54 protein-coding genes, 5 tRNA genes and 1 pseudogene (2 of these 60 cut by a window edge) are annotated in these 57,671 nt (G+C 44.8%); 24 read left to right on the plus strand and 36 right to left on the minus strand.

What is annotated here, in order from left to right; genetic code table 11:
• The 3 genes in view from QXR92_02875 to QXR92_02885 are tightly spaced (at most 10 nt apart) and all read right to left on the minus strand, a layout consistent with a single transcriptional unit that may run on beyond the window.
• On the minus strand, positions 1 to 61 hold the beginning of the coding sequence (locus QXR92_02875; protein ID MEM0318954.1) for a thiamine pyrophosphate-dependent enzyme. Its footprint begins 899 nt before the window's first position; the window shows 61 of its 960 coding nt (coding positions 1–61); the start codon lies at positions 59 to 61; its stop codon lies beyond the left edge, outside the window.
• The gene (locus QXR92_02880; GenBank protein MEM0318955.1) at positions 58 to 1,293 is read right to left on the minus strand and encodes a hypothetical protein; all 1,236 of its coding nucleotides are present in this window, start codon (positions 1,291 to 1,293) and stop codon (positions 58 to 60) included. Before QXR92_02880 ends, QXR92_02875 begins: the two co-directional genes overlap by 4 nt.
• A 10-nt stretch (positions 1,294 to 1,303) precedes the next feature.
• On the minus strand, positions 1,304 to 2,443 hold the full coding sequence (locus tag QXR92_02885; GenBank protein ID MEM0318956.1) for a 4Fe-4S binding protein: 1,140 nt from the start codon (positions 2,441 to 2,443) through the stop codon (positions 1,304 to 1,306).
• A gap of 236 nt (positions 2,444 to 2,679) precedes the next feature.
• On the opposite strand from QXR92_02885, the gene QXR92_02890 reads away from it, so the two are divergent.
• Positions 2,680 to 2,937 carry a hypothetical protein gene (locus QXR92_02890; GenBank protein MEM0318957.1) on the plus strand — a complete coding sequence of 86 codons (258 nt, stop codon included), beginning with the start codon at positions 2,680 to 2,682 and terminating at the stop codon, positions 2,935 to 2,937.
• Positions 2,938 to 2,945: 8 nt separating this feature from the next.
• Here the strand turns inward: QXR92_02890 and gapN are convergent, their stop codons facing one another.
• The 4 genes from gapN to rbcL all read right to left on the minus strand — a co-directional run bounded on the left by gapN (position 2,946) and on the right by rbcL (position 6,721).
• On the minus strand, positions 2,946 to 4,457 hold the full coding sequence (gapN, locus tag QXR92_02895; protein ID MEM0318958.1) for an NADP-dependent glyceraldehyde-3-phosphate dehydrogenase: 1,512 nt from the start codon (positions 4,455 to 4,457) through the stop codon (positions 2,946 to 2,948).
• 83 nt (positions 4,458 to 4,540) lie between these two features.
• Positions 4,541 to 4,638 (minus strand) — tRNA-Ser (locus tag QXR92_02900).
• A complete protein-coding gene (locus QXR92_02905) occupies positions 4,639 to 5,343 on the minus strand; it encodes a nucleotidyltransferase family protein (GenBank protein MEM0318959.1) in 705 nt (234 codons plus the stop codon). It lies immediately after the preceding tRNA gene.
• Between the two features lie 49 nt (positions 5,344 to 5,392).
• Complete coding sequence (gene rbcL / locus QXR92_02910; protein MEM0318960.1) at positions 5,393 to 6,721, minus strand: type III ribulose-bisphosphate carboxylase; 1,329 nt, start codon at positions 6,719 to 6,721, stop codon at positions 5,393 to 5,395.
• Between the two features lie 87 nt (positions 6,722 to 6,808).
• Here rbcL and QXR92_02915 point away from each other — a divergent pair, with 87 nt between their 5' ends.
• Both QXR92_02915 and QXR92_02920 read left to right on the plus strand, forming a co-directional pair.
• Positions 6,809 to 8,137 carry a pyruvate carboxylase subunit B gene (locus QXR92_02915; GenBank protein MEM0318961.1) on the plus strand — a complete coding sequence of 443 codons (1,329 nt, stop codon included), beginning with the start codon at positions 6,809 to 6,811 and terminating at the stop codon, positions 8,135 to 8,137.
• A gap of 57 nt (positions 8,138 to 8,194) precedes the next feature.
• Positions 8,195 to 8,297 (plus strand) — tRNA-Phe (locus tag QXR92_02920).
• A gap of 227 nt (positions 8,298 to 8,524) precedes the next feature.
• On the opposite strand, the gene QXR92_02925 is transcribed toward QXR92_02920, so the two are convergent.
• On the minus strand, positions 8,525 to 9,142 hold the full coding sequence (locus tag QXR92_02925; GenBank protein ID MEM0318962.1) for a hypothetical protein: 618 nt from the start codon (positions 9,140 to 9,142) through the stop codon (positions 8,525 to 8,527).
• Positions 9,143 to 9,265: 123 nt separating this feature from the next.
• On the opposite strand from QXR92_02925, the gene QXR92_02930 reads away from it, so the two are divergent.
• Positions 9,266 to 9,625 carry a hypothetical protein gene (locus QXR92_02930; GenBank protein ID MEM0318963.1) on the plus strand — a complete coding sequence of 120 codons (360 nt, stop codon included), beginning with the start codon at positions 9,266 to 9,268 and terminating at the stop codon, positions 9,623 to 9,625.
• Between the two features lie 21 nt (positions 9,626 to 9,646).
• On the opposite strand, the gene rpsJ is transcribed toward QXR92_02930, so the two are convergent.
• Together rpsJ and tuf are read right to left on the minus strand one after the other, a co-directional pair.
• Positions 9,647 to 9,955 (minus strand): 30S ribosomal protein S10, encoded by a 309-nt coding sequence (gene rpsJ / locus QXR92_02935; GenBank protein MEM0318964.1) that lies wholly within the window; start codon positions 9,953 to 9,955, stop codon positions 9,647 to 9,649.
• A 50-nt stretch (positions 9,956 to 10,005) separates the two neighbouring features.
• Positions 10,006 to 11,316 carry a translation elongation factor EF-1 subunit alpha gene (gene tuf, locus QXR92_02940; protein ID MEM0318965.1) on the minus strand — a complete coding sequence of 437 codons (1,311 nt, stop codon included), beginning with the start codon at positions 11,314 to 11,316 and terminating at the stop codon, positions 10,006 to 10,008.
• 203 nt (positions 11,317 to 11,519) lie between these two features.
• On the opposite strand from tuf, the gene QXR92_02945 reads away from it, so the two are divergent.
• Together QXR92_02945 and QXR92_02950 are read left to right on the plus strand one after the other, a co-directional pair.
• Complete coding sequence (locus QXR92_02945; protein ID MEM0318966.1) at positions 11,520 to 12,107, plus strand: 30S ribosomal protein S7; 588 nt, start codon at positions 11,520 to 11,522, stop codon at positions 12,105 to 12,107.
• A 128-nt stretch (positions 12,108 to 12,235) separates the two neighbouring features.
• A complete protein-coding gene (locus QXR92_02950; protein MEM0318967.1) occupies positions 12,236 to 12,688 on the plus strand; it encodes a DUF151 domain-containing protein in 453 nt (150 codons plus the stop codon).
• A 77-nt stretch (positions 12,689 to 12,765) separates the two neighbouring features.
• Here the strand turns inward: QXR92_02950 and QXR92_02955 are convergent, their stop codons facing one another.
• The 7 genes from QXR92_02955 to QXR92_02985 all read right to left on the minus strand — a co-directional run bounded on the left by QXR92_02955 (position 12,766) and on the right by QXR92_02985 (position 21,566).
• Positions 12,766 to 13,209 (minus strand): 30S ribosomal protein S12, encoded by a 444-nt coding sequence (locus QXR92_02955; GenBank protein ID MEM0318968.1) that lies wholly within the window; start codon positions 13,207 to 13,209, stop codon positions 12,766 to 12,768.
• A gap of 63 nt (positions 13,210 to 13,272) precedes the next feature.
• A complete protein-coding gene (locus QXR92_02960; protein MEM0318969.1) occupies positions 13,273 to 13,704 on the minus strand; it encodes a NusA-like transcription termination signal-binding factor in 432 nt (143 codons plus the stop codon).
• A 14-nt stretch (positions 13,705 to 13,718) separates the two neighbouring features.
• Positions 13,719 to 14,021, minus strand: coding sequence for a 50S ribosomal protein L30e (locus QXR92_02965; GenBank protein MEM0318970.1), 303 nt, complete (start codon positions 14,019 to 14,021; stop codon positions 13,719 to 13,721).
• Complete coding sequence (gene rpoA2 / locus QXR92_02970; GenBank protein ID MEM0318971.1) at positions 14,018 to 15,241, minus strand: DNA-directed RNA polymerase subunit A''; 1,224 nt, start codon at positions 15,239 to 15,241, stop codon at positions 14,018 to 14,020. Before rpoA2 ends, QXR92_02965 begins: the two co-directional genes overlap by 4 nt.
• On the minus strand, positions 15,229 to 17,877 hold the full coding sequence (rpoA1, locus tag QXR92_02975; protein ID MEM0318972.1) for a DNA-directed RNA polymerase subunit A': 2,649 nt from the start codon (positions 17,875 to 17,877) through the stop codon (positions 15,229 to 15,231). Before rpoA1 ends, rpoA2 begins: the two co-directional genes overlap by 13 nt.
• A 9-nt stretch (positions 17,878 to 17,886) precedes the next feature.
• Entirely contained in the window at positions 17,887 to 21,321 is a 3,435-nt protein-coding gene (locus QXR92_02980) for a DNA-directed RNA polymerase subunit B (protein ID MEM0318973.1), read from the minus strand.
• Positions 21,321 to 21,566, minus strand: coding sequence for a DNA-directed RNA polymerase subunit H (locus QXR92_02985; GenBank protein MEM0318974.1), 246 nt, complete (start codon positions 21,564 to 21,566; stop codon positions 21,321 to 21,323). The genes QXR92_02980 and QXR92_02985 overlap by 1 nt, the downstream gene beginning before the upstream one ends.
• A gap of 1,091 nt (positions 21,567 to 22,657) precedes the next feature.
• On the opposite strand from QXR92_02985, the gene QXR92_02990 reads away from it, so the two are divergent.
• From QXR92_02990 to QXR92_03025, 8 genes are all read left to right on the plus strand, one after another.
• Positions 22,658 to 23,428, plus strand: a complete 771-nt coding sequence (locus QXR92_02990; protein ID MEM0318975.1) for an asparagine synthase-related protein — start codon at positions 22,658 to 22,660, stop codon at positions 23,426 to 23,428.
• A gap of 38 nt (positions 23,429 to 23,466) precedes the next feature.
• The gene (locus tag QXR92_02995; GenBank protein MEM0318976.1) at positions 23,467 to 24,087 is read left to right on the plus strand and encodes an ATPase; all 621 of its coding nucleotides are present in this window, start codon (positions 23,467 to 23,469) and stop codon (positions 24,085 to 24,087) included.
• A gap of 374 nt (positions 24,088 to 24,461) precedes the next feature.
• Positions 24,462 to 25,571, plus strand: a complete 1,110-nt coding sequence (locus QXR92_03000; protein ID MEM0318977.1) for a TIGR00303 family protein — start codon at positions 24,462 to 24,464, stop codon at positions 25,569 to 25,571.
• Positions 25,537 to 26,562, plus strand: a complete 1,026-nt coding sequence (locus tag QXR92_03005) for an adenosylcobinamide amidohydrolase (protein ID MEM0318978.1) — start codon at positions 25,537 to 25,539, stop codon at positions 26,560 to 26,562. Before QXR92_03000 ends, QXR92_03005 begins: the two co-directional genes overlap by 35 nt.
• A complete protein-coding gene (locus QXR92_03010; protein ID MEM0318979.1) occupies positions 26,552 to 27,085 on the plus strand; it encodes an NTP transferase domain-containing protein in 534 nt (177 codons plus the stop codon). The genes QXR92_03005 and QXR92_03010 overlap by 11 nt, the downstream gene beginning before the upstream one ends.
• Positions 27,051 to 28,169: a histidinol-phosphate transaminase gene (locus QXR92_03015; GenBank protein ID MEM0318980.1), complete on the plus strand. Its 1,119-nt coding sequence runs from the start codon at positions 27,051 to 27,053 to the stop codon at positions 28,167 to 28,169. The genes QXR92_03010 and QXR92_03015 overlap by 35 nt, the downstream gene beginning before the upstream one ends.
• The gene (locus tag QXR92_03020; GenBank protein ID MEM0318981.1) at positions 28,108 to 28,941 is read left to right on the plus strand and encodes an adenosylcobinamide-GDP ribazoletransferase; all 834 of its coding nucleotides are present in this window, start codon (positions 28,108 to 28,110) and stop codon (positions 28,939 to 28,941) included. The genes QXR92_03015 and QXR92_03020 overlap by 62 nt, the downstream gene beginning before the upstream one ends.
• A 4-nt stretch (positions 28,942 to 28,945) precedes the next feature.
• Positions 28,946 to 29,881 carry a cobalamin biosynthesis protein gene (locus QXR92_03025; protein MEM0318982.1) on the plus strand — a complete coding sequence of 312 codons (936 nt, stop codon included), beginning with the start codon at positions 28,946 to 28,948 and terminating at the stop codon, positions 29,879 to 29,881.
• A gap of 618 nt (positions 29,882 to 30,499) precedes the next feature.
• Here QXR92_03025 and QXR92_03030 read toward each other — a convergent pair.
• From QXR92_03030 to QXR92_03075, 10 genes are all read right to left on the minus strand, one after another.
• Positions 30,500 to 30,621, minus strand: a tRNA-Ser gene (locus tag QXR92_03030).
• A 35-nt stretch (positions 30,622 to 30,656) separates the two neighbouring features.
• On the minus strand, positions 30,657 to 31,019 hold the full coding sequence (locus QXR92_03035) for a hypothetical protein (GenBank protein ID MEM0318983.1): 363 nt from the start codon (positions 31,017 to 31,019) through the stop codon (positions 30,657 to 30,659).
• Positions 30,985 to 32,154, minus strand: coding sequence for a hypothetical protein (locus tag QXR92_03040; protein MEM0318984.1), 1,170 nt, complete (start codon positions 32,152 to 32,154; stop codon positions 30,985 to 30,987). The genes QXR92_03035 and QXR92_03040 overlap by 35 nt, the downstream gene beginning before the upstream one ends.
• A 142-nt stretch (positions 32,155 to 32,296) precedes the next feature.
• Positions 32,297 to 32,374 (minus strand) — tRNA-Glu (locus tag QXR92_03045).
• Positions 32,375 to 32,511: 137 nt separating this feature from the next.
• Positions 32,512 to 32,587, minus strand: a tRNA-Ala gene (locus QXR92_03050).
• 51 nt (positions 32,588 to 32,638) lie between these two features.
• Entirely contained in the window at positions 32,639 to 33,031 is a 393-nt protein-coding gene (locus QXR92_03055; GenBank protein MEM0318985.1) for a DUF1641 domain-containing protein, read from the minus strand.
• Positions 33,025 to 34,209, minus strand: a complete 1,185-nt coding sequence (locus QXR92_03060; GenBank protein MEM0318986.1) for an FAD/NAD(P)-binding oxidoreductase — start codon at positions 34,207 to 34,209, stop codon at positions 33,025 to 33,027. Before QXR92_03060 ends, QXR92_03055 begins: the two co-directional genes overlap by 7 nt.
• Positions 34,210 to 34,233: 24 nt before the next feature.
• Entirely contained in the window at positions 34,234 to 34,473 is a 240-nt protein-coding gene (locus QXR92_03065) for a sulfurtransferase TusA family protein (GenBank protein MEM0318987.1), read from the minus strand.
• Between the two features lie 46 nt (positions 34,474 to 34,519).
• On the minus strand, positions 34,520 to 34,924 hold the full coding sequence (locus QXR92_03070) for a DsrE/DsrF/DrsH-like family protein (GenBank protein MEM0318988.1): 405 nt from the start codon (positions 34,922 to 34,924) through the stop codon (positions 34,520 to 34,522).
• A 96-nt stretch (positions 34,925 to 35,020) separates the two neighbouring features.
• Positions 35,021 to 35,818, minus strand: coding sequence for a hypothetical protein (locus tag QXR92_03075; GenBank protein MEM0318989.1), 798 nt, complete (start codon positions 35,816 to 35,818; stop codon positions 35,021 to 35,023).
• A 91-nt stretch (positions 35,819 to 35,909) separates the two neighbouring features.
• Here QXR92_03075 and QXR92_03080 point away from each other — a divergent pair, with 91 nt between their 5' ends.
• Positions 35,910 to 37,697 (plus strand): phosphoenolpyruvate carboxykinase (ATP), encoded by a 1,788-nt coding sequence (locus QXR92_03080; protein ID MEM0318990.1) that lies wholly within the window; start codon positions 35,910 to 35,912, stop codon positions 37,695 to 37,697.
• Between the two features lie 3 nt (positions 37,698 to 37,700).
• Here QXR92_03080 and QXR92_03085 read toward each other — a convergent pair whose 3' ends face one another.
• The 5 genes from QXR92_03085 to QXR92_03105 form a co-directional block, all read right to left on the minus strand.
• Entirely contained in the window at positions 37,701 to 38,714 is a 1,014-nt protein-coding gene (locus tag QXR92_03085; GenBank protein MEM0318991.1) for a homoserine kinase, read from the minus strand.
• A 12-nt stretch (positions 38,715 to 38,726) separates the two neighbouring features.
• Positions 38,727 to 39,794, minus strand: a complete 1,068-nt coding sequence (gene asd, locus QXR92_03090; GenBank protein MEM0318992.1) for an aspartate-semialdehyde dehydrogenase — start codon at positions 39,792 to 39,794, stop codon at positions 38,727 to 38,729.
• On the minus strand, positions 39,787 to 40,917 hold the full coding sequence (locus QXR92_03095; protein ID MEM0318993.1) for a hypothetical protein: 1,131 nt from the start codon (positions 40,915 to 40,917) through the stop codon (positions 39,787 to 39,789). Before QXR92_03095 ends, asd begins: the two co-directional genes overlap by 8 nt.
• A gap of 3 nt (positions 40,918 to 40,920) precedes the next feature.
• Positions 40,921 to 41,973, minus strand: coding sequence for a threonine synthase (gene thrC / locus QXR92_03100; protein MEM0318994.1), 1,053 nt, complete (start codon positions 41,971 to 41,973; stop codon positions 40,921 to 40,923).
• A gap of 257 nt (positions 41,974 to 42,230) precedes the next feature.
• The gene (locus QXR92_03105; GenBank protein ID MEM0318995.1) at positions 42,231 to 43,427 is read right to left on the minus strand and encodes a M20 family metallopeptidase; all 1,197 of its coding nucleotides are present in this window, start codon (positions 43,425 to 43,427) and stop codon (positions 42,231 to 42,233) included.
• 234 nt (positions 43,428 to 43,661) lie between these two features.
• On the opposite strand from QXR92_03105, the gene QXR92_03110 reads away from it, so the two are divergent.
• Positions 43,662 to 44,468 carry a DUF1614 domain-containing protein gene (locus tag QXR92_03110; GenBank protein ID MEM0318996.1) on the plus strand — a complete coding sequence of 269 codons (807 nt, stop codon included), beginning with the start codon at positions 43,662 to 43,664 and terminating at the stop codon, positions 44,466 to 44,468.
• An 18-nt stretch (positions 44,469 to 44,486) separates the two neighbouring features.
• Entirely contained in the window at positions 44,487 to 44,939 is a 453-nt protein-coding gene (rimI, locus tag QXR92_03115) for a ribosomal protein S18-alanine N-acetyltransferase (protein ID MEM0318997.1), read from the plus strand.
• 37 nt (positions 44,940 to 44,976) lie between these two features.
• On the opposite strand, the gene QXR92_03120 is transcribed toward rimI, so the two are convergent.
• The gene (locus QXR92_03120; GenBank protein ID MEM0318998.1) at positions 44,977 to 45,426 is read right to left on the minus strand and encodes a PaaI family thioesterase; all 450 of its coding nucleotides are present in this window, start codon (positions 45,424 to 45,426) and stop codon (positions 44,977 to 44,979) included.
• A 235-nt stretch (positions 45,427 to 45,661) separates the two neighbouring features.
• Between QXR92_03120 and QXR92_03125 the strand changes: the two genes are divergently transcribed.
• Positions 45,662 to 47,470, plus strand: a complete 1,809-nt coding sequence (locus QXR92_03125) for an aldehyde ferredoxin oxidoreductase family protein (protein ID MEM0318999.1) — start codon at positions 45,662 to 45,664, stop codon at positions 47,468 to 47,470.
• A gap of 146 nt (positions 47,471 to 47,616) precedes the next feature.
• On the plus strand, positions 47,617 to 48,732 hold the full coding sequence (locus tag QXR92_03130) for a tungsten cofactor oxidoreductase radical SAM maturase (protein MEM0319000.1): 1,116 nt from the start codon (positions 47,617 to 47,619) through the stop codon (positions 48,730 to 48,732).
• Between the two features lie 261 nt (positions 48,733 to 48,993).
• Here the strand turns inward: QXR92_03130 and QXR92_03135 are convergent, their stop codons facing one another.
• A complete protein-coding gene (locus tag QXR92_03135; protein MEM0319001.1) occupies positions 48,994 to 49,185 on the minus strand; it encodes a hypothetical protein in 192 nt (63 codons plus the stop codon).
• 180 nt (positions 49,186 to 49,365) lie between these two features.
• Here QXR92_03135 and QXR92_03140 point away from each other — a divergent pair, with 180 nt between their 5' ends.
• Positions 49,366 to 50,094 (plus strand): metallophosphoesterase family protein, encoded by a 729-nt coding sequence (locus QXR92_03140; GenBank protein ID MEM0319002.1) that lies wholly within the window; start codon positions 49,366 to 49,368, stop codon positions 50,092 to 50,094.
• 20 nt (positions 50,095 to 50,114) lie between these two features.
• Here QXR92_03140 and QXR92_03145 read toward each other — a convergent pair whose 3' ends face one another.
• Both QXR92_03145 and QXR92_03150 read right to left on the minus strand, forming a co-directional pair.
• Entirely contained in the window at positions 50,115 to 51,974 is a 1,860-nt protein-coding gene (locus QXR92_03145) for a DUF87 domain-containing protein (GenBank protein ID MEM0319003.1), read from the minus strand.
• Positions 51,975 to 52,017: 43 nt separating this feature from the next.
• Entirely contained in the window at positions 52,018 to 54,012 is a 1,995-nt protein-coding gene (locus QXR92_03150) for a hypothetical protein (protein MEM0319004.1), read from the minus strand.
• Positions 54,013 to 54,313: 301 nt separating this feature from the next.
• On the opposite strand from QXR92_03150, the gene QXR92_03155 reads away from it, so the two are divergent.
• From QXR92_03155 to QXR92_03170, 4 genes and pseudogenes are all read left to right on the plus strand, one after another.
• Positions 54,314 to 54,616 carry a hypothetical protein gene (locus tag QXR92_03155; GenBank protein ID MEM0319005.1) on the plus strand — a complete coding sequence of 101 codons (303 nt, stop codon included), beginning with the start codon at positions 54,314 to 54,316 and terminating at the stop codon, positions 54,614 to 54,616.
• Positions 54,613 to 56,400: a hypothetical protein gene (locus QXR92_03160; protein MEM0319006.1), complete on the plus strand. Its 1,788-nt coding sequence runs from the start codon at positions 54,613 to 54,615 to the stop codon at positions 56,398 to 56,400. The genes QXR92_03155 and QXR92_03160 overlap by 4 nt, the downstream gene beginning before the upstream one ends.
• A gap of 218 nt (positions 56,401 to 56,618) precedes the next feature.
• Positions 56,619 to 57,226, plus strand: a pseudogene (locus QXR92_03165) (IS607 family transposase).
• A protein-coding gene (locus QXR92_03170) for a zinc ribbon domain-containing protein (GenBank protein ID MEM0319007.1) crosses the window boundary here: on the plus strand, positions 57,216 to 57,671 show its 5' end (the start). It continues 735 nt past the right edge of the window; the window shows 456 of its 1,191 coding nt (coding positions 1–456); its start codon is at positions 57,216 to 57,218; its stop codon lies beyond the right edge, outside the window. Before QXR92_03165 ends, QXR92_03170 begins: the two are co-directional and overlap by 11 nt.

A 57,671-nucleotide genomic window follows, 5' to 3' on the forward strand; every position in this document is an offset into this window, starting at 1 on the left:
CTGTGTAATAGTCCACTCCAGGAATTTCCTTCACACTTCTGAATGCGACCTGGCTGCTCATATATCTTCACCCCTTAGAGTGAGCCAATATGCTTTCTTCTGAGGTTTCTTGTGAGCAGATTCCATCACCTTCTCAGCTACTTGAGTGAAGTGCTCCACAGTTGGTTCCCTCCCTCCGAGGAATAGGAAGTCAAGGAGCTCAGGTTTTGATCCTGCTTCGTACAATGTAGTTGCAACTTCATGATAGAGGGATCCTGTACCGAATGGTGAGCCAAACGAGTAGCCGAACTCGATCACTCCTGCAGCTTTCACACCATCGAGGACCTTCAGCAGCTCCTCAGCTGGGAATGGTCTTACATATCTTAGCCTGACAGTTCCAATCTTCATTCCCTTCTTTCTCAGCCTATCAGCAACTAGCTCTATGTCCTTCATATACGCTCCCATGCTTACCAAAGCGAATTCAGCATCCTCCATTCCAGTCGTCTCAATGAATGGTGGATATTCTCTACCAGTGTATTTAGCGAAGTCCTTCCAGGCCTCCACGATTACCTGCTTTGCTCTCTTAGTAGCAACATCCACTGCTTTTCTCTGCTCTGGTCCAATTAGAGATGGTGCTATATGCTGAGCCTTGGTTATTGGTCCCTCTGCTGGATCTAGCTTGTACGGAGGTCTGTAAGGTGGCAAGAAGTTCGTGGCCTGCTCCTTTGTAACTGGAACTACTGGTGTAGCAACATGAGTTATAGCTGCTCCATCTAGGGCAATGAAGTGAGGCAGCAGCACTCTTCTGTCCTCAGCAACCCTGTATGCGACCAAGGTCATATCCGAGGCTTCCTGCACAGTCTTTGCCCAGGATATTAGCCATCCGAAGTCTCTGAACATCAGAGCATCAGACCACTCCATTCCGAAGTTACCTGGATCGTCAAGTGCTCTTGTTCCTATAGCAGCCACCACAGGAAGTTGACTGAGTGCCGTGACAATTATAGCTTCAGCAGCAAATGCCAGTCCTACTCCGCTACTTCCAGCGAAGACCCTGGCACCAACTGCTGATGCATGCTTCACTATCTCGAACTGGCTGTGCTCTGAATCAGCAACTATGATATCAGCAGTGAACTCTCCGTTTGCAATCATAGATGCTAGTGCATTCATTATTCCCGTATAAGGCCTGATCGGATAGGCTGCTATTACATCGACATCAGCAATTTTCACTGCCTCTGCTATTGCTCTGGCTCCATTCCATACCTTTGCTTTCGGTTTTTCAATTGTAATTGGGGGCATAGGTTTAATTGCGGACATTCATATCACCTCAGAATCCATACTCCCTCTGTTCGAATCTTCTGAGGACCTCCTCATCCTTGAGGCCCTCGAGGTATTCTAGTTCGGACACCATCGTTATTGCTTTGACCGGGCACACTGTTGCGCAGGTTCCACATCCCTTGCAGTACTCATAGTCGACCTTGATGGGGGCAAAGTCTATTGCACCATCTGGGCAGTAGTAGTGGCATAGCTTGCAGTCAGTGCACTTGTTCATATCTATGATTGGCCTCTGCCATCTCCATGGTGTTGTGAAGCCTAAGTTCCTCTTTCCAGGTTGGGGACCAAACTCTATCAGTCCAGGAGCGAGAACTTCCCATCTCGGCATAGCAGCAAGCCTTGAAGGATATGTTTGAGCCTCAGCGGCAGCCTTCTGATAAGCATAGTATACTTCTGGATTCCAGAACTCACCAGTGAACTCTGGGAGCTCGATTTCCCTCTTTATCTTCCTGGCCATCTCTGTTTCTTCAGCAAGAACATGAACCTCCTTGACAGAAGCAGCTTCATATCCCTTCCTTACCGATTCCTTCTTTTTCTCCTTTCCTAGAACATCAAGTGCGCTGAGCAAGGAATCGAGGTCCACCCTATCCCAGGCTCTTGCCAAGGCTCCAAGCATCGGATAGGCAATTGCTGAATCTATCTTGGCTGCGCTTATTGTTACAACTTTTCCGAACCAGTCCTGCGCCAAGTTGTACTTCTTCACCAATCTCACTACATCATCTGGAGATATTGATGTGTTCACAAGGAGAACTGCATCCTTCTTGGCTCCATCAAAAAGAAGGGCTCTCTGCGAAGTCTTTTGCAATAGCAGGCTGGAGCTGAATACTGCTATCACGTTAAAGAGCTCTCCAACTGGCTCAACCTCCTCGTGCAGAAGAACAGGGACCTTTGGCTTTCCGAAAACTGTGTAGAATATCATTGGAATGTAGTTTCGCTCGGGGCTGTCGTCATACCTCATGTAGTAATACGTTTCTATTCCTTTCACCGATCCTGCTTGCGCTAGAGTCTGCGAGAAGGATGTCATGTCTGCTGTATGGTCCACGCCCAGTCCATGTGCTATTACCCAATCAAGCTCTTCGTATTCTGGATATCTTTCCACTTTTGGTGTAACCCTCACTAATTTTACTGGCAAATTTTCACCTCGCTTTATTAGTGTAAATAATTTATTATAAATGAAAATCGCATGATTTTCCGCTGTTGATTCAATAATAATAAAAATTTATAATATTTTATAATTTTTAAAAAAATAAAACTAAAAAGAAAAATTAATTTTTTAGAAATAAAAATAAAACTTCTCATTCCTCAAACTTTTTATTCCCCTATAAAATAAAGAAACATTGTCACGGCTTCTTGGAAGGAGTGATAGCTTTGAGTGAGGAGGAGGAAGTGGAGGAGGAAAGCACACAGGAAATTGTGGAGGAGACGGAGCGCGCAGCAGAAAGCGAGGCAGAAGAAGAACTGGAAGTTACTCCTGAAGATATGAAGGTAATGGTAGATATAATAGAGAAGATAGAAGAAGCGTATGAGGGAAAGCTATCTTCAAAGGAGCTAGAGAACATATACAAGACAAAGGCCGAAAAAAAGGTGAAGGAAAAGGAGAGGAAAGAAAGAAAGAAGAAAAAATGACTTTTTATTTATATTAGATACTCAAAGACTCTTCTTCCTCTATAGCTGTATATGATTGTCTTGACTGCCATAACTTCCTCAATGCTGTAGGCTATACTCTCTCTTCCAATGCCACTCTCCTTTCTCCCGCCATACGGATAATACCCTATTCCATGCCTTGGTATATCATTGACATAAATTGCTCCATATTCAAGATATCTTATCAGCTTTCTAATTCTGTTTATATCCTTTCCAAAAATTGATGCATCTAATCCAAAGCGTCTGTTGTTAGCTAGCCTTATTGCCTCATCATCGTTTTCATATTCAAATATGATTGCTACTGGCGCAAAAATTTCCTCCTTGTAGAGGAGAATATCATTTAGCTTGCTTTTATCGCTTATTTCTATTAATGTGGGTTCCACATAGTTTCCGCCCAGCCTTTTTCCCCCATAGAGGATCCTCCCTCCCTTTTGAACTGCATCCTCAATCCCTCTCATCATATCCTCAACTGCTTCAGCAGAAATTAGAGGCCCCATTGTTACGCTGGGATCCCTGGGATCTCCTATCTTCACCTTTGAAAGGTTCTCCACTATCTTATTTTTCAGCTGTTCAAATATGGAGGTGTGAGAGATTATCATTTTAATAGCATCGCATCTCTGTCCAGCATAGCTGTATATGCCGGCTGCTATTAGCCTCGCAGCATCATCTATCTCTGCATCTGGAAGAACTATAGCTGGATCCCCTCCGCCTAGCTCCATCAAGTACTGCTTAATTCCTCCAACCTTCAGAACTCTTTTCCCAGTCTCACTGCTTCCAGTTAAGCTTATTACTCCAATTCTACTATCAGCTACAATTCCATCCATCTCACTTCCTGGAACGGTTATTACCATTAAAGATTCTCTTGGAAAGCCTGAAGCCTCAGCCACCCTCGCAAAGAGAATGGAGGGAACTGGAACCTGTGTTGGAGGCTTTATTATTACAGCATTTCCTGCTATTGCGCTGTACGTGAATTTAGCTACTGTATCGAACAAAGGATAGTTGAACGGAGAAATTGCAAGGACAATCCCATAGGGCTCTTTCCTTACAATGCTCTCAGTTTCCAATGTGGACTGGTCCCAATCGCCTGGTATATAGTCACCATACATCTTTCTGAGATCCAGCTCTGACCTCCTCAGCCTCTCAATGCTCGCATTTACCTCCCCGCTAGCCTGCTCCCTAGTTTTTCCTGCTCCTATTATGAGAGAATCTATGAATATGTTTTTGTGCTCCTCGATGAGCTCAGCCATTTTCTCGAGATATTTCATCCTCTTATATCCTGGAGTATTTCTTATCTTCCACCTACCGCTCTCATGCAGTTCCTTTATGTAGGGCTCGACTTCCTCATATGTGAGCCTTGGAACAGTTCCTACTACACTTCCATCTATTGGAGAATATATTTTCTGCTCATTCTTTCCAAAGATCCATCTTCCAGCAAGATATGCTCTGTATCTCCTCATCCCTTCTCTTTCTTCGAATGCTGGCGAGAAGAATTCTTCGCTCATCTTGGCTTCCCTTTTTTAATTTTAAATTGTGTAAGAATATAAAAATTTAATAAAATTTTTGCTAAAAATTTTGCTTTTTTAGGCGCCGGGGGCGGGATTTGAACCCGCGCTCCCCCAATGGGGAACTGGCTCACCAGCTCTGTCTCCAGGCCAGCCCCTTAGTCCGCTCGGGCACCCCGGCTCAATATTTTACTTCACCCTTCCTCAAAGCTTCGTCTGCTTCCTCCAAGTCCTTATGGCTATCAATGCTTTTCCAATAGATACTATTGTATTTTTTGCCCTTTAATTTCTTCTCTTCTGCCAATCTAGGCAGAACTTCTGTTTCGTAGTTACCCAGTTCTGGAAAATATTTCAGAGCGCTTCTGCTGAAATATATAACTCCTGCATTGATCCAGATTCCCTCTATAATAGGTTTCTCTCTGAAATTAACTATGAATCCTCTTTCATTGACTTCAACAATTCCAAAGGGGCTCTTGAGGGGAGATAGGGAGATAACCCCCAGAATATTTTCATCCATTTCCTCTTTAAGCTCCAGAGGATTCAAGTTTGTTATAATGTCGCCATTTACGAGCAGAAACTCCTCTTCTGCTATCAGCTTTTCTGCCCTCTTCACAGCCCCAGCTGTCCCCAACGGACGATCTTCTGCTGAATATTTTATTGATACACCCCACTCTCTGCCATCTCCAAAGTACTCCTGTATTTTGCTTCCTAAATGTCCTATGAGTAAAATGAAATTTCTAAATCCGTGGCTCTTTAACCACTCAATCTGCCACTCTAGTATGGGCTTTCCTCCCACTTCTATCATTGGCTTAGGAAGCGTGTCTGTATACGGTCTAAGCCGCTTTCCATATCCACCAGCAAGTATAAGGGCAATCAATTTCTCCACCTTTTCCTAATAAAAGGTTTTTATTTCTAAAAAAATGTTTTTTTAAAAATCAGATATGGGCTCCTGTTCCCCACTTCTCCAGTGCTCTTCTAAGCTCCTTCTTCTCTCTCGCATATTCCTGAAGCGGGATTCCGCTCATTGCAGCTTCCATTGCTTGTCTCACTGCTCTTGCTCCTGCTGCTGGACCATCTGGATGACCTATTGTACCTCCGCCTATTTGTATTACAATATCGTTCCCAAGCCTTCTCATAACTTCAGGAAGTGTCCCGGGATGGAGACCTCCCGAGGATACTGGGAAAGCCGGTTTTATGCTGTAGAAGTTCTGCTCTAAGTGCTCATACTCTCCATTTTCCGGGACGTATTTCTCCTCTCTTAGGAGTTTTGCCATTCTGATAACATCGATTGCCTTAGCATCCAGCTTCCCAACACCGGGAGTCCCTATGTGAAGCTGGTCCATCCCTATGAGCCTATAAAGCTTAGCAAGGGTAAACATCGAGATTCCATGATCTGGATTTCTCGTGAAAGCGGCATGCATAGCTCTATGTGCATGAATTGCAAGGTTAAGTTCCTCAGCCAAATCTCTCACATATGTAAGAGAGGACCATCCAGAAACTACAACATCTACCATTATATGGGGATTTCCCAAGTCAGCTACAAGCTTCATTCTTTTTTCCATCTCCCTTATATCTGATGTGATATTGGCAAGCCAAGTCTTGCGCTCTCCTGTTTCACTCTCAGCTCTTTCTATGGCTCTCATTATAGCCTCAGCTCTTCTCTGAAAAGAGCAGAAGCTTGGACTAGCAAGGTTCTCATCATCCTTCACAAAATCCATGCCTCCGACTAATAGCTCATATGCTAGTTTGCCTACTTCCTCTGGCGAATATCCAACCTTTGGTTTGGGGACTGTTCCCACGATCGGCCTATCCTTTATACCGAGAGCTTCTCTAACTCCCAGAATTCCTTTTCCTGGTCCCTTGAACCAAGAAATAAATTGCTGGGGGAGGTATAGATCCTCAAGTCTCAGTGAACTTATCCTCTTCATGCCAAATATGTTCCCAGCAACAGATGCCAGAAATGCAGGTAGGTTGCCTTGTTCAAATAGTTCAAGAGGATATGCCACTTTAACATAATAGTATCCGCCATCAATTTTCTTGAAAGAAAAGGCCCTTCCTTTGAGTCTGTCAACTCTTGATTCATCGTACCAGACATACAGGGTGGTCCATGTTCCCACACTGCTCTCTGCTGCTAATCCCCCAGCAGCCTCTTCAGGAGTGAATCCTTCTGCTGGCTTTACCTTGAACACAGCTATTACGTCGTTCTTTGGGTCTGGAACATAGCTGGTGTCCACAAAAGGAGCATACGGCTCCTCGTCACTCAATTCTATCACCTTTATTTAAATTAATAATGAAAATTTTTAAACTTCTTTACAATTTAAAAAGGTTTTGTATGGAAAAAGGCGAGCTCCATGGTGAAAATAATCGATACTACCTTGAGAGATGCTCACCAGTCTCTGATGGCAACGAGGCTGAGAATCGATGATGCCAGGAAGCTGGCTGAAAAGCTAGATTCAGCAGGATTTTTCAGCCTTGAAATCTGGGGAGGGGCAACTTTTGATGCAGATCTTAGATACCTGAATGAAGATCCCTGGCTCAGATTGAGGGCAATTAGTGACGTTATGAAGAAGACAAAGAAGCAGATGCTCCTGAGGGGAATGTCCCTCGTTGGCTATGAGCCCTATCCCGAAGATGTTGTCAAGGAGTTCGTGGATGCAAGCTATAGAAATGGAATAGACATTTTCAGGATATTTGATGCCTTGAACGATATTGACAACATGAAATTGCCCATAAAGGAAGCAAAAAAGATTGGAGCCATTGTTCAAGGAACACTTACTTACTCAATTAGTCCAATTCATACTGTGGATTACTATGTGAACTTGGCAGAAAAGGTTGCTTCCCTCGAAGTAGATATAATTACAATAAAGGACATGGCAGGACTGCTGGATCCCATCACTGCTCAGGAGCTAATTAGGAGAATAAGAAAAGAGCTGAGAATACCTATAAATGTCCACACACACGATTCTATGGGTCTATCAACTGCTACATACTTCGCTGCTGTTCAAGCGGGAGCGGATTACATAGATACAAGCGTGTATCCTCTCGCCTATGGTGCTGCTCAGCCAGCAATCCAGAGCGTGTACTTCATACTGCCTAGGGAAATGAGGGAGGAAATAAACCTCTCGGCAATAAACGATGCTTTCTCCATGCTGAGAGATATCATACAATCGAAATACTCGAAGGAATTCGATCAGCGGCTCCAGGTTCCCAATCCTCAGGCCCTCGTGCACCAAATTCCGGGAGGTATGATCTCTAACTTGATATATCAATTGAGGGAAATGGGACAGCTGGATAAGCTCGATGAGGTCTTGGAGGAGGTGCCGAGGATAAGAAAAGAGCTCGGATGGCCTCCATTAGTTACGCCAATATCTCAGATGGTAGCAGCACAGGCTGTTCTGAACGTGATATCTGGGGAAAGGTACAATCTCGTAGTAGAGGAGCTGAAAGCCTATGTTCATGGAAAATACGGCAAGCCACCAGGAACAATAGAACCTGAAATAAAGAAAATCATTGCCCCCCAGGAGGAATCCATTGATAAAAAGATGAATTTGCGGGATTGTGAAGAAAAGGTAAGGAGGATCTTGGGCACATACACAAAAGAGGATGTTCTCTCCTACTGCCTTTTCCCCAATGAGGCTGAGAGCTTCTTCAGATCCAGGATAAAACTCCGAACCCCTTAGCATTTCCCTTCCACATGGATAAGCTTTATAATTTTGAAAAACACTCTGTTTCTTGATGCCGCCGTAGCTCAGCTGGGAGAGCGCCCGAGGATGTTGGCCTTCCCAGCATCCGGCGAAGCTGAAGACCGGGCTGTCGGGGGTTCAAGTCCCCCCGGCGGCATTTCTTACAGCTGAAAACTTATCTCTCTAGGATAAATGGGGGCAGTGCTTATTTGGCTAGAAAAATTTCCATGACTTTCATGCAGAGTGGTAATGGGTACTGCTAGGCTGTGGAGAAGAAATAAAACATGCCAGCAAGCCCTACAGAGACCTAGAGAAGAAACTGGAGAAATCGAATCCAATTCTCATAAAAATTGCTGACTTGCAGCAACTAAAGTTTTCAAAAAATCATTTCTTTGAAAAGGTAACATCTCTTCCAGCTAGGCTTCTGTTGAGAAGTGATGTGTGTTCGAAGCTAAGCGAAGAATAGAGCATTGGAATTAAATTCAGCTTCTCTCCATCCACATTTATTTTATTCATCAGCATTATCCCTCTATCAAGATCAGCTGTATATACATAGAGCTCGTTCTCCTCGAGATATCTCCTCACAACTTCATCTTTTAAAGAATGCTCGACAGCTCCAGCCAAGAATGCTCTTACATGGAAGAACAGCTTGGCTTTGAGATTTGTTTCCGCAAGGGCTCTCAAAAAGCTCTTCAGAGATCTTTTCAGATCTTCAACTGGCAGCTCTCCCCCATATAGCAATAGGATTGCATCTGGATTGAACTTCGCAACTCTCTCTGCTATTTCTCTATCATTTTTATCTGGCTCAACTATGAAATTGTATGCTACTCCCCCCCTCTCAGTAAAAGCAGCTATAGCAGATGAGGAGAGAACGTTGCAAATCAAGTTGCTTACGCTTACTGCTGCAAGCTTGCTTATCCCCATTCTTCCTATTAGCTTTCCCACTTCTCTTCCTGTGAGAATTCTCAGCTGAACCTCTTCTTCATATGTAGTTATAGCCATATGGCATCACTATGATATGTTATATTGTTAGTCAAATATAAATCATCTATACATATTTTTTGAAAATAGTTAAATCTTTCAGGAAAATAAAGGAAGACGAGCAATATTTAGAAGGTGTTTATTTTGAAAAAGATCAGCATAATAGTTGCAAGAATGCCTGAGCTGGGAATTTCAAAGCTCATTTCTGCTGTGGAGAGAATATATGACCTTGGAAGCGTTCCTATCCCCCTAATATATCCTCTTCACTATGATCTTCAGTTGATGGACTGGGATAGGGGAAAGTATTTCGCTGAAAACCTCATAAAACAGCTCAGAGAGAGTGTTGGTTTTGAGAATCTACCACTTCTGATAGTTGGAGAAAGAGGACTCTATGCTCCTTATCCTTACATTTGCTTTGAGGAGCAGAAGGTTTGTCTTCTGACTGAGGAGAAAAAAATCGATGAGGTTGTGAGGATCATTGAGGAATGGGAGAAAAATATGTGAGCTAAGGTAAAAAGAGCTGCTCTAAATAAGCTCAATTTCTATATATACGTCCTCTGGAACTCTCACTCTCATTATTTGCCTCATTATTCTCTCGTCACTCGCTATGTCTATGAGTCTCTTGTGTATTCTCATTTCCCAGTGCTCATAATGCTTTGATCCTTCACCGTGAGGAAGCCTAAGGACAGGAACTACTAGCCTCTTTGTTGGTAGAGGCACAGGTCCCCTAAGCCTAACTCCACCTTTCTCTGCTATTGCCTTTATCTGCTGGGTTACCTTCTCTAGGCTCTCCACGTTATTGCTCCACAGCCTTATTCTGGCAATTGTTGGCACTTTCTATCTCCTCAATCATTAACTTTTTCAAAAAATCCCTCTTATGAACTTCATCCCTTTATCTGGACTTGCTCGGGCACTACATCGATCACAATTCCAATTCCAATTGTCTTCCCCATATCTCTCATTGCGAATCTTCCCAGCTGTGGGAATTCGCTGAACTTCTCTATTACCATTTGCTTTATCGGCGCGAACTTCACTATAGCTGAATCACCTGTCTTTATCATCTGTGGATTCTTCTCTGCCTCTTTTCCAGTCCTCGGATCCAGCTTGCTCACAATCTCAACAATCTTTGCTGAGATGCTCGCTGTATGTGCATGTATTACCGGGGTATATCCCTTAGTTATAGCGCTGGGATGCTGATAAATGAACACTCTTGCAGTGAATTCCTTTGCAACGGTAGGAGGATTCGTGATGTGTCCTGCAACATCTCCTCTCTTTATATCCGTCTTCGTCACTCCCCTAACGTTGAATCCTATGTTGTCTCCAGGCTCAGCCTTCTCTATTTGTGTGTGGTGCATTTCTATGCTTCTGACCTCTCCAACTATGGCTGGAGGCATGAAGACCACTCTGTCTCCTTTCTTGAGCACTCCAGTCTCCACTCTTCCTACAGGAACTGTTCCAATTCCGCTTATGGCATATACAGCCTGTATGGGTATTCTGAGCGGCTTGTCAACAGGCTTTGGAGGGATCTGGAGGTTGTCGAGAGCCTCAACCAATGTAGGTCCGTTGTACCATGGGAGATTAGGGCTCCTCTCTATCAGGTTATCTCCTATCCATCCTGATATTGGTATGAATGGAATCTTTGAGGTGTCGTAGCCGAGTCCCTTCATGAACTTGGTCATCACATCAACGACTTGCTTGAACCTCTCCTGGCTGTATGGCGGCTCAGTGGCGTCCATCTTGTTAACTGCCACTATTATCTGATCAATCCCCATCGTCTTAGCTAGCAAGAGGTGCTCCCTTGTTTGCCCTTCTGGGCTCATTCCAGCCTCAAATTCTCCCTTTCTCGCAGAAACTACCAATATAGCAGCATCAGCTTGGCTTGCTCCGGTTATCATGTTCTTCACGAAGTCCCTGTGTCCCGGAGCATCAATTATCGTGAAGTAATACTTCTTGGTCTCGAACTTCATGAAGGACAGATCTATTGTTACTCCTCTATCTCTCTCCTCCTTCAAGTTATCGAGCAACCAAGCATACTTGAATGACTCCTTTCCCCTCTTCTGAGCCTCTGCCTCGAGCTCTGCCATCTTCTTTGGATCGATGAATCCGAGCCTATATAGAATGTGCCCTACTGTTGTGCTCTTTCCGTGATCGATGTGCCCTATTACTACCAAATTCAGGTGCGGTTTTTCGCTCATTTGACATCATCCTCATTATATCTTTTTTATGCAACCGCTTAACTCAATGTTTTGGGAGAATTATAAGCTTTTTTAAGATTTATATTTATTTTCGCTCTTGGTTAGAGGAAAGAACAACATCAAGACTTTTAATCTCCAAACATTTAAAACCCTCTATGCATTCAGAATACTTACATGCTTTGAGAGCTGCTGGTGAATTAAGGGTGGAGGAACAACGAATCTACTCTAGAGAGATAAAGCTCTTTGGCAAGTGGACATATGAGAATATTGATGTGAGGGATCCAAGCCTGAAGAAGTATATTTGCCTGAGGCCTGTATTCCTCCCTCACACAGGAGGAAGACATGAGCATGACAGATTCGGAAAGTCAAGGGTTCCAATAACAGAGAGACTCATAAACAATCTAATGAAGCATGGAAGAAATATGGGGAAAAAGCACTTAGCATATAACATCGTGAAGAATGCATTCGATATAATATATCTGAGAACAAAGCAGAATCCTCTTTCTGTCCTGGTGAGAGCTATAGAAAACGCTGCTCCCCGAGAGGAAACAACTAGAATCATGTATGGAGGAATAATATATCATGTTGCTGTCGATGTTGCACCCCAGAGAAGAGTGGATCTGGCTCTCAGGCACATAACTGATGGAGCAAGGAACTGCGCCTTCAACAATCCAAAGCCTATAGAGGAGTGCCTGGCAGATGAAATAATTGCTGTTGCCAATAACGATCCGAAAAGCTATGCTATCTCAAAGAAGGAAGAAATAGAGAGAATAGCTCTGAGCTCCAGGTAATAGAGCTCAAACAATTTTTAGCATCATCTGAAAACCTTATTCTTTTGGGCAGGGAAGGTCAGATTATTTAACCCCTGAATATATTCAAGAGTAATTTGGGAACTTCTCAGAAGAAAGAGGGCTTAGTGATGGGTGAGCTTAAAGAAAAGAGGGGGGATGTACTTTACAAAACGAAGTACATTGAAACATACATCGCTTCCGAGGAACCCCTCGTTCCCGTTATTGTTCTGTTTCTCGATAATGGAGAGGAGCTTGAGCTCTTCAATGTCCCCCTCGAGATTGCCAAATACATAGCAGAGGGAGGGCCTGCCGGAGACATAAGAGTTTCGGAAAGGGCCACCCTGTTTGACCTGATCTGGTCCCATGAGGATATAATAAATCTCCTGAAGGAAGACATAGACTCAATAATAATAGATGAGTATGATGAGAAGACAATGCTTTACAGCGCAAAGGTGATATTCAAGAACGGAGGGGTAGCTCTGGAAAGGAGGTTTGTTCCAAGTCACGCAATATTCCTTGCAATTATAACTGGAAAGGATATTCTTGTCTCAGAAAAGGTGCTCAAGAAAAGACCAAAATAATCAATAGGTATTGGAAAAGCTTCTTTCTAAACAACAATAGGCTCTTTTTTAAAAGCTGGAAATAAAATATAAGGAGATCATCTTACAGGTTTCTGCTTCTTTCCCTTCATTAGTGCGTCAAGGGAGACGCCATTTACCATGACTACCTTGAATCTTACTCCTGGAATATCTCCCATGGACTTTCCCTTTGGACCACCTATGCCCTCAATGATCACTTCGTCGTGCTCATCTATGAAGTTCAGACCACCGTCTCCTGGAACGAATGCTGTTACCACTTTCCCATTCTTCACAAGCTGAACTCTGACGCACTTTCTCACCGCTGAGTTGGGCTGTCTTGACTCTACTCCTACCTTCTCAAGAACAATACCTCTAGCCCTTGGAGCTCCCTCAAGCGGATCGGTCTTTCTCTTGAGATCCAGCATCCTTCTCTTGAACTCTCTCTGGCTCCATTTGAATCTAAGTCTCTTTCTCCTGAGAGTTCTCGCGGCATATAGGCCGAGAGGAGATTTCTTACCGGGCAACAACAGCACCTCTTCTTTTTCCCTATTTACATCAAATTTAGCGGTTTTTATAATTTCTCGAGACTAGACTATCACCACGTTCGTTATGTCGAAATATCGCTTCAGAATTATCCTTGCCCTTGTCACGTTCTTTCCATTCTTTCCTATGGCAATGCCTTTATCGCTTGGCTCCACAGATATGTAGACTACTTTCTTGTTTGGTCCCTCTATGACTTTGACTCCTTTCACCCGCGCTGGGGCTACAGCATTTTTTGCCAATTCTTCAACGGATGAGCCGTCCTCAATTATCTCTATGTCCTTGCCAAAAATTTTCTTCAGTTTCTTTATGTTGCTGCCACCTTTTCCAATGGCAGCTCCAACATCGCCCTTTCTCACTACGAAAATTATCATATTGTTTTCATTGTCTATTACGCAGTCCTTTACCACTGCTCCTGTAATATCCTGGAACAGCGCTATATATCTGAGCTCCTCTGGCGTTAGTCTGATTTCCGGCATAAAAGCTTTCACCGCTAGCTCTCAATGAACTCCAGGATCTTTGAGTCACCAGGGTCGACTACTGCTGCTACTTGTACTGGAAACGGCTTTCCGAGCATTCCTCCCATTTCTACGGATGTTCCCTCGTATACATATATGGGTATGTTGGAAAGTCTAGCATAGTACTCCACATCCTTTCTCACCGAGGGATCTGTATTGGAGGCAACTATGATCATTTTAGCTTTCCCATGTCTGATGGCCAAGATCGATTCCCTTGATCCAAGAATTACCTTTCCGGTTCTGAGAGCGTTTTTAAGCTCACTTTCCAAGCTGCTCATTTCCCGCTCACCTTTTCATTCTCATTTTTTGTGGAGGAGGTTCCTCCCACATTGATATAGAGCTCAACCATCCCCGTTCCTACAGGAATTATCTGTCCGACTATAACGTTTTCCGTTACTCCCTTCAATTCATCGGTCTTCCCCTGTGTAGATGCCTCAAATAAATGTTTCGTTGTCATCTCAAATGCTGCCTTGGAAAGGAAGCTTGTTTTCTCTCCAGATACTCCATGCCTACCTATCTGTCTTACTTTTCCTGTCAGGGTCATTATGTCTGCCACCAATAAGACATGCCTAACATCGACATCCAATCCCTGCTCCCTGAGGACGTTCATGATCTCGCTTATTATGACCCTTCTTGCTGCCTCTATTCCAAGAACTTCCTCTGTCTCATAAACGCTGTTTGTCCTCGTTCTCCTTGGATCAACTCCCGGAACCTTGAGAACCTGTGCTAGGTTTGAGCCATCTGTTATTATGACAAACTCCTCTCTTCCGTCTGGACCCTTCCTCGACTGTATTATCGCTCTCCTTATTCCAGCTATTCCCTTCAGCTTAGTGTTGAGAACTCTTTCTCTCTTTTTTGAGATATAGGAGAGGTCACCAGTTTCCTTCAGAGATATCTCTATTCTGTAATCCCCAGTTATCTCCACATCACCTATGTTGATCTTCTTCAGAGCATTATGAACGTCCTCAACGCTCAGGCCCTTGTCAGCCAGCATCTCAGGGTCAAGCTCTATAATTATTGTTCCCGAATAGAGGTCCGCCTCAACTAGGCTTGCAACGTTTTCAACCCTCGTATATTCTATCCTCCTCGCAACCTCCTTCGCCTTTTCTCTGTCATATCTGTGAGCCTCATCTAGGTATACTTCCATCATTGGAGTGGATGGCGTCTTTCTCGCATCAACAATTTCTATCAATCTGGGAAGACCGAGGGTGACGTTCAATTCCCTGACTCCAGCATAGTGGAATGTTCTCAGCGTCATCTGGGTTCCCGGCTCTCCTATGCTCTGCGCTGTTACTGTTCCTATAGGCTCTCCTGGCTCCACGAGGCTGCTCAAATAAGTCTCCACAGTCAAATCAATTATCTTGTCAAGCTCCTCACTGCTCAGGCTTTTTCTCTTGAGCTTCTCTGCAAGCTCATTAACAATCCTCTCTGGAAGAGCGTTGTTAGCTCTCTTTCTTATATAAGCTGCAATGTCATCGCTCATGTCTACTCCCTCCATCCAACGACTCTTTCAATGATTCTGTCAATGTTGACAGCTCTACCGTGATCGCTCTTTGCTGGATCAACTTTATCGTTTCCGTAGGCAAACTCAACCACAGTTCCATCTGGAAGCCTTGCTGAGCCATCATATTCGATTCTGACATCGAGAAGTGCATTTATCAGCCTTCTCTGCATATATCCGCTTTGGCTTGTTCTCACTGCAGTATCAACCAATCCCTCTCTCCCTCCTGCAGCATGATAGAATAGCTCGATTGGGCTGAGTCCTGATCTGAAACTATTGTAGACGAATCCTCTCGCGTATGGGGAGAGATCGTTCTGCTTGAAATGCGGCAGAGGCCTCCCTCTATATCCTCTATTTATCCTCTCTCCTCTAATAGATTGCTGACCTAAAGCGGCGCTCATCTGCGTTAAGTTGAGAATGTTGCCTCTTGCTCCAGTTCTCGCCATTATGAATGCATTGTTGAAAATGTCCAAATAGCTTGCCGCTATTTCACCAGCATCATCTCTGGCCTTGCTCAGCCTCTCCATGATCTTTGTTTCAACCGTTTCCTCTATAGTCCTTCCCGGAAGCGGCTCCAGCTCGCCCCTCTCTGCCTGCTCTATTATTTTCTGAACATCCTCTTCCGCCTTCCTCAGGATTTCCCTTATCTCCTTCTGGGCCTCTGGTGGAATGTCAACATCGTCCAGGCTCATTGTGAAGCCGAATTTCTCAATGTACCTTATGAACATCTTGAACATCTTGTCTGCAATTTCCCTCGCGAAGTCAGCACCATACTCCTTGACCAGCCAGTGATATAGGCTCTCAGGTTGCTGTGCTCCAATGCTCTTCTTATCTATCACACCTGTCAGCATTTTCCCATTCTTTATCACTATGTATGAATCGTGGAGGCAATCTTCATCCTCGCACTTCAGCTTTCCTGCATTCACGGAGGACTTCATTTTAAGGGTGAAATCCTCTGGAAGGAACATTGAGATAAGCTGCTTCCCTGTCCAGAGCTCCCTCGGGCTATATATGGTTGGCTCTGGAAGCTCTCCGGTGTATCCTGCAACGCTCAAAAGCTCAATCACGTCCTCCTTAGTAAGAACTGTTGCTTTACTGGTAAGCAGGTATCCTCCGCTTATGTAGTCCTGTAGCCCTCCTATTATGGGGCCTCCATATCTTGGGGAGAGAATGTGCTTCTGAACAAGCATGAGCTCTCTAGCTTCGGCTCTTGCTTCCTCTGTCTGAGGGATGTGGAGGTTCATTTCATCTCCATCAAAATCGGCGTTGTATGGAGGACATACGAGGAGGTTAAGACGGAAGGTTCTTCCGGGAAGAACTTTAACAATGTGTGCCATTATGCTCATTCTATGAAGGCTCGGTTGTCTGTTGAAAAGCGCTATATCACCATCTATCAAGTGCCTTTCAACTATGTATCCCGGAGCTAGGGAGCTGGCAAGGGCCTTTCTATCTTTATAGTACCTTAAATCGATCCTCTTCCCGTCCGGCCTTATAATGTAGTTGGCACCGGGCCACTTATATGGACCATTTATCACGTAGTTCCTCAGCTCATCTATGTTCCAAGGCGTGACTCTAACAGGTATCGTGAGTATTTTTGCAGCTTCCTCCGGAACGCCAACCTCGTTTATGCTAAGATTGGGATCAGGAGATATAACTGTTCTAGCGGAAAAATCAACCCTCTTGCCTGAAAGATAGCCTCTGAACCTTCCCTCCTTTCCCTTGAGTCTCTGAGCAAGCGTTTTCAGCGATCTCCCTGTTCTGTGCTTAGCTGGAGGGATTCCGGGAACTTCATTGTCTATGTATGTTGTGACGTGGTACTGGAGAAGTTCCCATAGATCATCTATCACTATTGGCGGGGCAGCAGCATCCATGCTTTCCTTCAATCTCTGATTTGCCCTAATGATATCAACGAGCTTGTGGGTTAAATCATCTTCAGCCCTAATTCCTGTCTCAAGCATGATGCTTGGTCTAACCTGCACCGGTGGAACAGGAAGGACTGTTAGAACGAACCACTCCGGCCTCGATTCCTGCGGATCTATTCCAAGAAGCCTCACATCATCATCTGGAATGTTGGATAGCCTGTTCCTTATTTCATCGGGAGTTAGCTTCCTATAGCTCCCCCTCTCCTCCTCATAGAACGTTGTCGGCCTCTCCAGCTTTATCTTCTTCTGCGGAGCTCCGCAATGTGGACATATTGCTGTTTTTGAGGCCTTGCTCTTCAAATGCTCGTGGAATGCTGGGAGAAGGAAAGGAAGATGCTTCTCCAGTCTTCTCTGAAGATCCAGGTACTCCTTTGCTTCTTCGTCTTTGAGCAGTATTCTTCCGCACTTCCAACATGTGGACTTGAGCAAATCGTGGATGTACTTAACATATCCAACATGAATGACAGGCTTTGCCAGCTCTATGTGTCCAAAATGTCCAGGACATGTTTGCATAGTTCCTCCACAAACGGGGCACTTCTGCCCAGGCTCTATTACTCCAAGCCTGGGATCCATGACTCCGCCCTGTATTGGAAGACCATCGTCATCGTAAGTATCTGCAGTTATTATCTGAACTTTGCTCATTCTCCTTATCTCATCTGGTGAAAGGACACTTAGCTTTATTCCAGATATCCTTTTTATTGGATCTGACATCCTTCTCACCTACTCCCCCATCAAATCACTTATCTTGAGCCTGGGCATTATCCCCATGCTCATCATTTCTTGAAGAAGGAGCTTGAAGCCGTAGGCCATCTCTACCATGTGAAGATCTCCCTTGTCTCCGTGAATTGGGCAAACATATGCCTTCCTTGTCCTATCGTACCATCCTATGTGTCCGCACTTGCTGCAAACATAAACTGTTGTCTTATCGCTGCTCTCCAGAAGTCTCTCCCTCAACAGCATTGCCGTTCCATGACCAATTAGAACATCTCTCTCCATCTCGCCGAACCTAAGTCCTCCTTCTCTCGCCCTTCCCTCTGTGGGCTGTCTCGTGAGAAGCTGGACGGGACCTCTTGCCCTTGCATGGAACTTATCAGCAACGATGTGGTGAAGCCTCTGATAATATACAATGCCAATCATTATAGGTTTTCCTATTACTTCTCCAGTCCTTCCATCATACATTACTTCCCTTCCATCTGGTGAGTAGCCTTTCTTCAGAAGGCTTAGCTTTATTTCCTCAATTGGTTCCTTGCTGAAGGGAGTTGCATCTATGAACTTACCTGTAAGGGCAGCTGTCTTTCCAGCGAGAGTCTCGAGAAGTTGTCCCAAGGTCATTCTTGATGGGAAAGCGTGCGGATTTATTATTATGTCTGGGACTATTCCATCCTCTGTATATGGCATGTCGTATTGGGGAATCAGAAGCCCTATTACTCCCTTCTGTCCATGCCTGGAAGCAAACTTGTCACCTATTTCGGGAATTCTATAATCCCTCACCCTGACCTTAACGAGCTTATCTCCTTCCTGTGTTTCTGAGACGAATACTGCATCGACAACTCCCTTTTCTCCATACCTGATGGTAATGCTGGTATCCTTCCTCACATTTGCGCCGAAGCCATACTCTCTGAACTCCTCGAGGAATCTAGGCGGACTTGTCTTTCCGATCAGAGCCTCTCCATCCTTGACCTCAACCTCTGGAGAGACAATACCATCGGAGTCCAGCTTTTTGTAGATTTCAATCCCTCTGAAGCCCTTCACTCCTGACTCTGGTATCTCTATTTTGTCCTCCTGTCCACCAGGATACTTCTTCTCCTCTGTCACATATAGTCTGTAGAAAGTCGATCTCATGAATCCTCTTTCTGTGCTGGACTTGTTGAATATGAGAGCATCCTCGATGTTATAGCCTGTAAAGGACATTATCGCCACAATTGCGTTCTGCCCTGCTGGCCTATCATTGTATCCTATAACGCCTAGGGGCTTTGTTTGAACGAGGGGCTTCTCAGGATGGTGGAGAAGATGAGCTCTGGAGTCAGTTCTCACTGTGAAGTTTGCCGAATACAAACCAAGAGCCTGCTTTACCATGGCTGATTGGTAGGTATTTCTCGGAGATTGGTTGTGATCTGCATATGGAATTGTGGAGGCGGAAGTCCCAAAGATCCCTGGAACCCATACCTCCAGATGAGTGAATTCCTCAGCTCCTTCTCTAAGCAGATCGGCCGGGTTAAGTGCTATATATGCATTGTCCTCCTCATCAGCATCCAGGTACTCTATTTTCCCTTCCTTAACAAGATCGGAGAACTTCTTCTCTCCTCGCTTCAACTGCTCTATGTCTTTCCTAGTTATCAGGGGCTTCCCGTTTTTTAGAAGAATGAGCGGCCTCCTTATTCTTCCTGCATCTGTGTTTACGTAGACCTCCTTCACATTTCCATTTTCAAAATAAGCGATGTTGACTTCATGATGAAGTTCATTTCTCCTCCTCAGCTGCCTAACAGCTTTGGCTAGCTTCTCCCCGTCCTGAACGAATCCTATGAGCTTTCCGTTCAGAATCACCTTGGACCAGCTGAGATATTTGCTCTCCCCCTTCTCTGAGGTCTCCTTGACTGCATCGCTGAGGGGAACAACTCCAAGCTTCATCAGAGTTTGCTTAACCTTCCTCTCATCTATTCCCACAGTTATGTATGTGAGGAGAGAGAGGCTCTTCACTAAGCCACAGTTGGGTCCCTCAGGCGTCTCAAATGGACACATCCTTCCCCACTGCGTTCCGTGGAGGTCTCTGGCCTTGAAGAGTGGCTGACTCCTGCTCAGAGGCGATACAACCCTTCTCAGGTGGCTCAGCATGCTCATCCAGTTTGTTCTGTCAAGAAGCTGGCTAACTCCCGTCTTTCCTCCAACCCATGTACCAGTTGCGAGGGCATGCCTTATCTTCTCAGTTAGAACATCTGGCCTGACGATTCCGGATAGCTTGAACCTTCTATTCCTTGCAAGGGACTTTTCTGCCTGATATTTAAGATCCTTTGTGAAGCTCTTCAGAGCAGATCTGAATAGAGTTGCGAGAAGATCACCAGCAAGCTTTAGCCTCTTGTTAGCATAGTGATCTCTATCATCGGGCTGTCTCCAGCCCAAATACAGCTCCAGGACCATGGATGCCATCTGGGCAAGGAAATATCCCTTTTCCTTTCTGCTGCTCGGAGATGAGCCCAAATGCGGAAGGAAGTACTTGTCGATTATCTGTTTTGCTCTTTCAATTCTGTTCTCTCTTGGTTGACCTATAGCAACTCTTCCTCCTAGATAGTCCAGAGCATCATCGGAGGTCATTATCTCCTTTGCTACTTCCAAGCTGGGGAGAAGATGGTTCTGAATCTCGGGGTGGAGGCTCACTGCATATGCTATATCCTTGTCTGATTCAAAGCCAAGAGCCCTCATTAGGATTGCGAAGGGAATTCTTCCTGGTATTCCTCCAAAGCTCACACTCATTGTTCCATCTCTATGCAGATCGAGAACTATGGAGATCCTGTAGGATCCTGTGCTTGAAATTACCTTGGCGCTATAGAGAATGTTGGTGTTTGGCTTCCCCTCATCCACAAGGATCCTGTTAGTTACCATGTCCTCCTGGGCAACAAGAACCTTCTCCGTTCCGTTTATTATGAAATATCCTCCAGGATCGTAGGGATCCTCGTTTATGCTTATGAGCTTCTCTGGAGGCAAAGAGCTTATGGGATCCAGGCTGGATTTGACCATTACGGGAAGATCCCCTATATACACTTTCTCCTTCACATTCTCAATTCCGTTCTCAATGAGAGATATTTCCAAGTACATGGGGGAAGCATAGGTGATGTTTCTCACTCTAGCCTCAAATGGTGTGATCTCAACCTCAGAACCGTCTGCCTCTCTGGAAATTGGCTTGAGAACCTCCAGCTTACCTAGCTTGAACTTGAGATCCTTCACTGAGAGCTCTATCTCACCCTGTTCATTGACAATTTCCTGCAGCATTTCGCTGACAAAACGGTTATAGGAATCAAGGTGCTGTCTGGAGAGACCTTGTTCCTCTATGAATTTTTTAGCAAGAAGCCACCTGTTATCCTCGTTCAAAAATGAAATATCTATAGTCTTCTTACCCTGCTCGATCGATCCAGAAGAGCTTTCTTCTGCTTCCGAGGACATCAACCAATCACCACCAATCTATAGACAACAGCCTTTCCCGTCAGCTCATCCTCCCTCTCTATTCTTATGAGCTCCCCCGGCTGTGCCCCAAGCTCTCGGGCAACCGGATCGCTCGTCCTAATGAGAGGCAACTGATTAATTGAAATATTCAGCTCCTTCAATATTCTTGGAACCTCGGATATTGGTATTCTCTCATGCTTTGGTACGAGAACGTGGTCTAACACGCTAAATTTCTTTGGGGACATAACCTATGATACCTCCAATATTTTTCATAAAGGAAGACTTTCTCTTCCATTCAAAGATCACTAAAACATTTTGGGCTATTCTATTGCTCCATAATTGGGTTTTTAAAGATTATCCTCATTTCAGTTTTTTCTAAATGCTTCCTTTAAATATGAGAAAGGGCTCTTTATGTCTTTTCTAATTGCTTCCTGTCGTTCAATTCTTCGATCTTCTTTTTAAACTTTTTGCTCAATTTTCGGAAAATTGAATTGCACGCTCAGGAGCCGGAAATCTGTGAAAACTGTGTTGTAGCAGAATCAACATTGAAAAACCAAACACTTAAATCAAATTGACTGCCTTTTCAAAATCTGAACAAGCATTGTAGGTCTCAGCTCTTTTGGTGCTCTTCTTAGATATTTTTAGGCAGGTCTTTTTTTGCTCCTTTCTTTTTCACCTTCTTTGAAGGAGTTTTTCCTTTATGTTTTAATTGAACTCTAAGGATGGTTTATATTGTAGCAAAATTCCCCCAAATTGTAACTTTTTGTTTTAAACCCGAAACAACCTGATTTTTGAACTAAGTGTCTGAAACTTGTTTTGAAACTTTTCTTTCAATCGCAACACACATGGCGGGTAGCACAGTTTCTGATCCCATCTTCCCCTTCTTAAAGAAAGAAGGTTCTGGAGAGGTTTAGGGCTACATTCCTATAGAAGCTGAATTTAAGCCTTGAGCCTTGTCTTGAGAGCAATTACCTCTATAAAGGTGAGGACTAAGAGGATATGCTAAATTTTCATAAAATTTGCCACACTATCCCTACACAAAATGAGGAAATTATTTGTAAAAGTGGTTCTGTGCCACCTATGTTATTTATTATGGTTCTTATATGATGTTTTATGTGTTGGTTTTGTTTGTGTACGTGTTATTAATGAAATCAGTGTCGGCATAAGTTGCTTAGTGGGCGGTGGAGCTAATTTTTGTTATAATTATTTAAAAAAGCAATCTGATGGAAGTCTCACTTAGATGCTTAGCATATTGATATAGTCTCCGATATGAGAACAAAATTAAATAATAAAAATAAAATATCATAATTCGCCCAAATTCTTCTCGGTGGCTATATTGAGGCTTAAGACTTCATGCCGCTTTCATGCTTATAAACTTCTCAACGCTATAACCGGCGTAGTAGCTGAGAAAAAATGCGACTGCATCTCCTTAAGCGGTGGCATTGACACCTCTGTAGTAGCGGTCGCAGCTGCAACTGCCGGTCTTAAACCAAGAGCCTATGTTGTTGCCTATGAGAGCGGGTTGCCTAAGGATCTATACTATGCTGAACACGTCTCTAGATTTCTCGGGCTAGAGCTCAAGTACGTCATAGTAGACAGAGACAAAGCTATGAACTTAGCTAGAAAGGTCACTGATTGCTTTGGCAAAGAGAACCTAGACTCACATGGCGATGGAGGATGCATTGAGATGAGAAATGATGTAGTGTTCTATGCTGTACTCGAAGAAACACTCAAGGACGGCTGTTCGTGTGTCTTCCTTGGCTCTGGGGGTGACGAGCTATTTGCTGGGTACAGCTTCATGCTTGAGCTCACTAGCTCAGAGTTGGAAGAAGCTATATGCAAAATGATAAGAGGGAGATTCCCCGAACTCCAAATAGCTGATTGTATTGGTGCGAAGGCTGTAGCCCCATTGCTTGACGAAAGGGTTGTAAATGTCGCCACCACTATACCGATGGAGTGCTTGAGGGGCATACCTCCTCGGGGTAAGGAAGTCCTTAGGTATATATTAGAGGAGAAGGGACTCTGGGAGATAGCAGAGAGGCATAAGGCTCCAGCAGAAGAGGGCTCTGGGACTAAATCCTTGTGTGTTTCTATATATGATAGATAGCTGATGATCCTCGTTGAACCTCATCGGGGGATCTGGATATGAGGGTAGCGTTCGTTTCTGGCGGCAAGGACTCCTACTATGCTGTCTACAAGTATGGCGGAGTAGACCTTGGAGTAATGTTGGTGTATGACTTTCCGAGACCTAGTCCACACACAGTGAACATCGGTAAGAGTCTAGAGTCTCTACTAGCATGCAGTATTCCAGTGTTGGTTGCTAAGCTGAGCAAGGGCCGAGAGTTTGAGGAGACAGCAGATCTCCTGAAGAGGATCTCCCCGACCATAATAGTGGCTGGTGATGTGTACGTAGAGGATCACTTGAAGTATATGGAGAGGTTGGCTAAGGCTATAGGTTCAGATCTTGCTGAACCCCTGTGGAGCTACGATCCAGTGGAGCTACTCTATAGAGAGATAAGGGATGGTATTAGACCTGTGATCATAGGAGCCGTAGATAGCCTGAAAGGATATTTAGGGAAAACTCTTACACCAGATATGTTGGAGGAGTTCGTCCGCTACTCGAGGACTGTGAATGTTGACCCCTTAGGGGAGCATGGGGAATATCACACACTGGTATCTGATGGACCGCTCCACAAGCAAGGAATTTCTTTTAGGCCAGTAGGAGTAGAAGATTTTGACTCATACAGCATCTTGAGGCTCATCTAAGTTACATTGATAAAGAAAAGAATAATAATTATCTTAAATGCTATTGTGCGTGGAAATAGTTCTACAATGGTTGAGAACCTTTTAGATCAGCTCCCTCCAATTTACTCGAGACTTAGAGATCTAGGCGGTGCTCTCGAGCGTCCTTAAGGACATTGCAGTTCCAAAAATAATGCTGGGGATGAAGCAGATAAAGTCAACTAAATATGGAACATATATGGAAAGTCGAAACAGTTTTCAAAGCATGCTCATACCAATGCTCTCTACATTCTCATTCTTGAAAGCCGGCCTTAGCTGAACCTTTATATGAGCCAAGTCCAAATATTTTTCGTTTTTTATATAATTTGATATTCTATCATTATCTTTGGGTCTTAAGTATGGCAGAGCAAAGCATAGTCAAGGTATTAAATGGTAGAGAGGTGTGGGATGAAATCACCTCCCGAGGATTCAGTAATGTGCTTTCCGTTTACTTCATCGCTTCAACTAAGATTTCCACGATTCCTGGAATAAGCCTAGCTGGAGTCAACTCGGAGCTTACTCTCTACACTCCAGCCCTTGATGTTGAGTACTTGACCCTAGGAAAGCCGAAGTCACTGCCCATTGTCCCGACGACACCAGATGGAGTGCCTACTCCAGCTCTATTAACAAGAGTTGCCATACAGCTTTCAGGGATCCCTTACCTAGTTGTAAACTGTGGAAGCTATATAGATCCCCAGATACCGCATGTGGACATACCAGGCAAAGCTGTTGGAGGAAGGATCGATGTTGAGGACTCTCTCACTCCAGAGGCTGTATCTAAACTTTTCGATGGTTCGAGAACTCTGGGAAAGATGCTTGGGTCGGAGAGCTCTCTTCTGGTTGTAGGTGAATCTATGCCTGGAGGGACAACTTCGGCTATGGCCATTATGGAGGCGCTAGGCTATAGAGCCGTTGGAAGGGTGAGCAGTGCGAGTCCATCAAACCCACATGACCTGAAGAGAGAAGTCTTTGAGAGCGCTGTTAAAAGAGTTGGAAAAAGGCTTCCGCTAGTTGAACCACTAGAGGTAGTTAGCCACTTCGGAGACCCCCTCCATATATCGATTACAGGTTTTCTCGCTGGAGCGCTTGAGAGAGGCGCCAGAGTTATATTGGCAGGTGGCACCCAGATGTCTGCTGTACTCGCCCTGGCTAGAGCTCTCGGTATTCGCTTTGGCGGTAGAGTAGCCATAGGCACCACCCGCTGGATTGTCGAGGACAGGAGCTCAAACCTTTTGGGGCTTGTTAAAGATATATATCCAGATGTTCCTGTAGCCTATGCTGATGTGAACTTCTTGAGCGTTAGGCATCGGGGTCTCAGAGCTTACGAGGAGGGGTATGTTAAGGAGGGGGTTGGAGCTGGTGGCACTCTGATAGTTAGTGCTCTCCTCAGGAATATTAACATGGAAGAGTTGTTGAAAGCGGTGCAGGAAGAGTATGAGAGGGTCGTTAGTCTTGCCCAAGAGAGCTAGACGCTTAGATGCAGACACTATACTGAGAGGTTTCGACAGCCCTATGGAGGTAGTCTCAACACCCCCACTAATCACCCCAGACAGGCCTATAAGAGGGGAAGTGGAGGTCCTAGTATTTAAGAGGGTAAGGACCGAGGAAGTGGAGAACCCCATAAAATACTATACGCGAGTTGCTAGAACGCTAGGCCTGAAAAGAGCCCTGATGGTCACAACCTCGGTGTCTTTAGACGATAAATTCAGTTACATAAGGGTTGAGAAAGCTGTTGCCTTTCTTTACATGACTGCGAGCCCAAAGCCCCCGGTATGCTCAGATTCTGTTACATGCCTTCCCCTTCTCTTTGGCACAATCAATGCAGTTGCTGTAGATTACCAGCCGCTGAGCTATAATGCTCTAGTAGATCTATTGAGAACCTCAGCTGAAGCGAAGGTTTTAGCTTCAATCGACCCTCTGCTGCGATGTAGAACCTGGTCGCCAGAGACGGTGTCTGATTCTATATTGATCCTCGAGCCGTCGGAAGTGAATGAGAGAATCGCTTTTGCAGGTATATCCACTAACATTGGGAGGCTGCTAGACGTGTTCTCTGAAGTTTCTTCCGGCTGCCTCATACCCGAGGTAAACATATCCAAAGCTAAATCTCTTGCCTTGAAGCCGCTAAAGAGAGCTCAGCAAGATCCTAATGTTTGGGCCCTTTTAGTTGCAGCCAGAGAGCTAGACCTTCTTGGACTAGCCGGAAGCATACCAGAGATAGCCAAGGAAGAGCTCGAGGAGGACGGCAAAAAATTAGTTGCTGATGAGGTCATCGACACAGCTTTACTCACATACCCAGCTGGACTCAGTGGCTTGTTCATAATATACCGGGTCGATAGGCAGAAAGACTACGGCATTGTTGACCATGAAGAGCTCGGCGTTTTCATGGACTATGTGCTTTCAGCATTACTAGTATGCATGATAGTAGATCTCCTTGCTAGGGTAGATAGAGATGAGGAATAGGGTCATTTGTGTAGTGATGGCTGGTGGTGAGGGAAGAAGATTTGGCAACCCAGAGAAGTTCATGGAGAAGGTATGTGGGGAGCCGATACTTTCCAGACTCGTGAAGCAGCTAGAGAGGCTCTGCGTGCATATAGTATTAGCACTCTCTCATAGGACTGAGGAGGTCTGCTCTGCCTTCGGAGACGAGCTTGCCATTAGCTGTGTCGAGCTCCCGGGTAGGGATTACGTCGAAGACCTGGGCATGGTTGTTAGAGCTCTTCCTAAGCCCCTCCTAGTGGCAGCGGCCGACTTGGTCATTAGCTACGAATCCCTTCTAGGTTTCGTCGAGATAGCTCTTGAGCTTCGAACAAGTATAGTAACAGCTGAAGCGGTTGGTGATGGTTCGCCCTCGTTGCTGGGCCTCTCCTTGTTTCATGAGGAAAGAGGAGAATGGGTAAATGTCTTGTTAGATGGTCGGAGCGCAGTAGATGTAGACGAGCGTGATGACCTTGAGAGAGCTGAAAGAGTATGTAGGCAATTGTAGAGGGCACGGGGGCAGAGCACCTGAGGGCTATCTAGACTTTTCTGCCCCTCTCAACCCACTGGGCACTCCTGAAGTAATCAAGAAGCTCATTCTTGAGGCAGTAACAAAAGGTGCTTACAGTAAATACCCTGACTACGAGTATGACCGACTTAGGGGGGCTATCGCAGGCTTCTACGGCATTGAGGCAGAGGGAGTGGTGCCGCTAAATGGGGCTAGCGAGGCTCTGTATCTGCTCTTACTCACTTTGAGACCGGATACCTTAGTTGTATTTGAGCCAACTTTCGGAGACCATGGGTGTTTGTCTAAGACTGTAGGATTGAAGATAGTTCCCCTCCAGTACATAGAGTCCGGACTCAGCTACGAGCTGCCCATGCAGGCCCTCAGAAACATAAGTGCTCTCAGAGGGAGTAAAGCTCTGGTGATGTTATCCAACCCTAATAATCCTACTGGGGCTGTGCTCTCAATAGACCAGGTTAAGGAAGTTCTTGAAGTCTTCACAGACTCGGTAGTGGTAGTTGATGAAGCATATTTGGAGCTATGCTACTCATGCGATAGTGCAGGTTCTCTTAGGCTGACAAAAAGCTATGATAACTTAGTTGTCCTCAGGAGTCTAACTAAGATATATGTAGTTCCGGGCCTGAGGGTAGGGTTCCTTTATACGTCAAATGCTAAACTAGCAAACGTGGTTGAAAACTCAAGACCCCCGTGGAACGTTAACTCTATAGCTGAGGAAGTATTTTCGACTGCACTTAGCGAGCATGCAGGAGAATTGAAGTCGTTCATATCGCTGTCTAGAGATGTAGTCAGGTTGGAGGGAGAGCACCTATCTAGGGGCTTGAAGTCGCTTGGGTTAACTGTATACAGGTCCTCAGTTCCCTATTTTCTCGTTAAGCATGATCGAGTCACGACCAGCGAAGTAGTGAAAGCCTTATCTCAAAGAGGAATATACATTAAAGACGCGTCTGTCTACTTAGGCTTGTCCCAATACCACGCTAGAGTGGCAGTTAGACTAAGGCATGAAAATGAGGTACTATTATCAGCATATAGAGAGGTGCTCCAGTCTGTCCGCAAGCAAGAGGATTAAGGCACTCCTATCTCTGATGACAAGGATACCTCTCGGAGAGCAGCCTATAGAGGAGGCTGCTAAAGCATTCTACCTTGTGCCCCTTATTGGGACTCTTGAGGGTCTAATTGTGGGCTCCATAGTTGCTCTTTTGGTCTGGCTAGGTGTTATTCCAGTAATCATATCTATCCTTTACTTCTTTCTCCACATAGTACTAACAGGCGGTATTCATCTAGACGGTTTTGCTGATTATTTAGATGTGATTGGGTCACATAAGTGCGGAGACCAGGCCTTAAGGGTATTGAAGGACCCTAGGAAGGGGTCCTATGCTGTGGTAGTTACTTCACTGAGGGTAGTTGCAGGAGTAGCGAGCCTATCTGTGCTGGTAGAATACCTTGGAATGATGATTGTTTTTCCATTAGTAGCATCGTATATAGCATCTGCCGAGGCGATGTTTGTAAGCTGCCTTTTTGGAATCGAGGAACCGTACGAAGGTATGGCTAGAAGCTTCTGCAGGTATTCCAAGAACCGCATGCATGTTCTCAAGAACATTCTATACTACTTAATGCTCTCCATAACATTAGTAGCCCTGGGAGGCCTAAGCAGAGCAGGACCTAGTACTGTTGTAGTTCTCGCACTGCCGGCTATAGTAGGCACTTTAGTTTCTCATGATGCAAACAAGAGACTAGGGTTTGTTAATGGAGATGTTATGGGGTTCTCCTATGAGCTCACCCAAACGATCTCTCTAATACTGGTTGCAACACTGATCTCGACTAGAAGCTTAGCAAGGTGAAGTTATGCTCTATACCTTGTTTGACCTATTGCTAGTTCTCTTTCTTGCTCACCTCATGGACTTCATCTACCCATACCATACTGGACCCCTCTTTCTTATACATCCAGTTCACACGTCTTATGTGATGGCTGTGAAGCTGGGGAAGCCATTCTCTTCAAAGGCTAAAGGAGCTATAGTGTGGATTCTAGTCATCTCTGCACATATACTTGCCTACTTCTTCCTCATTTACTTCTCTTCTCTTATTCACAAAGCCCTCTTAATAGTGATCTCGGCCTATATTTTGAAGACCTCTTTCTCCCTTAGACTACTTTTCGACATAGTTGGGAAGACCTCTGTCTGTTTAAAAAATGGGGATTTGGAATGTGCCAGGTTCTGGGTACAGCAGATAGTTAGGAGAGATGTTAAAAAGCTCCAGGAACAACATTTAGCTTCTGCGGCTATAGAGTCCTTAGCTGAGAGTCTAGTTGATGGTTACATCTCACCTCTCTTCCTCTTCATTTTTCTTGGTCCCCTAGGAGCCCTATTCCAGAGAGTTGCAAACACTCTCGATAGTGCACTAGGATATAAGGACCCCCCATTCAGAGATGTTGGATGGTTTTCAGCGAGAGCAGACACGGCAGTAAATTATGTTCCAGCAAGACTTGCGAGCCTCTTCATAGCTCTCGCGTCTCCGGCTGCTGGAGGAAGTATTGGGGTTGCTTTCAAGACAATTAAGAAAGAGCACGGTAGAACTGAGAGTTTCAACGCAGGATACCCTATGTCCGCCATGGCTGGAGCTCTTGGCGTGAGGCTGGAGAAGATCGGGTGCTATACTATAAACAACAGTGCCAGATGGCCTGGATGGCAGGACATAGTGAGAGCCCTTAAAGTTGCTAAGCTCGCTGTGTTCTTATGGTTAGCTGTGTCTCTGGGAGCTATACTCGTAATCAAGAGCATTTAGTTCAAGCTACTAGAGCACCGCTGTTCATAAATAGAGGACTTCTTTGGGCTCGACAGCCACCCATGAGTCCGCGCGGATACCTAGATTCGCGTGGGAAGGTAGAAGTTCCTGATATGAAAGAACATAAAAATGAATATCCAAGACAAGCAGTTTACGAGGCTGGCATCTTTCCTCATAATATCAAACTCTAGTAATTTAAAAGCCTCCCAAAGTGATGGTAGATTCACAACACTCTCCAATGTTTTCTCTTTATGTAGAAAGAGCAGTGATTAACAGGTCGGGCAAATTTTTATGACTTAGTAAGTTTTATTTTTAAAAGGATGACGCTTATTAAAAATAAATTTTCTATTGATCTCCAATCCAGCCTTCTCTTGTTTTCTTTAACAGTTTCTCCTTTCTTTCCACTTTATTCTATCATATTTACAAAGAGCAGATCAGGAATAATCAAAACAGGATAAATCATGCTGAAGATTTCCAATTAAGATTGACATCCTCATAGTTCCGAAGAGCTAGGATGCAACTTTCAGAAAAAAATTAACGGAACTTCTTGATAGTTATTTTGTAAAGTGAAGCTATACAGCAGCAAGACATTGTGAGCGCTCTTGAGGGCTAGGAAAGCGCCGGGGGCGGGATTTGAACCCGCGCGCCCCCAACGGGACAGTAGGTCTCTCTCCTTCTGCCGGAAACCTCCATTGCCCTGGTCTCGAGCCTACCGCCTTAGACCGCTCGGCCACCCCGGCTCATAATTATTTTAAAATAAAACGGCAATTTATTCTTATTGAGAATGAGAACTTAGCTCCTTCAGTCCTCTAAAGACGGTTGTTCCATTTTCGTTGCTGAGCTCCACCAGCATCCCAGTTGAAAGGCTCTGAGGATCTCCTTCATATCTACCAAGAATTTTCATTCCGTTGAATTCCGCAATTCCTATGTAAATTGGGGGCGTAAAACCTTTAGGCGGAACAAGAATTATTGTATATGTTAAAATTTTTCCCACAGCCCTCTCCACTGTGACCTCTCTGAACTTGGTGCTTCCGCAGAAGCATCTGAACTTAGGGGGAAAGAATTTCCTTCCGCATTTCTCGCATTCATAGTACCTGAACATTCTACCACCCTCTCTCATATAGAACTGTGAAGGCATTGTTTCCAAATCCGCCCATGCTCATTGAAATCGCATAGTTGAAATCCCTCTTCACCTGCCTCTGACCTGCCTCCCCTCTCATTTGCAGAGCAATTTCATATGCTTGAGCAACTCCTGTTGCTCCTATAGGATGCCCCTTAGCCTTGAGGCCACCACTAGTGTTTACGGGAAGCTCGCCGTCATACCTTGTTTCATATTCCATAGAGGCCTTCCATGATTCCCCCCTTGGATAGAAGCCCATGCTCTCCAGCTCAACAAGCTCAAGAATTGTTGCCATGTCATGTAGCTCTATGAGTCCTATTTGCTCTCTAGTTACTCCGGAGAATCTCAGTGCTTTTTCCAATGAATTCTTCACTGCATTTAGAATCAACAGATCCTCTCTCTCATGAACCACATGGGTATCGGTAGCACCAGCTACGCTTTTTATTATTATAGGCTTGCTTGTGATGGTTGTTGCTGTATCCTTTCTCACCAGCAGAATGGCTGCAGCTCCATCGCTTATTGGCGTGTAGTCCATGACCTTGAGAGGATCATTGACAATCTTGGAGTTCATGTATTCTTCAATTGTTATTGCTTTCTGGAAGTGAGCCTTTGGATTCATGCTTCCGTGGAGATGATTCTTCACAGCTACATAGCCAAGTGCTTCCCGGGGAACAGAGAACTTTTCCATATATAGCCTAGCAAGCATGGCAGCATAGCTAGGAAGGGTTACACCGTGCCTCCTCTCATAATCATGTACTAGCCCTGATATTATAGCTGCATTTTCCTCAGTCGATATATGGGTCATCTTCTCTCCTCCGACAACGAGCACTGCCTCTGCTTGACCCGATGCTATGAGGAGCCAGCCATTGTAGAGAGCAGCACCGCCGCTTCCGCTTGTGTTCTCCACTCTGAATACTGTTGCATTTTCAAGCCCGAGAAGGCCTGCTAAGATGTTCGCCGGCCCCATTATATTCTCATATCTTCCTGGGCTCATGGCAGAGGCAATGAGGGCATCTATTTTTTCTACGTTTGTTCTGTGAAATACCTCTTCAATAGCCTCCATGTAAAGATCTATGAGGCCCTTTCCCTCCCTCTTGCCGAACTTCGTCATCCCATAGGAAACAACTGCTACTTCCTCTAGATCCCTCGGCATGCTGCTTAACCTCTGGGATTTCTATGCCCAGAACGTATTTAATTTTTTCGTCTTTTGAATATAATCAATTCGATTTATGACTATTTTCCAAGCTTCTTGAAAGAACTGTTTCTCTAGGCTTTCGACTAGCGAGAATAGGAACTGGTGCCGCGGCCGGGATTTGAACCCGGGTCACGGGCTCGAGAGGCCCGCATACTTGGCCGGGCTATACTACCGCGGCACAGGAGACTAATTCCATAAGAAAATATTGGGCTTTATATTGATTTCCTCAATCTGTGATTTCTATCCGCATTGACTTCAAGCTCAATACTAGCATTTCCAGAGAGAAGATGATCTGTGAATTTTAAAATAGGATTTTGGTGGACCGGCCGGGACTTGAACCCGGGACCTCTCGGGTGCAAACCGAGTGCTCTTCCAGCTGAGCTACCGGCCCTCAATGTTAAAAATAGAAAAAGGAGTTTTTAATCTTTAACAGCTTTTCCAATCATTTCTTACTAAAAGATCCAAGCAGCTTGAGAAGCTTTATTAGCTTTGTGAGCCCTATTTGCACTTCTGGATCTTTCAGAGCTTTCAATAGTCCCCCTATGCCAGTTTTCTCCCTCTCCTCTGAGAGAATTATCTCCCCGCTTCTTTCAAGCAACTCAGCATAGTTATCCAGCCTATCAGCCAGTCTCAAGATCTCTGGATTCATCAAGTACTTCAGTAGGCTCTCTAGAACTTCACTGCTTGATATGACTTTGAGAAGATCGATAAGGCCGCTCTCGTTCATTGCTATGAGCAATTCGGTCAAATTTGCTACAGCTTCCTCCATCCTCGGATCCTCCAGATAATTCAGAATCCTCTCATTTGCCTGAGCTTTTTCATTTGCCTCTACCATCCTCTCTCACCCAATACGCTAGGCTCAGTAGCCTCGAAATACGCATTGAATATTGGCTCAAACTTTCTTGGATGCATGAGCGATGGGAAGTACATAGAAACGAAAAGATCCTCCATTAGTCTCTTCAGCTTGGAGAACCTCTGCCCCACTGGCTTATTCTCGTAGTCACTAATCACGAATATTGCCTCATTGTCTGTTATCATGGGACAGTTCGTTCTTCCAGTGTACACGGCATTCTCTCCTCTAATTCTCCTCCATACAGTGAAGGCACCAAGATGGGCGGCAACACCTGTCTTCGATGTTGGAGCGTTGGTGCAGTCTCCAATAGCATAGGCATCATCATAGGAGGAAATGCTTAGCTTGTTCTTGTCGACCTTTATGAATCCATCTTCGTCTCTGGCATCCGCTGGGTTGATCTCTATTTTGGGCCCCTTGTGAAATGGTATCACAGCCAGAGCATCGTATGCTACTTCCTCTCCATTCATTCCTACCACTACTTTTCTCTCCACATCAATGCTATCTATCAAAAACGATGTCCTGACTGATATGTTTCCGAACTCCTCCATTTTTTTCTCAATTGTTCTGGCAAGCTCAGCTTCTGTATATGCATGCGGTGATGGATATAGGAGCTCTACGCTTACATCCCTTTTCTCTTTCTTGAAGAAAGATGCTGAGAGAAATGTCCCCTTGTGGGGAGCGGGAGGGCACTTTATAATGAGATCCGGAACTCCTATCACGAATTTTCCCTTCTTCAAGCCCCTGATTGTTTCCCATAGCCTCACTGCTGATTGAGGAGTTGAGTAGTAGTCTCCAAACCTATTGAGGCTCTCCCTCATGCCAGGAAGGGAGTCATAGTCAAGGCTTGCTCCCGCAGCTACAACTACAACATCATAATCAAGCTTTCTATTTTTCTCAGTGATAGCAAACCTATTTTCCAGATCTAGCTTTGTAACCTTTTCCAGTATTAGCTCCACATTCTGATGCAGAAGAGAATTCACGCTTCTGGAATACTTCTCCGGCGGTTCTCCTCTGAATGCTATGAAGAGATTCGCTGGTTGGAAGAAATGAACTGGAGAGTCAGTAACGAGTGTTACTTTCTTTCCCTCTTCGGCAAGCAAATTTGCCGCTATTATTCCTCCTGATCCTCCTCCTATTATCAGCACTCTATTCTCTGCCATTGTTCTCACTTGGCTCAATTTTAGCTATTTCTTCGCTGTAACTTCTATGACAGCCCTAATAACTCCTGAACTATCCTGTTTCAGCTCAACAAGCTTATTTCCGGTGCTCTCAGTCCATGATTTCACATCTGCAACAAATCCCTGATCTGTTGCAAGAACTTCAATTATGTCTCCATTCTTTGCTTCTCTGTAGGCTCTTGTTAGCTTTGCTATAGGTCCGGGACATGCCATGCCTCTAGCATCCACTAGTTTTTTTTCTCCCATCTTTTCAGCACCTCATTTTCAAATGCCTTTAGAAAGACTCAAGAGATTAAATATATATCACAGTGTCTCCCGCTGTTTTTGTCAAAAAGAAGGTTGCTCCCACTACATCATCAACGATGGGATCCCAGTCCTCCTTCTTTACGCCGAGAGCCTCTGCTGTCATTGAGCATCCATATACCTTCACATCCCCCATCTCCTTTGCCATCTTCAGCATATCATACCAGCTTGGAGCATTCATCTTCTGCATTCCCTCGAACATCTTCTTAGCGAAGTCGCTGAACTCCGCAGACGGTCTGGGCTCTGGCTTGTTCTTTGTGAAATAGGGAACTGCGAAGCCCGTGACGAAGATCTTGACTGGAATTCCGAGGCTGGCTGCTGTCTGGGTTAGAACTCCAAGAGAAATGAAGTTCTCCGCCTGTCCTCTTGCTATTATTATTGAAAGACCTGCCATATCTAGCACCGCAAATTCATATGCTCTTTGCCATATAAAAAGAATGTATATATTTATCATGTCTAATTTATGTCTTTAAATATTCAAAAAAATTACCTACTCTTGAAGGCTGAGGACGATCTCTACCTTGTTCGCTCCAGATAGAAAGATGCTTGGCTCGTCAAGCTTCAAGCCATACTTTTTCTCCAGATATGTCTTCATAGAGCTGGAAAGGCTCCTTGTGAGACAATCAGCTTTCTTCACATTCAATTTCGGATGAGAGATAAAGCTTACATAGAGAGAGAATGGTTTTCCATTTAGGTACAGAGTTTTTATAGATGTGAGCTTGAAGAGGGAGCTTTCCTCTAGCTTATGCATAATTCGATCCAGGCTTTTTTCAAGAGAAAATGAGTTTTTGACAAGCTGTTCCAGCTCCTCGCAAGAGTCCGAATCCCTTAATATCTTGAATAAAACTGCTCCTCCAAAATCGGTTGAATAGAACAAGGCTTTTGTCAGTTCACTGGGATTTTTGACTATTTGAATTGTCTGGAGACCCTGGCAACATGCTGAAAGGAGAGAGCTTGCTTCTGGGAGTGACTTGCCGAGATTCTTCCATTGAAGAGCTATGAGTCCTATGTGCTTTCCATCTTCCTTCGGAAAAATCCACGTAGCTGCAATTTCTGCCCCTTTTTTCTGCAGATTGATTACTGCCTGTGCTATCTCGAGCACTGAGGATTCAATGAAAAGAAGGAGAAGATCTCTCTTCCCTGAAAAGAGTCTCAGGTTTTCGTTCCTGAGGGAAGGAAGAAGGGCAACCAAGCCATCTAAAGATTTGGAAGACTCATATGATATTTCCGGCATGCTCTCCTGCTCAGCACTTATCTCCACAATCTTTCTGTCAAATTTTTCTCCCAATGCTATCTATCTCCCTCAAATGAATAATCCGGCAACAATTTAATAAAATTATTAAAATGAAAAGTTAAAAGGAATCCTTGAAGTGTTTAATATGGTTAAGCTTATACCAGATTTGGATGATATAACTCCTGAATCCTTTCTCTCATCTCTGTTTTCAATTTTCGAATACAAGAGAAAGGCTGGGATCACGCCATATCTCGACAATCCAAGCGACCTTAGAGAGAGAGCAACGCTGTATGCTACAAGCTTCAAAAACGGTTCCTACGGATGGGCATCGAATATCTGGTCAAGGTCTGCCGCAAACACGGTAATAATTAATGATGCTAAGGAGATGAAGAGAGAGCACAAAATCCTGCTGCAGAGAGTGCTGGAGCACGTTCTTGCGCAGGGTCCGCTGATTAAAGTGGATGGAGCTTATGGATCTCCTGGAAGCAAGGTCAGAATGAACGTTAGAGTCTTTGTCGATCCCCAGTTTCCCGATCTAGCCTACCGCTGGAGACAGCTTGTATTTGAGCCTGACAGAGACAGGGATCCAGATGCTACATTGATTGTAATACCACACTATTTGGGTAACCCCATAATACCTGGAACTGACAGGTTGATGGCCGTAATCAGATTTCCAAACCACAATTTCACAGTAATAACTCTATCATCATACCAAGGAGAGATAAAAAAGGGTGCTCTGTGCCACTGGATTTATTATGCATATAAGGCGGGATGCACGGGAGAGCATGCTGCCCTCAGGGAATTCAGTGTAAAGACCATTGATGGATCCTGGAAAAGGGTTGTTCTGGCCATATGGGGATTGACTGGAAGCGGAAAGTCGACTCATGGCTTCTATGTATGGACTGAGAGAAATGCTGAAGTCTACCAGAGGCTCTTCGGAATCAACCCACTTGAATATGTGAAGGAGCAGGAAATAAAGAACGATGATATCATAGCAATCTGTGAGGACAGGGTTTACGGCTCTGAGCTGGGAGCTTGGACGAAGACTGAAGATTTAACACCAGATCTGGAAGCTATGTGGAATGGGGCAATGAGCAGCAGAGCTCTTCATGAGAACACAGAGTTCGATGAGAGGGGATATCCAGGATTTGAGGGAAAGCTTTTCCAGTACTTCGGTTCTCCGAATAGGAATGCGAGGTCTGTGCTTTACCTAGAAGATACGGGCTACTTCAGAGGTAGTGTGGACAGCAGCGGAAGGCTCAATGCTGCTGTATTCCTAAGTCCGGGATACTTCACTGATTATGCATGGGTTAAGATAGTCGACCCAGCACTAGCAGCTAAGGTACTCGCCGATGGAAGGACTGTAGGCCACGCAGCGCAGGCCAGAGAGCTTGTTGGAAAAGTTAGGTTCGTTCCGAGGTACTCTGAGTTCACAATTGGTGTTAAGGATGACGTCCATGTTATCAGATTCTATGAATTCCTGAAAAAGTGGAGAGAGAAGGGACATGAGGTCAACATATATCAGTGGAACACAACAGGCAGAATAGTTGCTAAATACAGATGGGTTGAGAAGAAGCTTGGAGATAGAACAATAATGGCCCCAGAGCCAATCCTGCAGGAAGTGAATGGAATTCTGAAGCCCGTTGGAGGAGAGAGGCCCCTAATAGAGGAGACTGAGCTGTTCTTGCTACAAGCGGAAAGGGGGGCTGTGGAGTGGTCTCCGCATCCAGTTTGGGGCGAAAAGGTGCTGGTTCCAAAGAAGGTGGAGGGGATTAGTGAGGAGAGGTTGAAGCAGCTGAGTCCGCTCACATATATGAGCATGGAGGAGTTCAGGGCCCTGCTGAAAGCTCAGCTGGAGGAGAGTAAGTACAATTTAAGCAGATTGGGTCTGAAGCTTCCACCAGAGATAATGAACTCCATGGACTTCGAGTAGCAGCTATTCTCTCCTTTTTATTCCTTCCTCAGAGGCCTCTGAGACAATGTACATTGAGCTAATGCCCTTCTCCTCAAGCAGCTCGGTGAGGGCCTTTCCCACATTATTGGCAACTTTCTCGTTTGGAGAAACTGCGAAGACTGAGGGGCCTGCTCCAGAAATGTTGAAGCCAAGAGCTCCGTGCGAAAATGCTTCCTTCTTCAACAGGTCGTAGTAGGGAATTAGTTTTTTTCTGTGAGGTTCCGCTATGTGATCGGTTGAAACTGATTCACCGAACATTTTAAGATCCTTTAGAAAAAGTGATGCTGTTAGCTTCCCCACAGCGGAGCTCTGCCTTATGCTGCTCTCCAAGCTTATATCCTTTGGAAGGATCCCTCTTGCTGCCCTGGTCTTTCCCTCGACCTTTCCGAGACCAGTTGGGACAATTACTGTGAAGAAGGCATTTGCTGGAATTGGGAGCTTTATGAACTTTAGAGTTTCGTAGTCCGTGAGAACGACTCCTCCGAGATAGCTGGCAGAAACGTTATCATAGTGCAGCGAGCCAGCTGCCATCATTTCACCGCAGGCTGAAATTAGAATGGATTCCCTTTCTGAAAGAGGCAAACCAAAGAGGTGGGAAAAAGCTCCGACTGCTGCTACCGAGGATGCTGCAGAGCTTCCGAGCCCTCTTGAAATTGGAACTCCTTTCTCCAGCGTGATATGGAGATCGACCTTTCTTTCCATTCCACATGCTCGGAGCAGCTCTCTGATCAAGAGAAATGCTATGTTTTTTTCATTTCCACCGGGGATTTCCTCGCCTCTTGTCTCGAGCTCTATCGAACCGCTTCCCTCCTTTGCCTCCAATGTGAGTGCATCTCTAGGATGCCTCAGAGCTAAGCCAAAAATATCGAATCCTGGGCCCAAATTTGCTATAGAAGCTGGGCTCTCCACTGCAACGCGCTCTAGCCTGAGAGAGGCTCCTCTGCATTTTTCCTCGAATATTTTCAAGTGCTCGCAAAAGGGCTGAACTGCGCCCAATTTCTCTGCCTCCTAGCTGAGTTCCCCCCTTTTCAGGTACTCTGCATATAGCTCTGCCATGAGAACTCCAGTTCCTGCTGCTCCTCTAACTATGTTGTCTCCTAGAACAACATATCTAAGCAATCGGCCTTCTCCATCGAGCTTTATCCTTCCCACAGTAACTGCCATTCCTTTTCCATTTCCCCTGTCAAGCCTCGGCTGAGGCCTGTCATCCTCTTCTTTAACTATTATGGGCTCCTTTGGCGCTGTAGGAAGATGCAATCCAGATATCTTGTTCCAGGAAGTGCTTCTCAACGATCTGACTATCTCTTCCTTGCTCACGCCGCTTTGAGAGAGCTCAACGACAACGGATTCTGTGTGTCCATACAGGACTGGGACCCTTGTTGTGGTTGCATATATATTGAAATCAGCATGTGAAATTTCTCCATTCTCCAGCCTTCCAAGCATTTTTTTGGGCTCGCTCTCCACCTTCTCCTCCTCCCCCTGAATGAAGGGAATGAGATTATCGATAATTTGCATTGAGGGAACGCCGTGGATCCCTGCTCCGCTGAGAGCCTGCATAGTTGTTACGAAAACTTTTCTGATGCCGAAGGCATCATATATTGGTTTGAGGGAAAGAGTCAATATTGCTGAGGTGCAGTTCGGCACCTTCAGCACTTTTCCGCTTCCAAAGTTCTGCTTCCTGAGAAGCAATATGTGATCTGCATTAACTTCTGGGTTCAGAAGGGGGATGAGAGGATCCATTCTCCAGTTGCTTGCATTGGAGAAGACTATTTTCCCTCTATCAATCAGCCTTCTCTCTACTTCAATTGCTTCCTCTGCAGGTAAAGCTGTAAATGCAAAATCAAAGTCATTCCTTTCCAGAAGCTCCTTATTTGAGATGAGCCTGTTTTCCTCAACCTCGCTTGGAATAGGCTCGGGAAGAAGCCAATTCACAGCCTTGGAGTATGGCTTCCCAATGCTTCTCTCAGAAGCTGTGAGATAGACTGGCTCAAACATCCTGTGACCTGAGAGAAGAGAAATGAATTTCTGACCAACGAGACCTGTGGCTCCCAGAACAGCAACTCTGAACTTATCCATTTTCAGCACCCCAGATGAGATTTTCATGTATGAAATCGAGTAGTTCCAGAGCTGGGGATTTTTTGTCAAGAGATAGAAAAAGTAAATGAGGCCCCCTTATTTCGAATTTCGCCCCAAATTTTTCAGAATCCAAGTCATATGTTCTCAGCTTCCTCATGGCTAGAGCAGAGCTGTTCTTTCCTATGACCGCTATTCCGTATCTATCTGAGAGCTCCTTCATTGATATGACCTTAACTCCCTCGCTCGAGCATCCATTACCGCATATGTTTGTCCCCTCTCCAGAAATGGATCTCACAATAATTTTTCTCGGAAAGGAGAGGAGCTCTGCTGGCTCTAGGGTCTTTGGATGTAGGCGCTTTACTCCATAGAGAGAAGCCAGCTTCGCTTCCATCATCTCCAAGCTATCCACTTTTTTTGGTCTCCTCACGAGCTTTGGATCGCAGCTCATTATTCCACTAGTCTCCGTAATCAGCTGCACCTCCTCAATGGATAGAGCTCCAGCCACCGCTGTAGCAGTATAATCTGAACCTCCCCTTCCAAGAGTGGTAACTCTTCCATTTTCCAAGGAAGCTATAAATCCCTCTATTATTATTGGAGAGCTTTCCCTATTTACTGCCGAGATTTCCTCCCTCAGCCTGAAGGAGGTCTTCTCATAATCTATTGAGATATCACCATTGCTTTGTGAAGCAACAATGCTCTTTATGGCGCTTATATGTGCTGGTTTTTTTCCAATGACTCTGAAAGCACCAGCCATTAAAGCTGCACTCAGCCTCTCTCCAAAGGAAAGTATCAGCTCCCTGCAGAGCTGCCTCTCTAGACATTTATCGAAAATTGAAAACTGAAGATCATTCAGAAGCATTGATACTTCTTTTTCAGCTTCTGGATCCCCTATTTCTTCAGCAAATCTTAAGTGCAGATCTCTGATCTTATCTAACTTCTCCAGATTTCCAGCAGATATGTCAATTAGCTCATCCGTAATTCCTCTTGCTGCGCTCACAACCAGGAGAATTGTGTTTTTTTCTCTCAAAAATTCCTCCGAGATCCTCTCAGCTATCCTTATATATTCCCTCCCTGAAAAAAGGAGGGAGCCTCCAATCTTCACGACCTTCTCTATCTGTATCACATCTCACCTCCTGATTTCCTCAATGGCTTGGGATTCACCCTCTACTTGGATAATTGAGGGGGGGAACCTGGATAGCAGTGCGCTCCCTTCTTTGAGAGCGCTCCCAGTTCCTATTAGGACTGCACTTTCTCCCCTCTCCACTATTCTCTCCTCCAGGGCCTTGAGCAGACCGGCAAGGGTTGAGGCAGAGGCGCTCTCAACCCCTATGCCTCCCTCTCTAGCCAGCTGAAGCTGTGAATCCAATATTTCCCTGTCCTCAACATCTACAGCATTGCCTCCAGACTCCCTGACTGCAGCAAGCACTCTCTCCCAGTGTAGGGGGCTCCCAATCCTTATGGCTGAAGCTATTGTCTGTGGAGAGCTCACCTCACGGAATTTTCCTGTCCTCACTGCATTCACAATTGGTGATGCCCCCTCAGCCTGGACAATAAGAAGCTTTGGCAAGCTATCTATAATTCCCAGCTTCCTTAGCTCCTTCAAGCCCTTCCATATAGCATATGTGTTCCCTCCATTTCCAACAGGGATAACTATCCAATCTGGCACTCCTAATTCCTCGATAATTTCGAAGGCAATTGTTTTCTGCCCCTCTATTCTCCATGGATTCACTGAATTCATCAAATAGATCTCTTTGTCCTTTTCCGAGATCTCCAGAGCTTTCTTCATAGCGGCATCAAAGTTTCCAGCTATTTCTAGAATTCTTGCTCCATATAGAGCTAGCTGGGAAATCTTCCCCTCTGCTATACCATTCTTTGGGACCATCACTATTGGCTCCATCCCGGCCCTTCTGGCATACGCAGACATGCTTGCAGCAGTATTACCGGTAGAAGCAGATATTACTCTTTTGGAGCCAAGGGCCCCTGCAATAGTGATAGCAACGGTCATGCCTCTGTCCTTGAAGCTTCCTGTAGGATTGGATCCCTCGAACTTCATCCATATTCCAGCCATGCCAAGCCTCTTTTCAATGGACTTCAGTCTGATCAGCGGTGTGCCTCCTTCCATCATTGATACTATCCTAATGCCCCTTGGAACTGGAATAAAATCTCTATATCTCCACACTCCTCTTCTTCTTGTGCGGTGACTGGGGAATGAGTTCCTGAGGGGAGAATGCTCGAGGTGGAGGAGGCCGCCGCATTCGCACAGATATCTCTTTTCAAAAATTGAATATCTTCTACTGCACCTATCACACACTAAAGCGTTTGGCTCAAATCGCCCACCTGCTTGAGAAAGTTATTACTGTAAAAAGCACTTTTAAGTGGTTCCCCTACTTTTTTCCTATTAATAGGAAAAACAGCATTTTTTATAATTTATAATCTTCACTCCTTGCTCCTCCAAAGCAGGTGATGATTGAGGGCCAGGGATGCTAGAAGCGCAGATCCCATATAGAGCACTTCCTCGTCGACATCAAAGCTTGGGCTATGATGCGGCACATTTGTCCCCTTTGCTGGATTTCCAGTACCAAGAAGTATGAAGCTTCCGGGAACTTTTTCTAGGTAAAATGAAAAGTCCTCTCCACCCATGCTTGGCCTCGGAATTACAACGCTTTCCTCTCCGAAAAGTGCTGCTGCAACCTTTCTAGCTACTGACGAAGCTCTAGGCTCATTGATTGTTGGTGGCGTAACATCCATCAGCTCCACATGGGCTGTGGCTCCAAAAGCTTCAGAGACTTTTTCCGCTGTTTCCCTTATCCTTTTCTTTAATTTTTCTCTTGTCTCCACTGTTAAAGCTCTGTATGTTCCTCTCATAAGCACACTTTCTGGTATTACATTGAATGCCCTTCCCCCCTCAACAGCTCCCACTGTTATTACTGCTGAATCGAAGGGATCTATATTCCTGCTGACAATGCTCTGGAGGGCCAGAATTACTGCTGCTGAAGCTACTATTGGATCAACTGTTTGATCGGGATGAGCTCCATGGCCTCCTTTTCCCCTCACAGTGATTCTGAAGTCTCCAGTAGATGCAAGGAGCGGGCCATCCCTTATGCCTATTTTTCCGGAGGCAAGATCGCTCCAAACATGGATCCCGAATATTACATCAACCTCGGGATCTTCAAGTGCTCCTCCCTCGATCATCTTCAGGGCTCCATTTCCTCCCTCCTCAGCAGGCTGGAATATCAGCCTTATTGTGCTCCTCAGCTCTTGCTTTAGGGAGGAGAGAATTCTGGCTGACCCAAGAAGCATTGCTGTGTGGGCATCGTGTCCGCAAGCATGCATCTTTCCAGGTATTCTAGATCTGTATTCTCTTCCCTCAACTTCCTCTATAGGTAAAGCATCCATGTCTGCTCTGAGAGCGATAGCTCCTTCCCCGCTTCCTCTCATAGTTGCTATTATTCCAGTCTCGCCAACATTTGTCTTCACATCATATCCCCAATCCCTCAGCTTCTGTGCTACAATCTGGGATGTTCTTCTTTCCTCATAGCCGAGCTCGGGATACATGTGGAAGTCCCTTCTCCATCTGATTATTTCTTCGCTGAGCTCCTTAGCAATGGAAAGGGGTCTCGTATCTATGTTCATGCAGATCATCCTCGGTTAACTTTCCAGGATACTCTCTTGTGAACTATCCCTTGTATTGCAGAGGATTCAGGCACTTGAGCTATTTTAATACATGCATTTAAATCCCTGTCGTATTCCTTTCTGAAGCATGGCAAATACATTACATAGATGCTGCTATGCGCGAAAGCATCATAAAATATGCTTGAATTCCGAGCATTTAAAAACGCAAATCGTAGAGGAAAGCGAGGAAAAGTTATGAGGAGAAAAATCTATAATTTTTTAAAAAGAAGAAGATCTCAGGGAGAGAAGAGCATCGTGAGTCAGAAGGTTGTAATAACGCTGCCAATACATCCAATAATGTTCGCTCTCTATGGATTTCTCCTTTTTCCTCTGTTCATGTATTCCCCAATCATTTTCGCCTCTCTTTCATCCTACTTGGGAGTTTCAAGCAGCGCTGCTGCAGCACTTGGCCTGCTCATGCCGACCCTAAGCTTCCCTCTCAGCCTTGTTAATGTTGTTGTGAAGAGAATAGAAACGGAGGAGGAGATCCTCACATATGATTCGAAATACATTACCTTCATGGGATTTCCAATCCCTGTCTTCATCCCAGTTCTCCAGAGAAAGGAAATCACAATTGCTGTTAATTTGGGGGGAGCGGTCCTGCCAATTTTTTTCAGCACATTGCTCATAATTGCCATAGGAAGGAGCTCCTCTGATATGCTAATTAGGGCCTTGCTTGATGTGGCAGTAACATCGATTGTAACCTTCTTCACGTCTAGGGCAGTTCCCCGCGTAGGCATAGTTACTCCCTCTCTCATCCCACCAATTGTCTCCACACTTGCAGCCTTTCTCCTTGGAGGGGGGCACTTCACTTTTCCGATAGCGTATATTGGAGGAGTTCTGGGAAGCCTGATAGGAGCAGATGTTCTCAGATTGATGAAGGATATTGATAAGTTCAAGAGCGAGCTTGGAAGCGCTTTTCTGAGCATTGGAGGTGCTGGAACTTTTGACGGAATTTTCCTCTCGGGAATATTCGCTGCCGTATTCTCAGCAATTTTATGAGCATTGGGAGGGGGGATCATGGAGAGATGGAGGATAAGAAAGGCAAGCATTTCAGACATAGGAGCAATAACAAGAATAGAGAGGGAGAGCTTTCCCGATTATCCATATCCCCGTGAGGTTTTTTATTTCTATTTGAGAAAATGTCAAGAGTACTTCCTTGTAGCTGAGATCGATGAGGAGTTGATAGGATATGTTCTGGGATGTGCTGATGAAGATGAGGGAAGCATAGTATCAATAGCAATTTCCCCCAATCACAGAGGCAAGGGTATTGGAAGAATGCTTATGGAGGCCGTTGAGAAGGAAATGAAGGAAAGAGGAGTTAGAAAAATCAAGCTAGAGGTATCGAACTTGAATTTCAAGGCAAGAAGGCTATATGAGAAGCTTGGCTACAGGGAAATTAGTAGAATAAGAAATTACTATTCAGACGGATCAGACGCTATAGTTATGGAGAAGATAATTCGCAGCACTTAATTCTTAAAAGAGATTTTTGTGATGCTCGAAGCTTGCTTCATTTGAACCAGGTCCCTAGTGCAGCAACAAGTAGGCTTCCGCTTTTCCCATAGATCCTCACTTCAGTTACTATTGTAGTTTTTCCACTCTTCAAGACCTCTCCAATTACCTTGAAGGGAGATTCATCCTCAGTGAGTGGCCTGAGATAGTTTATTTTTAGCTCAAGTGTTACTTGATTCTCTCCTCTATGCGAGGTCCATGAAGCAACAGATCCTATTTGATCCACAGCAGCTGCAATAATGCCTCCATGAATTGTTCCATTTGGATTGACAAATTGCTTCAGAAAGGGAAAGGTTCCTACTGCTCTCCCATTGCCTATTTCCGCCAGCTTCAGTTCAAGAAGAGAATATATTGGGTTGAAGCGCCTTAGAGATATGTCCAAAGCCTCCTCAAGACTTTTCCCCTCTTTAATCAGATCTTCGAGCATGTTCCTTATATCGGTATACATTCCCAAAATTATCACCTTTTCTCGTGGATAATTGCTTTGAATTTTATATTTTTTTCAGATGGAGAACTGAAATCCTCTCCGCTATAAAGGACAAGGCCTTTGGTTTGGTAACTTACTGTGATATAATTAAAGGGATTCTGACTTATTTCTCTGTTATTCATTCACATTTTTGGTATTGAAGACAGTAAAAATATATATATTAAACATTACTAAATGAAAAACCTAGGTGGACATTTTGTTCGGAAATTGGGGGAAGTTCATTAGAGTTGACATGGCAACAGGAAACATTAAAGTGGAGTCGTGGGGCGAAGAAGTAGCGAAGAAGTGGTTAGGAAGCAGAGGTCTTGGCATCTATCTCATGCTGAAGGAGGTTGATCCCAAGACCGATCCACTTTCTCCGCAGAACAAGCTCATAATAGCGGCTGGACCTCTAACTGGAACTTCTGCCCCAACGGCTGCCAGATACAATGTCATAACAAAGAGCCCCCTCACTGGATACATAACCTTCTCCAATTCTGGAGGATATTGGGGAGCTGAGCTAAAGAGAGCGGGCTATGATGCTGTAATCATTGAAAATTCTTCCGAGACTCCCAAGTATCTGTTCATAAAGGATGAACATATTGAGCTGAGGGATGCTTCAAAGCTGTGGGGCCTCAAGATGTCTGAGACCGAGGCGGAGCTCAAGAAGACACACAATGACCAGAACTTGAAGGTTCTTGGAATAGGCCCAGCTGGAGAGAAGCTCGTCAAATTTTCATCGATCATGAATGATATTCACAGAGCGGCTGGAAGAGGAGGAGTAGGGGCAGTAATGGGATCCAAAAAGCTTAAGGCCATAGCTGTTAGGGGATCCAAGAACGTTCCTCTGGCAGATCACGAGAAGTTCATGCTAGAGGTAAGAGAGAAGGTTAACAAGATAAGGAGTGATCCCGTGGGAGGAGGCGGACTGCCGAAGTACGGGACTGCCGTCCTTGTTAACATAATAAACGAAAACGGGCTGTATCCGTACAAGAACTTCCAGTATTTGCAGTTCGAACACGCCTATGAGCAAAGCGGGGAGGCAATGGTTAAAAAGTACCTCGTGAGAAATAAGCCTTGCTTTGCCTGTCCTATTGGATGTGGAAGGGTGAATAAGCTTCCCACCATCGGCGAAACAGAAGGGCCAGAATATGAAAGCACATGGGCTCTTGGATCAAATATGGGAATAAACGACTTGGCAGCAATAATTGAGGCAAATCATATGGCTGATGAATATGGATTCGACACGATCTCGCTCGGAGGCACACTGGCAACAGCAATGGAGCTCTATGAGAAGAAGCTCATAAAGGACGAGGATCTTGGAGATTTCCCGCCACCAAGATTTGGGAATACCGAGGTTCTTCACTACTACATAGAGAAAATTGCCAAAAGGGAGGGCTTCGGAGATAAGCTGGCTGAAGGAGGATACAGACTTGCTAAGATGTACAATGGAGAGTACTACTTCATGGGAGTTAAGAAGATGGAGCTCCCAGCATATGACCCGAGAGGTGCTGAAGGGCATGGATTAGGATATGCAACGAATAACAGAGGAGGATGCCATATAAAGAACTACATGATAAGCCCTGAGATATTGGGATATCCAAAGAAAATGGATCCACATGACATAAGCGATGAGAAGGTAAAAATGCTCATAACATTCCAAGATCTGACTGCCGTTATAGATGCTGCTGGACTGTGTCTATTCTCAACCTTCGGACTCTGGGCAGATGATTATAGAGATCTGCTGAATGCAGCTCTTGGCTGGAACTACTCTACAGAGGACTACCTCAAGATAGGAGAGAGAATTTGGAATGCAGAGAGGCTATTCAACCTTAGAGCGGGAATGAAGCCTCAGGAGGAGGACACCCTTCCAAAGAGATTCCTCGAGGAGCCAGCACCAAACGGGCCAAATAAGGGGAGGGTTGTCAGGCTCAAGGAGATGCTTCCAAGATACTATGCATTGAGAGGATGGACGCAGGAAGGGTTGATTCCAGAAGATAAGCTCAAGGAGCTGGAGTTGCTCTAATCTCAATCCTTTTTTTAAAACTCTTTTCATTTCTCATAATTTTCTGTTGTCCTTTTTTAATTGGCTGAGGATGATAAATACATATAATTTAAATTTCATTGAAAATATGGATCTTTCTTGATTTACGGAAAATGGAGGCATCGAAATTGTCCAACGGAGAACAAGAATACAGATTCAAGATGTATGGCGGAGACGCTATAGTGAAAGGAGAGCTGGACTTGAAGCTTCTGTATATTGAGCCGACGACCAGATGCAATCTCTCCTGCAAGATCTGCTTCAAGCAGCACTGGTTCGATAAAGAGGGAGATATGGATTGGAATCTCTTCAAAAAGCTGATTGAGGAAAGTGCGGATTTTCCAAAGCTGAGAACAGTTATTTTTGGGGGAATTGGCGAACCGACGGTTCACCCAAGAATAGCTGATATGGTCTCAGAGGCAAAGAAGAGAGGATTGAAAGTTGCCATCACTACTAATGGACTGTTCTTGAGCACGAGCTCACTTTTGAACCTAGTATCAAGGGGGATTGACTCCATATACTTCTCGGTTGATGCCCTTCCATCTTCATGGAATCCCATGCAGCATGTCGGCTCCAAAGTAGTTCTTGATAGGATTAGAGCTCTGGACAAATGGAGAACAGAGAATTCGAAGAATTTACATATAGGGGCTCAGATCGTTGTCACAAAGCTAAACTATATGGATATACCATCCATGGTTAACCTTCTAAGAAGCATGAATGTGAATGAAATAATTGTATCCAACATATTGCCGACCTCAAAGGAGCATGTAGAGCTGATTGTCTATGATGGTTCCCACGATATGAAAAAGATTGAGGAGGAGCTTTCTCTTCTTGCATCTAGAGGAGCAAGGATTAGAATGCCGTACTTTCAGCTAAAGACGGAAAGGAGGTGCCTTTTTGATGAGAACAACGCAACAGTTGTGAGGTGGGATGGAGAAGTCTCCCCATGCTATAGATTTCTCCACAGCTATAAGGAATACATATTTGGAAGGGAAAAGAAAGTGGAGATGGTCTCCTTCGGCAATATAAGGGAAAAGAGCCTCAAGGAGATCTGGCTGAGCAGAGACTATGTAAGGTTCAGATTTGTGACCAGAAACTATTTCTATCCTTCTTGCACTGATTGCAGCCTCAGGGATTCCTGCGACTTTGTCAAATCGAGCAATCTTGATTGCTGGGGAAACTCACCATCATGTGCGGACTGTCTTTGGGCGAGGAACCTAGTTCACTGTCCAGTTCCCCAAATCTGATCTCCTTCCTTTGAAGTTGCGAGGAGTTTCTGAGAAGTTTAGAGCTGCATTCCAGGCTGGAGCTTGTTTAAGCTATGAGCACGTCTTGAAAGCTTTGCTCCCTCTTTATACAGCATATAGTTCTGGGATATGCTAATTTCCATAGCCCCTATTCGCTATCTCTGTAGTAAAGAAGAGGCTTCCAGCTGTAATTTTCTTCAGCTAGATATTTTCTTATTATTGAGACAAATCCTAGAGCATATCTAGGTTCTTGAAAAAAGATCATTTTCCCCTTCTAGGCTTTACTTTGATGGTGAACTCAGAGACCTTTCCTCCCTTTCCTTCGCCTCTGTAGTAATTGAATATACCATTGCATTTTGGACACTGCATTCTTGCAACACTGTAGAACCTGAATTTCCAGCTCTTAAGCTGAGGAATTTCACCCTCATAGCCACAAAATGGGCACTTAACCATGAATAGGTGCACCTTTCTATTATGTAATGATGCATCATAATAAATATACTTTCCTCCTTCAAACAGTTCTCTCTGCTCTAACCCTTTCAAGCTCAAAAGCATGTTTTTATTCAAAGTTTTTTATAGGAAAAATTGAGTAATTGATTTGTGCTTATTGAAGCAGACTAATTGGTGAAAGAATTGAAAGTCCTGATTATATCAGATATTCACGGAAACTATGATGCGTTGCGTGCTGTTTTGGAAGACGCAGGAAGCTGGGATCAGCTATGGGTTCTTGGAGATCTCGTTGACTATGGACCAGAACCGGAAAAAATAGTAGATGAGATCAGGGATATGAGGCCTGAAGTCCTGCTTAGGGGAAATCACGATCATGCTGCTGCCTATAATGTGGACTGTGGATGCGGTATAAGGACTCATGACATAAGCGTCTATACAAGAGAGCACATCACCAGAAAGCTGCTATCCGAGGACCAATTAGAATGGTTGAAGAATCTTGATCTGAAGATTGAGCGCAGCTTCTCTGGAGGCAAAATTATTCTTGTTCACGGCAGTCCGAGAAGCCCCCTCTATGATTACATGCTCCCCTCTCTTCCAAAGAACATCTTAATGGAAATGATTGGCAGCATTGCAGATGAGCCTTCTAGAAGCCTTGTAATTTTTGGGCACACGCATTTAGGAACAAACATGCTCCTGAAAAATTCTGTCTTGTTGAACCCTGGAAGCGTAGGCCAGCCAAGAGATGGGGATCCAAGAGCCTCCTATGCTATATTTGACTTGGAATCTATGGATTTCAGGATAATAAGAGTTAAATACGAAGTGGAGAAAGTAGTTGGAAAGCTAAGAGAGCTTGTCAAGGATGGAGCAGTAATGAAAAAGCTATCCTCTATTTACATGAATGGTAGGGTCTAATTGTAGTTAAAAAAAGATCTCTATGTTGTTCGATGCTTCTGCATGGAAGGATGGGCTATGCTTGTGCTGAACAGCCGAAGCTCCTTCTCAGTAGGAAAAATCTTTATTGTGATCCTTTTTCTGTCCGTCCTCAATATGCCTGTTCCAATCGGAAAGTTGGCGAGGAGCTCTGACTCAGCATCTGATAGCTTGTAGATCTCCTTTATTAGATCTGTTCCTTGGGGCTCCTGCTTTAGAAGCAGGACTGTAGAGGATTGCTCCAATATTGCTCTTCCCTGTATCTTCAATGCAAGATCCTCCGCCCTTTGAGTAATATATAGAAAAGCGATTCCGTGCTTTCTCCCCCTCCTAGCTATTCCTTCAAGGAGAGATGCTATGCTGGGAGTTTCCATGAGGAGCCATGCTTCATCTATGAATAGAACGCTCTTCTCTGCTCTGCTAAGAAGCTTGTTGTAAGTATATGGTGCTATCATTGCTGTTATCAAAAGCTTAATTCTCCTGCTCTTTATCCCCCTCATCCCAAAGATCACAGATCCTTTCAATTTGGGAGATGTTCCTTCGAAGACATTGGAGTCAGGTGGGATCCCTGCCCCCTGGAGATATCTGCGGATCTCTGGGCTCTCAGCTCTCTCTATGACCTCCATCAGATTTCCCGAGCTTCTTGCTCCCCTGAATAGCTCCTTTCTGAGGATCCCCTGAAGTCTCTCTGGAATTCCATATATTTCAGCTAGGATTTCGGATAGCTGTTCAATCTCTATTGCTCCTTCCTTCATCAGCTTTACAGGATCTAGACCGAGCTTCTGCGACTCCTGGATCTCCACTGCCTCGGCACCAAATACCTCAGCAATTCTAGAGTACTCGCTCTCTGGATCAATACCAACAATAGGGATAGTTGGATCCATGCTTCTGAGCCTGCTGAGATACAGCTTTGCTGCCATGCTCTTCCCTGATCCTGTGGTTCCCAATATCGCGAAGTTGTAATTGTGCTTGCTCCAGAGGTCAAGGAGAATTGGAGAGCCCGTTCCTGAAAAGCCAAGAAATACTCCTCCTGGGTCAAAAAGCTCCTCATCGATCAGTGGGAAAAGGGCTTTCATGCTCTCTCCGCTTGTATAGCTCCTCTCTGCACAGAGAAAGCCCAGACAGGTTTCAAAGTTGTAGAGCTCTTTCTGAATGGGGACGGCCTCAGCATCTAGGCCAAAGCCTCTGAGCAGTGCTCTGAGCCTCCTCTCTTTCTCGTTCAGGTCATCCATTCCTGGAGATGTAAGTATTAGAAGAAAGAAGAGTTCGATCAGAGATGATCCTGACATTATACTTGAGGCCAGTTCCTCGAGAGCCATGGCTTCCCAAGTCTCTTCGGTTCCTCTTCCTCCATTTATTTTCCTTCTTCTTGCCATCTCTAAAAACGGCAGAGCTCTATCTTTTCCAATTTCTCTGAAGATCAGTGCTATCTCAGATGCTTCGCTGAGGAGAACATATGCAAAACCTTCAGGAAGGAGGGAAGAATATCTATAGACAGTGAGTACCCTGGCAAGCATTCCGTTTTCAAGAACCAATGTAAATGGGTTCCTCAGACCAATTGATCTAGGCCGATGAGGTGGCTCAACCTTTCTTGCATTGAAGTGAAGAACATGTGTTCCTGACTTCACCCTCAGATAGAACTCATTTCTAAAAACTGGAATGCTATAGCTCGAATATGAAAATGTGTCCTCTATCCTTCTAACGAGGAGGACTCCTTGCTTTGCATTGCTCAATAGAGATGAAAACTCAGAGAGCGCTATGTCTCTTTCCTGAGATGGAAGAATTGCGAAGCTAACTCCTTGCAGCAAATACCAGTCATGTTCTCCTCCTTTTCTCCATTTTTTATTGAATTTGCCCAGCATTTGAAAGCCTCCAGGGTTTTTTAAAGCACCTCTTTTTTCAGGCTCAAAGCAGAAAGTCCCAGGAAGCGGAGGGCCTTTTTCTCTTGTGCCTCTCGACGCTATCGCCTTGCTCGAATTCTTCTGCCATTAATTTTATGCTATTTCTCAAAGCTTCTTTTCCCCTTTTCAGTACTCCCTCTTTATCTTCAATAGCGCTGTTTCTAAGCTCTTTCCAGCTCATGCCAGAGGCTTCTTTTAAAAGATGCTCCATTTCATTTGACATATCCTGCTCATTTCCTGCCTCATTTAGTTCCTCCTGCTTTCTTGGAAAGCCAACCTTTTGCTTCATCGAAGCAATTCTCTCTGTTTCACTATTTTCCTTCCTTTTCAGCATCATCGGTGAGAGAAGAAAAGAATCTGATTTTCTGCTCAATGCATTCCAATCACTAGCATCGTTCTTTTTCGCTCTGCGCTCCTTTTCTCCATGGAGCATGAGTCTGGTGATCCCACTTCCCGGGGGCTCTGAGCTGTACCTCTCTCTCAAAACTTTGCTGTTGGCGGAACTTATTGCCTTTATGGATCCTCTGTAGAGGGATCCTCCAACGGATGCAATTTTCTCTCCAACAAACGATGCCATTCCGCCTCCAAATGCTCCCAGGAGACTGGGGACTATTCCTACTATAATAGGATAGAGAATGGCAAAAGTCACTTCTTTTGCAGGGAGGAGGGAGTTCAGAACTACTAGGAATATAGAGGTGAGGGGACCTGCTAAAAGAAGACCTGCGAAGATCCCTAGAATATGCTTCACAGATGCTCTCAATGCTGGATGCAGGTAAGCAATGCTCAACAAGGGAGAGGAGGAGACAATTGTGAGGAGGAGAACATATCTAGCGTATATAACAGTGCTGGAAACTGTTAGGAGAAAAGCAAGCATGGAGCCGTAGTTTGCCGCGAATGGGATGGCATATCCTAGTATTACACTGAGAGCCAGCTGCCCTGCAATCCATGAGAACACCCATCCAATATCTATGCTGCTCACAAAATGAAGCGATATTGTATTAAGCATGCTTGCTGTGGCGTTATATACTGAGGGGGCAAGGAATGCTAATGCTACTGCTGCTGAAGCATCCTTTATCGAATCAATCAGAGCTGAGAAGAAGTTATCCTCTCTGAATGCTCTTGCTGCGATATCGAAGGATAGAAACAGGCCTAGAAATCCCATGGAGGCCTTCAGTATATATTCATAGAGATCGTGGAGCTCTCCGCTCTCAGGCATTATGGGAGCTGCTGCCAGCTTTCCTAAATCTAGCACGGGGAAAATTATGCTGGCGAACTTGTAGAGAGGGCAGAGCAGGCTGAAGGGCCAGTCAAAGGGGCAATACTCACTGTTCTGAATCATTATTGTGAATTCATTGAAGCCCTTTTCTTTATTATCAGAGACGTTTGCAGTCACTGTATATGCTCTGCTCATTTCTGTTGAGTTGAGTGCCGGATAGGAGTGAGAAAAAAGAATTTCATTGGAATTGGCAACACCAGTGCTAAATGTTCCGTCGCCCCAATCCACAGAGACGGTATAGGGAGGAGATCCCCCGCTCCATCTGATGGTCAGGTTGAAGGTGAGCTGGTCTGGTGCTGTTAGAGAAGTTGATGATGGATAGACCTCGACTGCTATAGCTCCTCCTATGTTCCCTCCTGCAAGACTGAACGAGAAGTAGCCCAATCCTATGAAGAGGATGCTCGCTATTAGGCTCCAGTATCCTTCTCTTCTCCCGATTGCTATGTAAATGGAGGATGAAGCAAGCATAATTCCTGCTAGTACATAGAATATCCAGAGATAGCTGGAGGAAGAGCTAGGTGCACCATAAATTGCCTCAATCACGCCCCATCCAAAAGATGCCACAAGGATTGAGGAGAGGCCAAAGACAATGTAGCGGGAGTAGTTCTCCTTTCCAAGAACTCCAAGCATGATGCCGAAAAGGAGGCTTCCCGCCCCTAGAGCCTCACCTATCCAAAGGGCATAATCGATGAGCTTCAGAAGCAACCCGTATGAGCTCTCCATGCTGACTTCACTCTGTTCAAATGTGCTTTACTGGAAGAACGATAAGCAGGCTTCTTCCTCTCGGGTTTTCTCTATCGATAATTTTTCCTTCCTATCTGCCTTTACTGGAAATCTGCCTTTTCCCAATTTCTCAAAAGATGAATTCCGGGAGGCAAAATCATCAACGATGAGGGGGGAAAGCTGCTGAAGCGTAAAAGGAGAGATATAGCTATTCAAGGGGGATCTCCATTTATAGGAATTCCCTTAAAAAGTTCCTCCTCAAATCATCTTTTAAGGGATCCTTTTTTGATTGGGAATCCAAATGGAGTTCGAAGCAAGATACATAAAGTTCATCTGGGTCAGGAACATTTCTCTGCTGAATGAAAAGGCTATTGGAATTCTCAGAATGAAGCATATAGTTAGCATATTCATGACAATAGTTCTTCTTTGGGGCGGGCATGGAGAAGGATTGACCTCTTCCTGCATGGGATTGAGCCTTCTAATTTTCACAGCTCTCTCTGCACTTCTCAGCAATGGAGCAATGAGCTTTGAATCCAAAATAATAGCGCTATTGTATTCCTTCATTGAGCTCCTTTTGAATATAGCTGGGAGGAGAGACAATTGAGAATCAATTTGCAATACTCCGTGAAGAGCTTCATCGAGCTTCCGCAGGAAATAGAAGAATTTTCATTGAGCCCCTTTGATCTGGAGAGCATAATCGCAAAGGGATTCGCTCTTCAACCTAGAATATCCTTGGATGGCATCCATGGAGATACATGGATAGGAAAGAGTAGCTGCGAGAGGGAGGTATTCATAAACAAGGATAGAGCCATATGCAATCCACTAGCAGGCTTTTCACACGAGAAGTTCGGAGTGGCTTTGACAAAGAACGGAAAGAAGTTCAGAGTTGAGGGGGGTGACGGATTGAAGCTGGAGGGTGAGAAATGCTCATATATGGAGGTTCCAGGAGCAATTATCATTTCAATATATGAGAAGCCATATGCTCATATCGTAACATCCGACTATCTCTACGGTTTGAATGTTCATGAGAGGGCATACAGAGGGGAGCCGAGATCTGCTTCGGCTGGCTACAGAGCCTATACCACAATCTATGCTGACGGAAGGAGCCAGATATTCTGGGGAGGAAAAATAGAGGAAACCGGCATGCTCGCTCAGAGGGCATTGAGAGTTCAAAATTCAACATTTGTCCTCTCCTCTAGATGGTTAGTAAGGCTGGAGGAAGATCTTCCGAGACCTTTGGTCTTTCTTGGAGAAGAAGCTGATTTTCTGGGCCTCATTAACGAGCAACCGGTATTCATGATAGGAGGAGCTCCCTATAGACTTGAGGAGGCCTCTCTTATTCCATTGAGACGCGTTGGAAAGCTTTCTCCTTCAGCTTCAATCTCAATCTACGATATAGCTGTTGTTTCCCTTCCGGGATGGCTCACAGTATATGATGAGGAGGAGAAAGAGATTCTGAAGGTTTCAAAGGGGGAGGATTCTTGGTGCTGGGCAGTTAGGAAGAGCGTATTCTGCTGCACTAGAGGGCTATGCGGCGAGATCTCGGAAGGATCGTCGCAAATTTTTGTGAATGCTGAGAATTCTGAGGAAAGAGATCGCCATTCCATTGTTATAGATACGGAAGTCCCAGTGGTCATAGATGAAAATGGAGAAGAAAGGCTTCTCAGACCAGGAGAAAATGCCAAAATTAGCAGAAGCGATGTGAGTATTTTTGAGCCCTACATTTTCGATGTTAGGCTGAGGCACATTCTAGGAGCCGCCTCAGCTCCTATTCCCTCATCCCCCAGGAAAATCAAGCTGGAGGCAGAGGCAAGAGTGTTTGAGAGCACAGGGATCCATGAGTGCGGAAGGCCTTTTTTCCTTGAAGTAGAAGTTCTATCCTTAGAAGCTCCGATGGAAATCAGGCTCTTTATTGAAGGAAAAGAAGTCAAGAGAGGTGAGAAGCTCGAGCTTTGCTTGGAAGAGCTTCCAGATTTTCTGCATCCCAGAGCATTTGATCCCGTTACCCAGAGATCGATTGAACTTGATCCTCTTATTGTGAACAGAGTGTTTGTGCATGAGCCCAGCCTGGGAATTGAGATCGAGCACCATGAGGGGAGAAGCGAGATCCTGCTGAAGACAAATGCTGAAGAGGTGAGAGGAAAGCTGATATGCAGCAACAGAGAATTTGGGCTGAAAATTCCCAAAAGCTTAATTGAGAACTGCCAGCTCCCTGCTTACTTCAGCTTGGAGCTTAGAAAGAACGGCTTTATATATCAGAGGAGGAAGGATATAGTAATTGAAGACCTTGACGAGGACATTGTGAAAAAGCTGAAGAATGGAGAGAACGAGAGCAGAATTGGCGGATTTCTGATTCGATATTATGCTTCTCTCGGTCCTAGCTCTTAGCTTTGTGAGATGCTTTTGAGTGAGGCGAAACAGCTGTATCTATTCTCATTTCAGCAGAGCTGTGCTTTTGGCTGAAGGTATAGCTGATATGGAATAGATGATGCCTATTCACTTTTGAATTGTACACAATTTTCCTGAATCGAATCCATGAAGGATTGCCTTTTTCAGCAGTTTCAAAATAGATATGTTTGAATATTGGTGGGTATAGAAGAATATTGATGTCCGAAAAGCTCTATACAATCAAGGAGGCGAAGAAGCTTCTTGGAGTCACCACCTGGACTATTCAGCAATGGGATAGGCAGGGCAAGATTAGGTGTGTTAGAACTGTGGGGGATGAAGGAGGATCCCTGAAAGTGAAATAAAACGCATCCTTGGTTTAAGAGAGGAAAGAATTGTCGTAGGGTATGCAAGGGCTTCATCTTCAGCACAAAAGGATGATTTAGAAAGACAGAAACAACTTATTTCAAGCTACGCTAAGGAGAAAGGTTATGGTGAAATTCAAGTTTTAACGGATGTTGGTTCTGGACTTAACGAAAAAAGAAAAAACTTCCTGAAACTCTTAGATATGGTTTCGGAAAGGAAAATCTCTAAAGTTATAGTCGCTTACGAAGATAGGCTCACGAGGTTTGGTTTTGAAACCTTAAGGAAAATGTTCTCAGCTTTCGGAACAGAAATAGAAGTAATAAATCATGAAGGGAAGACACCTCAAGAAGAGCTTGTGGAAGACTTAATCACCATAGTTTCCCACTTCGCTGGAAAGCTCTACGGTATGAGGTCACACAAATATAAGGAGGTTGGCGAAGGTGTCAAGAAGCTTGTTGGTTAAGGCATACTCAATACCGCATAACCTTGAGGTAAACGGGCTTATAGAGGATTACATGCGTGTCCTCAACGCTATCTTGGAGGATCTATGGAAGAACATTGCATGGGAGAGGAGGGGTAAGAGGCTTATACCGTTTCCTAGGAAGGACAAGACCTTCAGGAAGGAGCTTAGGGACAAGTACCTTAAGGGTTGGGTTTATTCCAAGCATTACGTGGACTCCGCGATTAAACAGGCTTATTCCGTGCTCGAGTCCTGGAGGAAGAGGTACCTCCGCGGGCGGGCTGGAAGAAGAAGACCTGAGTTGAAGAGGAAGTTCGTGAGGGTCAAGGAAACCCTCTACAGCTACAGGGATGGTGTGCTCAGGATTTCGATTAAACCCTATGAAGAAAGCGTGACCGTAGATTTGAGGAAGGCGTGGTGTTTGGATAGGATAAGGGGATTGGAGCTC

It is taken from the genome of Fervidicoccaceae archaeon (genome assembly GCA_038734945.1).
Taxonomy (GTDB): Archaea; Thermoproteota; Thermoprotei_A; order Sulfolobales; family Fervidicoccaceae; genus ARK-14.

What these genes read in the sequence shown, in the direction of transcription:
- QXR92_02880 (MEM0318955.1), bottom strand. Translation starts at nt 1,293, where the DNA reads ATGTCCGCAATTAAACCTATGCCCCCAATTACAATTGAAAAACCGAAA.
- gapN (MEM0318958.1), bottom strand. Translation starts at nt 4,457, where the DNA reads ATGAGCGAAGAATTCTTCTCGCCAGCATTCGAAGAAAGAGAAGGGATG.
- QXR92_02915 (MEM0318961.1), top strand. Translation starts at nt 6,809, where the DNA reads ATGGTGAAAATAATCGATACTACCTTGAGAGATGCTCACCAGTCTCTG.
- QXR92_02925 (MEM0318962.1), bottom strand. Translation starts at nt 9,142, where the DNA reads ATGGCTATAACTACATATGAAGAAGAGGTTCAGCTGAGAATTCTCACA.
- tuf (MEM0318965.1), bottom strand. Translation starts at nt 11,316, where the DNA reads ATGAGCGAAAAACCGCACCTGAATTTGGTAGTAATAGGGCACATCGAT.
- QXR92_02950 (MEM0318967.1), top strand. Translation starts at nt 12,236, where the DNA reads ATGGGTGAGCTTAAAGAAAAGAGGGGGGATGTACTTTACAAAACGAAG.
- QXR92_02960 (MEM0318969.1), bottom strand. Translation starts at nt 13,704, where the DNA reads ATGCCGGAAATCAGACTAACGCCAGAGGAGCTCAGATATATAGCGCTG.
- QXR92_02965 (MEM0318970.1), bottom strand. Translation starts at nt 14,021, where the DNA reads ATGAGCAGCTTGGAAAGTGAGCTTAAAAACGCTCTCAGAACCGGAAAG.
- rpoA2 (MEM0318971.1), bottom strand. Translation starts at nt 15,241, where the DNA reads ATGGAGGGAGTAGACATGAGCGATGACATTGCAGCTTATATAAGAAAG.
- rpoA1 (MEM0318972.1), bottom strand. Translation starts at nt 17,877, where the DNA reads ATGTCAGATCCAATAAAAAGGATATCTGGAATAAAGCTAAGTGTCCTT.
- QXR92_02980 (MEM0318973.1), bottom strand. Translation starts at nt 21,321, where the DNA reads ATGTCCTCGGAAGCAGAAGAAAGCTCTTCTGGATCGATCGAGCAGGGT.
- QXR92_02985 (MEM0318974.1), bottom strand. Translation starts at nt 21,566, where the DNA reads ATGTCCCCAAAGAAATTTAGCGTGTTAGACCACGTTCTCGTACCAAAG.
- QXR92_02995 (MEM0318976.1), top strand. Translation starts at nt 23,467, where the DNA reads ATGAGGGTAGCGTTCGTTTCTGGCGGCAAGGACTCCTACTATGCTGTC.
- QXR92_03000 (MEM0318977.1), top strand. Translation starts at nt 24,462, where the DNA reads ATGGCAGAGCAAAGCATAGTCAAGGTATTAAATGGTAGAGAGGTGTGG.
- QXR92_03005 (MEM0318978.1), top strand. Translation starts at nt 25,537, where the DNA reads ATGAGAGGGTCGTTAGTCTTGCCCAAGAGAGCTAGACGCTTAGATGCA.
- QXR92_03010 (MEM0318979.1), top strand. Translation starts at nt 26,552, where the DNA reads ATGAGGAATAGGGTCATTTGTGTAGTGATGGCTGGTGGTGAGGGAAGA.
- QXR92_03020 (MEM0318981.1), top strand. Translation starts at nt 28,108, where the DNA reads ATGAGGTACTATTATCAGCATATAGAGAGGTGCTCCAGTCTGTCCGCA.
- QXR92_03025 (MEM0318982.1), top strand. Translation starts at nt 28,946, where the DNA reads ATGCTCTATACCTTGTTTGACCTATTGCTAGTTCTCTTTCTTGCTCAC.
- QXR92_03035 (MEM0318983.1), bottom strand. Translation starts at nt 31,019, where the DNA reads ATGCCTTCACAGTTCTATATGAGAGAGGGTGGTAGAATGTTCAGGTAC.
- QXR92_03040 (MEM0318984.1), bottom strand. Translation starts at nt 32,154, where the DNA reads ATGCCGAGGGATCTAGAGGAAGTAGCAGTTGTTTCCTATGGGATGACG.
- QXR92_03055 (MEM0318985.1), bottom strand. Translation starts at nt 33,031, where the DNA reads ATGGTAGAGGCAAATGAAAAAGCTCAGGCAAATGAGAGGATTCTGAAT.
- QXR92_03060 (MEM0318986.1), bottom strand. Translation starts at nt 34,209, where the DNA reads ATGGCAGAGAATAGAGTGCTGATAATAGGAGGAGGATCAGGAGGAATA.
- QXR92_03065 (MEM0318987.1), bottom strand. Translation starts at nt 34,473, where the DNA reads ATGGGAGAAAAAAAACTAGTGGATGCTAGAGGCATGGCATGTCCCGGA.
- QXR92_03070 (MEM0318988.1), bottom strand. Translation starts at nt 34,924, where the DNA reads ATGGCAGGTCTTTCAATAATAATAGCAAGAGGACAGGCGGAGAACTTC.
- QXR92_03080 (MEM0318990.1), top strand. Translation starts at nt 35,910, where the DNA reads ATGGTTAAGCTTATACCAGATTTGGATGATATAACTCCTGAATCCTTT.
- asd (MEM0318992.1), bottom strand. Translation starts at nt 39,794, where the DNA reads ATGGATAAGTTCAGAGTTGCTGTTCTGGGAGCCACAGGTCTCGTTGGT.
- QXR92_03105 (MEM0318995.1), bottom strand. Translation starts at nt 43,427, where the DNA reads ATGAACATAGATACGAGACCCCTTTCCATTGCTAAGGAGCTCAGCGAA.
- QXR92_03110 (MEM0318996.1), top strand. Translation starts at nt 43,662, where the DNA reads ATGAGGAGAAAAATCTATAATTTTTTAAAAAGAAGAAGATCTCAGGGA.
- rimI (MEM0318997.1), top strand. Translation starts at nt 44,487, where the DNA reads ATGGAGAGATGGAGGATAAGAAAGGCAAGCATTTCAGACATAGGAGCA.
- QXR92_03120 (MEM0318998.1), bottom strand. Translation starts at nt 45,426, where the DNA reads ATGTATACCGATATAAGGAACATGCTCGAAGATCTGATTAAAGAGGGG.
- QXR92_03135 (MEM0319001.1), bottom strand. Translation starts at nt 49,185, where the DNA reads ATGGTTAAGTGCCCATTTTGTGGCTATGAGGGTGAAATTCCTCAGCTT.
- QXR92_03145 (MEM0319003.1), bottom strand. Translation starts at nt 51,974, where the DNA reads ATGCTGGGCAAATTCAATAAAAAATGGAGAAAAGGAGGAGAACATGAC.
- QXR92_03150 (MEM0319004.1), bottom strand. Translation starts at nt 54,012, where the DNA reads ATGGAGAGCTCATACGGGTTGCTTCTGAAGCTCATCGATTATGCCCTT.
- QXR92_03155 (MEM0319005.1), top strand. Translation starts at nt 54,314, where the DNA reads ATGGAGTTCGAAGCAAGATACATAAAGTTCATCTGGGTCAGGAACATT.